The sequence below is a fragment of the Streptomyces sp. WI03-4A genome, from assembly GCF_033792105.1.
GTDB classification, from domain to species: Bacteria; Actinomycetota; Actinomycetes; order Streptomycetales; family Streptomycetaceae; genus Streptomyces; species Streptomyces collinus_A.
In genome coordinates this window covers 171,856-229,526 of sequence record NZ_JARAUO010000005.1, presented here as the reverse complement: position 1 = coordinate 229,526, position 57,671 = coordinate 171,856, and the positions used below count along the sequence as shown (strand labels likewise).

Annotated in this window: 48 protein-coding genes, 1 tRNA gene and 1 pseudogene (1 of these 50 running past the window's edge); 31 read left to right on the top strand and 19 right to left on the bottom strand. The window is 72.4% G+C overall.

Going from position 1 to position 57,671, the window contains the following annotated elements:
- Nucleotides 1-162 precede the first annotated feature (162 nt).
- Both PV343_RS08725 and PV343_RS08720 read right to left on the bottom strand, forming a co-directional pair.
- A complete protein-coding gene (locus PV343_RS08725) occupies nt 163-537 on the bottom strand; it encodes a DUF2795 domain-containing protein (protein WP_319146223.1) in 375 nt (124 codons plus the stop codon).
- Between the two features lie 86 nt (nt 538-623).
- A complete protein-coding gene (locus PV343_RS08720) occupies nt 624-2,420 on the bottom strand; it encodes a thiamine pyrophosphate-requiring protein (RefSeq protein WP_319146222.1) in 1,797 nt (598 codons plus the stop codon).
- 311 nt (nt 2,421-2,731) lie between these two features.
- Here PV343_RS08720 and PV343_RS08715 point away from each other — a divergent pair, with 311 nt between their 5' ends.
- From PV343_RS08715 to PV343_RS08705, 3 genes are all read left to right on the top strand, one after another.
- The gene (locus tag PV343_RS08715) at nt 2,732-3,658 is read left to right on the top strand and encodes a hypothetical protein (protein ID WP_319146221.1); all 927 of its coding nucleotides are present in this window, start codon (nt 2,732-2,734) and stop codon (nt 3,656-3,658) included.
- A gap of 293 nt (nt 3,659-3,951) precedes the next feature.
- A complete protein-coding gene (locus PV343_RS08710) occupies nt 3,952-5,208 on the top strand; it encodes an aminotransferase class I/II-fold pyridoxal phosphate-dependent enzyme (protein ID WP_319146220.1) in 1,257 nt (418 codons plus the stop codon).
- A complete protein-coding gene (locus PV343_RS08705; protein ID WP_319146219.1) occupies nt 5,205-6,500 on the top strand; it encodes an MBL fold metallo-hydrolase in 1,296 nt (431 codons plus the stop codon). The genes PV343_RS08710 and PV343_RS08705 overlap by 4 nt, the downstream gene beginning before the upstream one ends.
- Here the strand turns inward: PV343_RS08705 and PV343_RS08700 are convergent.
- Nucleotides 6,463-7,095, bottom strand: coding sequence for a DedA family protein (locus PV343_RS08700; protein ID WP_319146218.1), 633 nt, complete (start codon nt 7,093-7,095; stop codon nt 6,463-6,465). The genes PV343_RS08705 and PV343_RS08700 overlap by 38 nt on opposite strands.
- Nucleotides 7,092-7,865, bottom strand: a complete 774-nt coding sequence (locus tag PV343_RS08695; protein ID WP_319146217.1) for an MBL fold metallo-hydrolase — start codon at nt 7,863-7,865, stop codon at nt 7,092-7,094. The genes PV343_RS08700 and PV343_RS08695 overlap by 4 nt, the downstream gene beginning before the upstream one ends.
- A gap of 84 nt (nt 7,866-7,949) precedes the next feature.
- On the opposite strand from PV343_RS08695, the gene PV343_RS08690 reads away from it, so the two are divergent.
- The 6 genes from PV343_RS08690 (at nt 7,950) to dnaK (ending at nt 16,122) form a co-directional block, all read left to right on the top strand.
- Complete coding sequence (locus PV343_RS08690; RefSeq protein WP_020943221.1) at nt 7,950-8,381, top strand: hypothetical protein; 432 nt, start codon at nt 7,950-7,952, stop codon at nt 8,379-8,381.
- A gap of 179 nt (nt 8,382-8,560) precedes the next feature.
- Entirely contained in the window at nt 8,561-10,639 is a 2,079-nt protein-coding gene (locus tag PV343_RS08685) for a phage holin family protein (protein WP_319146216.1), read from the top strand.
- 78 nt (nt 10,640-10,717) lie between these two features.
- Nucleotides 10,718-11,779 (top strand): ATP-binding protein, encoded by a 1,062-nt coding sequence (locus PV343_RS08680; protein WP_319146215.1) that lies wholly within the window; start codon nt 10,718-10,720, stop codon nt 11,777-11,779.
- Nucleotides 11,776-13,575 (top strand): DUF2201 family putative metallopeptidase, encoded by a 1,800-nt coding sequence (locus tag PV343_RS08675; RefSeq protein ID WP_319146214.1) that lies wholly within the window; start codon nt 11,776-11,778, stop codon nt 13,573-13,575. The genes PV343_RS08680 and PV343_RS08675 overlap by 4 nt, the downstream gene beginning before the upstream one ends.
- Before the next feature lie 63 nt (nt 13,576-13,638).
- Nucleotides 13,639-14,064 carry an OsmC family protein gene (locus PV343_RS08670; protein WP_319146213.1) on the top strand — a complete coding sequence of 142 codons (426 nt, stop codon included), beginning with the start codon at nt 13,639-13,641 and terminating at the stop codon, nt 14,062-14,064.
- 159 nt (nt 14,065-14,223) lie between these two features.
- On the top strand, nt 14,224-16,122 hold the full coding sequence (dnaK, locus tag PV343_RS08665) for a molecular chaperone DnaK (RefSeq protein WP_319146212.1): 1,899 nt from the start codon (nt 14,224-14,226) through the stop codon (nt 16,120-16,122).
- A gap of 70 nt (nt 16,123-16,192) precedes the next feature.
- Here the strand turns inward: dnaK and PV343_RS08660 are convergent, their stop codons facing one another.
- The 3 genes from PV343_RS08660 to PV343_RS08650 all read right to left on the bottom strand — a co-directional run bounded on the left by PV343_RS08660 (nt 16,193) and on the right by PV343_RS08650 (nt 18,887).
- Nucleotides 16,193-17,005, bottom strand: coding sequence for an SAM-dependent methyltransferase (locus PV343_RS08660; protein WP_319146211.1), 813 nt, complete (start codon nt 17,003-17,005; stop codon nt 16,193-16,195).
- Between the two features lie 87 nt (nt 17,006-17,092).
- A complete protein-coding gene (locus tag PV343_RS08655; RefSeq protein WP_319146210.1) occupies nt 17,093-17,956 on the bottom strand; it encodes a helix-turn-helix domain-containing protein in 864 nt (287 codons plus the stop codon).
- A 100-nt stretch (nt 17,957-18,056) separates the two neighbouring features.
- On the bottom strand, nt 18,057-18,887 hold the full coding sequence (locus tag PV343_RS08650; protein ID WP_319146209.1) for a helix-turn-helix domain-containing protein: 831 nt from the start codon (nt 18,885-18,887) through the stop codon (nt 18,057-18,059).
- A gap of 80 nt (nt 18,888-18,967) precedes the next feature.
- On the opposite strand from PV343_RS08650, the gene PV343_RS08645 reads away from it, so the two are divergent.
- Genes PV343_RS08645 through PV343_RS08635 form a run of 3 tightly spaced genes read left to right on the top strand, consistent with a single transcriptional unit; the run spans nt 18,968 to nt 21,159 of the window.
- The gene (locus PV343_RS08645) at nt 18,968-20,053 is read left to right on the top strand and encodes an ADP-ribosylglycohydrolase family protein (protein ID WP_319146208.1); all 1,086 of its coding nucleotides are present in this window, start codon (nt 18,968-18,970) and stop codon (nt 20,051-20,053) included.
- A gap of 48 nt (nt 20,054-20,101) precedes the next feature.
- Nucleotides 20,102-20,407 (top strand): 4a-hydroxytetrahydrobiopterin dehydratase, encoded by a 306-nt coding sequence (locus PV343_RS08640; protein ID WP_319146207.1) that lies wholly within the window; start codon nt 20,102-20,104, stop codon nt 20,405-20,407.
- Between the two features lie 5 nt (nt 20,408-20,412).
- Nucleotides 20,413-21,159, top strand: coding sequence for a class I SAM-dependent methyltransferase (locus tag PV343_RS08635; RefSeq protein ID WP_319146206.1), 747 nt, complete (start codon nt 20,413-20,415; stop codon nt 21,157-21,159).
- Between the two features lie 162 nt (nt 21,160-21,321).
- Here the strand turns inward: PV343_RS08635 and PV343_RS08630 are convergent, their stop codons facing one another.
- Nucleotides 21,322-24,237: a glycoside hydrolase family 48 protein gene (locus PV343_RS08630; protein ID WP_319146204.1), complete on the bottom strand. Its 2,916-nt coding sequence runs from the start codon at nt 24,235-24,237 to the stop codon at nt 21,322-21,324.
- A gap of 259 nt (nt 24,238-24,496) precedes the next feature.
- On the opposite strand from PV343_RS08630, the gene PV343_RS08625 reads away from it, so the two are divergent.
- From PV343_RS08625 to PV343_RS08610, 4 genes are all read left to right on the top strand, one after another.
- Nucleotides 24,497-25,972, top strand: a complete 1,476-nt coding sequence (locus tag PV343_RS08625; RefSeq protein ID WP_319146203.1) for a cellulose binding domain-containing protein — start codon at nt 24,497-24,499, stop codon at nt 25,970-25,972.
- Nucleotides 25,973-26,003: 31 nt separating this feature from the next.
- Nucleotides 26,004-27,734 (top strand): glycoside hydrolase family 6 protein, encoded by a 1,731-nt coding sequence (locus tag PV343_RS08620; protein WP_319146202.1) that lies wholly within the window; start codon nt 26,004-26,006, stop codon nt 27,732-27,734.
- 173 nt (nt 27,735-27,907) lie between these two features.
- Nucleotides 27,908-28,807 carry a class I SAM-dependent methyltransferase gene (locus PV343_RS08615; protein ID WP_319146201.1) on the top strand — a complete coding sequence of 300 codons (900 nt, stop codon included), beginning with the start codon at nt 27,908-27,910 and terminating at the stop codon, nt 28,805-28,807.
- A gap of 107 nt (nt 28,808-28,914) precedes the next feature.
- Nucleotides 28,915-29,616, top strand: coding sequence for an SDR family oxidoreductase (locus tag PV343_RS08610; RefSeq protein WP_319146200.1), 702 nt, complete (start codon nt 28,915-28,917; stop codon nt 29,614-29,616).
- Nucleotides 29,617-29,629: 13 nt separating this feature from the next.
- Here PV343_RS08610 and PV343_RS08605 read toward each other — a convergent pair whose 3' ends face one another.
- Entirely contained in the window at nt 29,630-30,325 is a 696-nt protein-coding gene (locus PV343_RS08605; protein WP_319146199.1) for a glycoside hydrolase family 75 protein, read from the bottom strand.
- Between the two features lie 140 nt (nt 30,326-30,465).
- Here PV343_RS08605 and PV343_RS08600 point away from each other — a divergent pair, with 140 nt between their 5' ends.
- The gene (locus PV343_RS08600; RefSeq protein WP_319146198.1) at nt 30,466-31,101 is read left to right on the top strand and encodes a hypothetical protein; all 636 of its coding nucleotides are present in this window, start codon (nt 30,466-30,468) and stop codon (nt 31,099-31,101) included.
- Between the two features lie 96 nt (nt 31,102-31,197).
- Here PV343_RS08600 and PV343_RS08595 read toward each other — a convergent pair whose 3' ends face one another.
- The 3 genes from PV343_RS08595 to PV343_RS08585 form a co-directional block, all read right to left on the bottom strand.
- Complete coding sequence (locus PV343_RS08595) at nt 31,198-32,034, bottom strand: aldo/keto reductase (RefSeq protein ID WP_319146196.1); 837 nt, start codon at nt 32,032-32,034, stop codon at nt 31,198-31,200.
- A 92-nt stretch (nt 32,035-32,126) separates the two neighbouring features.
- Nucleotides 32,127-33,953: an AMP-dependent synthetase/ligase gene (locus tag PV343_RS08590; RefSeq protein WP_319146195.1), complete on the bottom strand. Its 1,827-nt coding sequence runs from the start codon at nt 33,951-33,953 to the stop codon at nt 32,127-32,129.
- Nucleotides 33,954-34,183: 230 nt separating this feature from the next.
- On the bottom strand, nt 34,184-35,089 hold the full coding sequence (locus tag PV343_RS08585; RefSeq protein WP_319146194.1) for a LysR substrate-binding domain-containing protein: 906 nt from the start codon (nt 35,087-35,089) through the stop codon (nt 34,184-34,186).
- Between the two features lie 205 nt (nt 35,090-35,294).
- On the opposite strand from PV343_RS08585, the gene PV343_RS08580 reads away from it, so the two are divergent.
- Nucleotides 35,295-36,302, top strand: a complete 1,008-nt coding sequence (locus PV343_RS08580) for a bile acid:sodium symporter family protein (protein ID WP_319146286.1) — start codon at nt 35,295-35,297, stop codon at nt 36,300-36,302.
- A gap of 42 nt (nt 36,303-36,344) precedes the next feature.
- On the opposite strand, the gene PV343_RS08575 is transcribed toward PV343_RS08580, so the two are convergent.
- The gene (locus PV343_RS08575) at nt 36,345-38,234 is read right to left on the bottom strand and encodes a sialidase family protein (RefSeq protein WP_319146193.1); all 1,890 of its coding nucleotides are present in this window, start codon (nt 38,232-38,234) and stop codon (nt 36,345-36,347) included.
- 280 nt (nt 38,235-38,514) lie between these two features.
- On the opposite strand from PV343_RS08575, the gene PV343_RS08570 reads away from it, so the two are divergent.
- Nucleotides 38,515-39,042: an isochorismatase family protein gene (locus tag PV343_RS08570; RefSeq protein WP_319146192.1), complete on the top strand. Its 528-nt coding sequence runs from the start codon at nt 38,515-38,517 to the stop codon at nt 39,040-39,042.
- 155 nt (nt 39,043-39,197) lie between these two features.
- On the opposite strand, the gene fdhD is transcribed toward PV343_RS08570, so the two are convergent.
- The gene (gene fdhD / locus PV343_RS08565) at nt 39,198-40,046 is read right to left on the bottom strand and encodes a formate dehydrogenase accessory sulfurtransferase FdhD (RefSeq protein ID WP_319146191.1); all 849 of its coding nucleotides are present in this window, start codon (nt 40,044-40,046) and stop codon (nt 39,198-39,200) included.
- A gap of 7 nt (nt 40,047-40,053) precedes the next feature.
- Nucleotides 40,054-40,197 (bottom strand): annotated as a pseudogene (locus tag PV343_RS08560) (Fe-S-binding domain-containing protein); the annotation flags it as partial.
- A 138-nt stretch (nt 40,198-40,335) separates the two neighbouring features.
- On the opposite strand from PV343_RS08560, the gene PV343_RS08555 reads away from it, so the two are divergent.
- The 4 genes from PV343_RS08555 to PV343_RS08540 all read left to right on the top strand — a co-directional run bounded on the left by PV343_RS08555 (nt 40,336) and on the right by PV343_RS08540 (nt 44,238).
- Nucleotides 40,336-41,283, top strand: coding sequence for a beta-ketoacyl-ACP synthase III (locus tag PV343_RS08555; RefSeq protein WP_319146190.1), 948 nt, complete (start codon nt 40,336-40,338; stop codon nt 41,281-41,283).
- Nucleotides 41,284-41,516: 233 nt separating this feature from the next.
- Nucleotides 41,517-42,242 carry a GntR family transcriptional regulator gene (locus tag PV343_RS08550; protein ID WP_319146189.1) on the top strand — a complete coding sequence of 242 codons (726 nt, stop codon included), beginning with the start codon at nt 41,517-41,519 and terminating at the stop codon, nt 42,240-42,242.
- A 180-nt stretch (nt 42,243-42,422) separates the two neighbouring features.
- Nucleotides 42,423-43,979 carry an aldehyde dehydrogenase family protein gene (locus PV343_RS08545; protein WP_319146188.1) on the top strand — a complete coding sequence of 519 codons (1,557 nt, stop codon included), beginning with the start codon at nt 42,423-42,425 and terminating at the stop codon, nt 43,977-43,979.
- 171 nt (nt 43,980-44,150) lie between these two features.
- Nucleotides 44,151-44,238: transfer RNA gene (locus PV343_RS08540), tRNA-Leu, on the top strand.
- Nucleotides 44,239-44,370: 132 nt separating this feature from the next.
- Here the strand turns inward: PV343_RS08540 and PV343_RS08535 are convergent.
- The 3 genes from PV343_RS08535 to PV343_RS08525 form a co-directional block, all read right to left on the bottom strand.
- The gene (locus PV343_RS08535) at nt 44,371-45,687 is read right to left on the bottom strand and encodes a L,D-transpeptidase (RefSeq protein ID WP_415923468.1); all 1,317 of its coding nucleotides are present in this window, start codon (nt 45,685-45,687) and stop codon (nt 44,371-44,373) included.
- Nucleotides 45,688-45,832: 145 nt separating this feature from the next.
- Complete coding sequence (locus PV343_RS08530) at nt 45,833-46,135, bottom strand: hypothetical protein (protein WP_319146187.1); 303 nt, start codon at nt 46,133-46,135, stop codon at nt 45,833-45,835.
- Nucleotides 46,132-46,767 (bottom strand): ParA family protein, encoded by a 636-nt coding sequence (locus PV343_RS08525; RefSeq protein ID WP_319146186.1) that lies wholly within the window; start codon nt 46,765-46,767, stop codon nt 46,132-46,134. Before PV343_RS08525 ends, PV343_RS08530 begins: the two co-directional genes overlap by 4 nt.
- Before the next feature lie 534 nt (nt 46,768-47,301).
- On the opposite strand from PV343_RS08525, the gene fusA reads away from it, so the two are divergent.
- From fusA to PV343_RS08510, 3 genes are all read left to right on the top strand, one after another.
- Nucleotides 47,302-49,395 carry an elongation factor G gene (gene fusA, locus PV343_RS08520; RefSeq protein WP_319146185.1) on the top strand — a complete coding sequence of 698 codons (2,094 nt, stop codon included), beginning with the start codon at nt 47,302-47,304 and terminating at the stop codon, nt 49,393-49,395.
- 270 nt (nt 49,396-49,665) lie between these two features.
- The gene (locus tag PV343_RS08515; protein WP_319146184.1) at nt 49,666-50,013 is read left to right on the top strand and encodes a carboxymuconolactone decarboxylase family protein; all 348 of its coding nucleotides are present in this window, start codon (nt 49,666-49,668) and stop codon (nt 50,011-50,013) included.
- 35 nt (nt 50,014-50,048) lie between these two features.
- On the top strand, nt 50,049-50,882 hold the full coding sequence (locus PV343_RS08510; RefSeq protein ID WP_319146183.1) for a class II glutamine amidotransferase: 834 nt from the start codon (nt 50,049-50,051) through the stop codon (nt 50,880-50,882).
- Between the two features lie 80 nt (nt 50,883-50,962).
- On the opposite strand, the gene PV343_RS08505 is transcribed toward PV343_RS08510, so the two are convergent.
- Entirely contained in the window at nt 50,963-52,252 is a 1,290-nt protein-coding gene (locus PV343_RS08505; RefSeq protein ID WP_319146182.1) for an ROK family transcriptional regulator, read from the bottom strand.
- Nucleotides 52,253-52,448: 196 nt separating this feature from the next.
- Between PV343_RS08505 and PV343_RS08500 the strand changes: the two genes are divergently transcribed.
- From PV343_RS08500 to PV343_RS08480, 5 genes are all read left to right on the top strand, one after another.
- Complete coding sequence (locus PV343_RS08500; RefSeq protein WP_319146181.1) at nt 52,449-53,765, top strand: sugar ABC transporter substrate-binding protein; 1,317 nt, start codon at nt 52,449-52,451, stop codon at nt 53,763-53,765.
- A 5-nt stretch (nt 53,766-53,770) separates the two neighbouring features.
- On the top strand, nt 53,771-54,757 hold the full coding sequence (locus tag PV343_RS08495) for a carbohydrate ABC transporter permease (protein WP_319146180.1): 987 nt from the start codon (nt 53,771-53,773) through the stop codon (nt 54,755-54,757).
- 13 nt (nt 54,758-54,770) lie between these two features.
- Nucleotides 54,771-55,610: a carbohydrate ABC transporter permease gene (locus PV343_RS08490; RefSeq protein ID WP_319146284.1), complete on the top strand. Its 840-nt coding sequence runs from the start codon at nt 54,771-54,773 to the stop codon at nt 55,608-55,610.
- Nucleotides 55,607-57,004: a GH1 family beta-glucosidase gene (locus tag PV343_RS08485; RefSeq protein ID WP_319146179.1), complete on the top strand. Its 1,398-nt coding sequence runs from the start codon at nt 55,607-55,609 to the stop codon at nt 57,002-57,004. The genes PV343_RS08490 and PV343_RS08485 overlap by 4 nt, the downstream gene beginning before the upstream one ends.
- A gap of 173 nt (nt 57,005-57,177) precedes the next feature.
- Nucleotides 57,178-57,671: the 5' portion of a discoidin domain-containing protein gene (locus PV343_RS08480; protein ID WP_319146178.1), read on the top strand. It continues 1,384 nt past the right edge of the window; the window shows 494 of its 1,878 coding nt (coding positions 1-494); its start codon is at nt 57,178-57,180; its stop codon lies beyond the right edge, outside the window.

Here is a 57,671-nt window from a genome sequence, read left to right as displayed (position 1 = left end):
CGCCGGCAGCGCAGCAACTCTCGCCGTACGGCACGAGCACACAGGCACCGCGTGCAGCCGGGGCAGCGCGGAGGTGTCCTCGATCCGGGTGCGCCGGTGCAGCGCCCGGTCCGACGTCGACCTTCCCTCCGGTCGCCGCGATCTCCACCGCCTGGCGCCGCGTCACTCGCCCACCAGCGCCTCCGCGAGCTGCTGCACATTGGCGTACCGCTCCGCGCGCGGCAGCCGGGCCACCGCGTCGACCAGCGGCGTGGGCGCGTTGCCGCGCCGCAGGGCACGGGCCGCCTCCCCGGCGTCCGCCGGGAAGGAGTGCCGGCTCAGGTGCCTGGCCAGCTCCAGCCGCACCCGCTCCAGGGACGCCGGCGAACCCAGACCGCCGACCGGGCCGCTCCAGACCTCGGGGTCGTCGTCGGCCGCCGGCTCCGGGTCGTGCCACTCCTCGGTCCGCGTCGGGTGCCCGGACCCCAGCAGGCCCTTGAGCTCGTGCTTCATCTCGTCGTCCCGGTGGACGCTCAGCCGGTCACTGCCTCGCTGCATCTCTCACTCCACATGTTCGGGGTCCGCCCGCGTACCCGGCACCGGAAGACCGACACCGGGTGCCGGGCCGGGAACCGGCCGTCTCGCTAGTGTTTGTCGTGACCCGGCAGAAACTCCTGCATCTTCGCCTTCAGCCCCTGCCTGATCATCGAACCGCGGTCCGCGTCGCCCTTGAGGATCGCCGTGGCCGTCGCCTCCATCTGCTCCCAGGTGGCGTGCGGCGGGATCGGCGGCACGGCCGGGTCGGTGAGGAACTCGATCACCGCCGGCCCGTCGGCCTCCAGGGCGGCCCGCCAGCCCGCCTCCACGTCCTCGGGCTTCTCCACCCGCACCCCGGTCAGGCCCAGCGACCGGGCGAACGCCGCGTACTGCACGTCCGGGATCTGCTGGGACGGCAGGAAGGACGGCGAGCCCTCCATCGCGCGCATCTCCCACGTCACCTGGTTCAGGTCGCGGTTGTTCCACACGCCCACCACCAGCCGCGGGTCCGACCAGCGGTCCCGGTACTTCGCCGCCGTGATCATCTCCGCGAGACCGTTCATCTGCATCGCGCCGTCACCGACCAGCGCCACCACCGGCCGGTCCGGGTGCGCGAACTTCGCGCCGATCGCGTACGGCACCCCCGGCCCCATCGTCGCCAGCGTCCCGGACAGCGACCCGCGCATGCCCGGCCGCATGGTGATGTGCCGCGCGTACCAGTTCGCCACCGACCCGGAGTCGGACGTCACGATCACGTTGTCCGGCAGCAGCGGGTCCAGCGCCCGGGCCACGTACTCGGGGTTGATCGGATCCGCCGACAGGCCCGCCCGCCGCTCCATCGTCTCGTGCCAGCGCTTGACGTTGTCGCAGACGGTGTCGTGCCACTCGCGCCCGCCGCGGTCGGTCTGCAGCAGCGGGATCAGGCGCTGCAGCGTCGCCCGCGCGTCGCCGACCAGGTTCACCTCGTACGGGAACCGCATGCCGATCATGTGCGGGTCGATGTCGATCTGCACCCCGCGCGCCTTGCCGAACTCCGGCATGAACTGCGTGTACGGGAACGACGAGCCGATCGTCAGCAGCGTGTCGCAGTCGCGCATCATCTCGTACGACGGCCGGCTGCCCAGCAGGCCGATCGGCCCGGTGACGTAGGGCAGTTCGTCGCTGAGCACGTCCTTGCCGAGCAGCGCCTTCGCGACGCCCGCCCCCAGCAGCTCGGCGATCTCCTGCACCTCCGCCACCGCCCCGGCGGCCCCCTGGCCGACGAGGACGGCCACCTTGTCCCCCTCGTTCAGCACCTCCGCCGCCCGGCGCAGCGCGTCGTCCGACGGGACCGCCGTGTAGTCGCTCATGCCCAGGCTGGAGGGCACCATCTTGAACGCGTGCGTGGGCGGCGAGTAGTCCAGTTCCTGCACGTCGGCGGGGATGATCACCGCGGTCGGGCAGCGCCGGGCGTAGGCCGTGCGGATCGCCCGGTCGATCACGTTCGGCAGCTGCTCCGGGACGGTCACCGTCTCCACGAACTCCGAGGCGACGTCCTTGTAGAGCGTGTGCAGGTCGATCTCCTGCTGGTAGGACCCGCCCATCGCGGTCCGGTTCGTCTGGCCGACGATCGCCAGCACCGGCACATGGTCCAGCTTGGCGTCGTAGAGACCGTTCAGCAGATGGATCGCGCCGGGTCCGGAGGTCGCCGCGCACACCGCGAGCCGGCCGCTGAACTTCGCGTACCCGACCGCTTCGAAGGCGGACATCTCCTCGTGCCGGGACTGGATGAAACGCGGCTTGTCGTCGGCTCGTCCCCAAGCGGCCAGCAGGCCGTTGATGCCGTCCCCGGGATAGCCGAAGACCTGTTCCACACCCCAGGCGCGCAGACGTTCGAGGATGTGATCGGAGACCTTGGTGCTCATGAAGGGGACCTCCCCGGTGCGGTGCGAAGCGGACGATCCGGTCAGCGGCTACCGAGTCTCCGTCACGACGTGCGGAAAACCTGTCCGGGCGGCCCGCGGGGCCCGTTCGCCGGAGACCGGCCGACAACGGTCCCGGTCCGGGGGATCACCCGATAGGCCGTTCGCGTCCCGCGAATGGGGCCCGGCCGCGCGCGGTGCGGCGCCCGGCGGGCTGTGATGGCAGCGAGGGCCCGACACCCCGTGTCCTCCGGCTCCCGGCCCGGCCGCCGTCGAGACCGTCCCGCCCGCCGTCCTGCCGAGGAGCCCGCCCCATGCGCCGCACCGCCCGAGCCCTGTCCGCCACCGTCCTGGCCGGGGCCGCGCTCGTCATAGCCGGGCCCGCGACCTCCGCGCACCCACGGGCCGGGGCGAACCCCGGCACCAGCGGGCCCGCCGCCCCGCTCACCGTCTCCCCGCTCACCGACTCCCCGCTCTGCGAACCGCTCACCGGACCGGAGCCCGACCCCCTCGACACCACCGGGACGACGGCCGCCGACGGCGGCGCCCCCTGCGGCGGAGACGAGGGTCAGCCGGGCGGCGGGACGGCCGGATCGGCCCTGGACCCGCGGATGACCCCGGGGCTGGCCCCCGAGCCGGGATCGGGGCAGGAACCGGAGTGGGGGCAGGAGAGCGGCCAGGTGGCGGGGGAGGGGGCGGACTCCGGGGCGGGTGCGGGGTCGGACCTCGGGCCGGGTACCGGGGCGGACCTCGGGTCGGGGTCCGCGGCGGCGAGGCAGCCGCAGCCGGAGTCGGGTCAGAGCCAGGCGCCGGGGCAGGGTCAGGTGCCGGGCCAGGGCCAGCAGCAGGGACAGGCGCCGCGGCCGCAGACGGGGTCGGGGACGGGCGCGGAGACGGGGTCTGCCCGGCCGCAGCCCCAGGGACAGGGCCAGGGCCAGGGACAGGGTCAGGGCCACGAGCAGGGCCAAGGCCAAGGGCAGGCTCAGGGGCACGGCCAGGGCCAGGATCAGGGCCAGTGCCGGGGGCAGGGGGAGTGCCACGGGGACGGCTGCCGCGAGTCCCGCGACGGCGGGGACGACGACTGCTCCCCGGCGACGGTGCAGAGCGGGGTCCAGGCGGGCGAGGGCGGCACCTTCACCGACTCGGTGCCCGCGCTGGTCGCCGGGAGCGTGCTGATCGCCGCCGCCTGCGCGGGCGCCGTCCACCGGCTCCTCGGCCGCCGGAGGTACGCGAACGACTGAACACACGCACCCCGCGCACCCGGCGTGCCGAACGGACCGCGTGACGACACGGACGAAGCGGGCCGCGGGCCATGGAGCACCGCCCACCGGGTACACACCACCGGAGGGCATCAGCGGACACGGCGAGCGCGACAGTCACGACCGGCACGGCAGACACCGCAGCAGCCGGGAGAACCGGAGGCACCGGCCGCGCGGCCGGTACCCCCGCTACGGCGGACGAGGAGGGACGCACGGCCCGCACGGCCCGCACGAGAACACCACACGGCACCACCACGGACTGCGCGGAGGCGGACATGCGGCGGACGGACCCCGAGGGCCACGGCCCCGTCCGCTACGGGCCGCCCCCGCCCGGCGACGGCCTGCCGGTCCTGCCCGAACTCGCCGCCCACCTCGCCGCCGCGGCGGGCCGCGCCGAGGCCCAGCCCGTCGGCGGCGCCCCCGCCCTGCTGGAGGCGGCGTGCGGCTACTGGACCCGGCGCGGGCTGTCCTGCGTCCCCGACCGGGTGGCCGCCGGACCCGGCGCGCCCGCCCTGTTGCTCGCCCTGACCGCCGCGCTCTCCGGCGAGGGCGGTGACGTGCTCGTGCCGCGGCCGTGCGCCGCCTGGTGGGCGCCGTACGCCCGCCTGCTCGGCAGGCCCGTCTACCATGTGCCGACCCCGGCCGAGTGCGGCGGTGTCCCCGACCTGTACGCCCTGCTGGAGACCGTCCGCCGGGTCCGTGACGAGGGCGGCGACCCCCGGCTGCTGGTGCTGTCGGTGGCCGACGACCCCACCGCGACCGTCGCCCCGCCCGAGCTGCTGCACGAGACCGTCGAGGCGGCCGCCGCCGAGGGACTGCACCTGGTCAGCGACGAGACCTGGCGCGACACCCTGCACGACCCGCACCAGAGTGTGCTGCTCAGCCCCGCCGAGATGCTGCCCGACCGGGTCACCGTCGTCAGCGACCTGGCCGGTGCCCTGCTGCCGGCCGGCTGGCCCGCCGCCGTGGCCCGTTTTCCGGCCGGCGCGGAGGGGGAACGCCTGCACGCGCGCGTGCTGGACGTCCTCACCGCGCTCGACGCCCGGATCGCCGCGCCGGTCGCCGCCGCCGCCGGGTACGCGCTCGACGAACCCGGGCCCGTCACCGAACGCCGGGAAGCCGCCGTCCGCCTGCACGCGCGCGTGGCCGCCGCCGCGCACGGCGTGGTCGTCGCGGCCGGCGCGCTCGCCCGGCCGCCCCAGGCCGGGCGCCACCTGTACGTCGACCTCGGCCCGCTGCGCGAGGCGCTCGCCCAGCAGGGCGTCGGCGACGCCCAGGAGCTGGAGGAGTTCCTCTCCGCCCGGCTCGGCATGCCCGCGCCCGGCGGCCACCGCTTCGGCGACGACCTCCAGGCCCTGCGCGTACGGCTCGCCACCGGGCCCCTGCTGGGCGGCACGGACGAGGAACGCGCGGAAAGCCTCGACTCACCCGCGCCGCTGGAACTGCCACACGTGCAACGCGCGTTGAACTCCTTGGGGTCGGCCTTCGGCGATCTCCGCGACGACGCTCGGCGACGGGAGCCTCCTCGATGACGCAGCAGACGCAGCAGACGCGTGAGCCCGGGTCGGCCACCGCGACCACCGCAGACGACGTGACCACCACGCCCGGCCCGCACCCGCCCGGCGCCCACCCGGCGGATGCCCACGCGGACGCCCACGCGGACGCCCACCCTGCGGAGGTCCGCCCGGCAGACGCCCGCCGGGCGGATCCGCACCCCACCGGCCACGCCGCCGCCGTCCCCTTCGCCCCCGTCGCCCGCGCCGCCCTCGCGCCCCCTTTCCCGCCGCTGGCCGAGCCCCGGCCGCTCGGTGAGCACCGCGTCTGGCCGCGCACCTTCCACGACCGGCTCACCGCGCCCCTGCCCGGCCTCAAGGCCCTCGCCCGCTTCGCCCGCGAGGGCGCCGTACGCCCCGGTCCCGAGGGCCTCGCCGACATCCCCGGACTTCCCTACGCACCCGCCGAGCTGCCCCGCCCCGGCACCGGCACGGTCGCCGTGACCTGGGCGGGACACGCCAGCTGGATCGTCCAGGTGGGCGGCCTGACCGTGCTCACCGACCCCGTGTGGTCCCGCCGTATCCTCGGCACCCCGGCCCGCATCACCCCCGTGGGCGTGCCCTGGGAGGCCCTGCCGCCCGTCGACGCGGTCGTCATCAGCCACAACCACTACGACCACCTGGACGCCCCCACCCTGCGCCGACTCCCGCGCGCGACACCGGTGTTCGTACCGGCCGGCCTCGGCGGCTGGTTCCGGCGGCGCCGGTTCACCCGCGTCACCGAGCTGGACTGGTGGGAGGGGGCCGAACTGTCCGGCGTCCGCTTCGACTTCGTGCCCGCCCACCACTGGTCCAAGCGCACCCTCACCGACACCTGCCACAGCCTCTGGGGCGGCTGGGTGCTGACCGCCGCCGACGGCCCGCGCCTGTACTTCGCCGGCGACACCGGGTACGGGCACTGGTTCACCCGTATCGGCCGCCGCTATCCGGGAATCGACCTTGCGCTCATGCCCATCGGCGCCTACGACCCCCGCTGGTGGCTCTGCGACGTCCACTGCGACCCGGAGGAGGCCGTCCAGGCCACCCTGGACGTGGGCGCGAGCCGGATGGCGCCCATGCACTGGGGCACCTTCGTGCTGTCGGCCGAACCGGTCCTGGAGCCGCTCACCCGGGTGAGGTCGGCCTGGGAGAAGGCCCAACTGGCGCGCGAGAACCTCTGGGACCTCCCGATCGGCGCGTCCGGTCTGCTCGGCCCGGACGCCGACGGCCCCGCCCGCCCGGTCACCGGCGCCGCTAGCGCACCCGCCGCACGAGACTCGGCACCGCGCTGATCGCCAGCGTCAGCGCGATCGCCGCCACCACACCCTCCCAGGGCTCCGGGAACAGCGAACCGCCCAGTATCCCGATCACCTGATACGTCAGCGCCCACGCCAGGCACGCCGGCAGGTTGCCGCGCGAGAACCGCCGCAGCGGCCACTCGGCCAGCAGACACGCCAGCATCACGGGTATGCGCCCCGCCGGCACCAGCCGGGACAGCACCAGCACGGCGACCCCGTGCTCGGCCAGCTTCCCCTGCGCCTGCGCGAGCCGCTCCTCCGGCGCCCGCGAGCGGATCGCCTCCAGCCAGCGCGACCCGTTCTTCGACCGCAGCCCGCGCCGCCCGAGCCAGTACAGCGCCGCGTCCCCCAGGAACGCCGCCAGCGAGGCGGTCACGAACAGCAGCGCCAGCGAGAACGGCGCCGTCCGGTGGAACGCCACCACCGCGGCGGAGCTGACCAGCGCGCCCGTCGGCACCACCGGCACCAGCGCGCCGATCAGCACCAGCAGGAACAGCGACGGATACCCGAGCGCCTGCTGCGTGACCTCCGGTGGCACCGTGGACGTCGCGGCGCCGGCCAGCGGCACCGCGGAGGACGGCCATCTCACCGCGCGACCTCCAGCCGCACGCTCTCCCCGTGCTCCAGCCGGTGCACGGCCACCTGCGGCGCGGCGGCGGCGGCCAGCCGCACGAACTCCTCGCCCGGCGTGTGGAACTCGTGCGGGCGCACCGCGTCCATGCCGATCGGCCAGAACGTCCCGTAGTGCACCGGCACGGCCATCCGCGGCTCCAGCAGGGCCAGCGCCCGCGCCGCCCGTCCCGCGTCCAGGTGCCCCTCACCGAGACAGGGGCCCCAGCCGCCCACCGGCAGCAGCGCCACGTCCACCGGCCCGACCTCGTCCGCCATGGTGTCGAACAGCCCCGTGTCCCCGGCGAAGTAGGTGCGCGCCTCGCCCTCGACCACGTACCCGAGGGCGGGGGAGCGGTGCGGGCCGACCGGCAGCCGGCGCCCGTCGTGCCGGGCGGGCACCACCCGCACCAGGAGGTCACCGACCTGGACCCGGTCCCCGGGCGCGACCTCGGTGACGCGCAGCTGCCGCAGCCGGCGCAGTCCGGGTACCGCCCGTGGTGCGCCCCGGGGCACGAGCAGGCGCGTGCCCGGGGCGAGCGCGGCCAGCGAGGGCAGGTGCAGGTGGTCGGCGTGCAGATGGGAGACGAGGGCCACGTCCGCGCGGTGGGCCTCGGCGGGCGGTACCGGGCCCCGGCGGCGCCGCAGATGCGCCAGCCGGCGGGCGAACAGGGGATCGGTGAGGACTCGTGTGTTCGAATCCCGGAGCGTGCACGTGGCGTGACCCCACCAGGTGATCTCCACCGGCACCTTCTTCGCCTCCTTCGCACGACTCCCCGAAGCCTACGTGCAGGAGTAGGGTCGGCGGCGAAACCCGGAGGTGAGGGGGACGCCATGGGACAACTGCGGGGCGCCTGCGGCGGGCTCGCGCCGGTGCGGGTCACCGCCATCGCGAGCCTGACGCCTCTGGAGGAGCTGGAGGCCGACCCCTTCCTCGTGGACTCCCGCAGCCAGCACGCCATGTGCGCCCGGTGGGCGGCCGAGCACGGCTACGTCGTCGCACGGGAACTCCTCGTCGGCGGCCTGCGGTTCGACCACTGCGCCCTGTGGGACGGGGTCCGGTCCGGCGTGGACGTGTTCGTCGCGCCCAGCAGACGTGTGCTGGAACGCGCCCTGTCCTCGGTGGAGGAGTTCACCGCCGAGTGCGCCCGCCGCGGGGTGCGCGTGGAGACCGTGGGGCGCGCCGAGCCGTCGTACGACGCACAGATGAAGGCGCACGTGCACCGCAGACTGTCGATGCCGACCGCGGGCTACGACGGCCGCTGACGCCCCGCCGCCCCGGCCGGCCCGCGCCGCACCCCGTGGCCCGCACCCCGCGATCCCGCCTCCCGGACCGCCCCGCCGCCCCGCCCGCACCGTGTGACAAGGTGGAGCAAGCCCCCGGCCGGGCCAGGCGAGAGGGGGAACCCCCGCCGCACCGGCGGGGGAGGGCCGGGACGTGAGGTGTGCGGGGCGTGCGGTGGCGGCGGATTGCCGGTCGGACAGGGCGGAGCGTCACGGTGTGGGCGGTCTCCACCCTCACCATGCTCGTCCTCGCGGGCCTGCTGCCCGACTTCAGGCTCCAGTCCCCGACCGGTGACAGCGCCACCCGGATCGCCGTCACCGCCGCCTGCGGCGCCGGCGCCTTCGGCCTCCTGTCGGCCGTCGTCTGGCCCCTCCTGGTACGGCTGCTGCTCCTCGTGCCGGCCCTGGTCCTCGGCCTGCTGGTGTTCTTCCTCAACGGTTCCCTGCTGCTGCTCGCCCTGCGCCTCAACCCCTCCGGGCGCGGCGAAGTCGCCCCCGAGACCGCCGTCATCGTGGCCGCCGTCATGTCCGCCGTCGCCTCGGCCACCGGTGCCGCCCTCGTCGTACGCGACGACGACGCCTACCGCCGCCGCCTGCTGCGGCTGGCCGACCGCCGCCGCAGAGCCGGCCCGCCCTGCCCCGACACCCCCGGACTCGTCTGCATCCAGCTCGACGGCGTCGGCCACGACGTCCTCACCGACGCCGTCGCCAAGGGCCTGATGCCGACCGTCGCCCGCTGGCTGTCGACCGTCGACGGTATGCAGCCGACCCACCGCCTCACCCCCTGGCGCACCGACTGGTCCAGCCAGACCGGCGCCAGCCAGCTGGGCATCCTGCACGGCAGCACCTTCGACGTGCCCGCGTTCCGCTGGTACGAGAAGGACCGCGGCGAGGTGATGGTGTGCAACCGCCCCACGAGCGCCGCCGAACTCCAGCGCCGCGCCACAGCGCATACGGCCGACGGCGGGCTGCTCACGGTCGACGGAGCGAGCCGAGGCAACCTGTTCGGCGGCGGCGCCGGCGAACAGGCCCTCGTGCTCTCCATAGCCGCCCGCCGCCGCGGCCGGGAGAACCGTTCCCGCGCCGGCTACTTCGCCTACTTCGCCGACCCCGCCAACGCGGTCCGCACCGCCCTGTCCTTCCTCGCCGAGGTCGGCCGCGAGATCGGCCAGTCCACCCGGGCCCGGTTCCGCAGACAGCGGCCCCGCGTGGGCCGCGGCGGCCTCTACCCCCTGGTACGGGCCTTCGCCACCGTCGTCGAACGCGACGTCGTGGTCGCCGCCGTCATGGGCGACCTGCTCGCCGGCCGCACCGTCGTCTACGCCGACCTCGTCGCCTACGACGAGGTCGCCCACCACTCCGGACCGCACAGCCACGACGCCGCCAAGGTCCTGCAACGCCTCGACCGCTCCCTCGCCCTCGTCGAGAAGGCCGCCGAACACGCCCGCCGCCCCTACCGGATCGTCGTCCTCTCCGACCACGGCCAGAGCCCCGGCGAGACCTTCCGCTCCCGCTACGGCCTCACCCTCACCGACCTCGTCCGGGCCGGCTGCGGCCTGCCCGTGCCCCGCCGCGCCGAACGCACCCGCAGCGGCGCCGAGGCACGCGCCGCCGTCCGCGCCGCCCTGCGCCGGCCCGAGACACAGCGCCACGACGCACCCCGGCCCGACCGCGACTCCGAGCCCGTCGTGCTGGCCTCCGGCAACCTCGGCCTGGTCTCCTTCCCCGACGTGCCGCACCGCATGACCAAGGAGGAGATCGACGCCCGCCACCCCGCCCTGCTCCCCACCCTCGCCAACCACCCCGGCATCGGCTTCCTGCTGGTGCGCAGCGAACGGCACGGCGGTGTGCTCCTCGGACCGTACGGCACCGAGATCCCGCTGGCGGACCTGGACGAGGAGCCCGGCCCGCTCGCCCGCTTCGGGCCCGGCGCCGCCGACGCCGTCCGCCGCACCCACTCCTTCCCGCACACCGCCGACATCATGGTCAACTCCGCCCACGACCCCGCCGACGGCGAGGTCCTCGCCTTCGAGGAGCAGATCGGCTCCCACGGCGGCCTCGGCGGAGCCCAGTCCCGGCCCTTCCTGCTCTCCCCGCTCACCCTGTCCGCACCCGCCGCGGACGGAGCCGAACTCGTCGGCGCCGAGGACGTGCACCACGTCCTGCGCCGCTGGCTGCGCGAGGCCGACGGACCCCAGGTGCCGCTCACCGAACCGGCCCGGGAGGAGCGGGCCGCCTGAAAATCGGCTGCGGGCACGGGGACGCCCACCCACACTGTTCGAGTCGCACCCCCTCGAACACCCCAAGGAGCCCCGGCCTTGCAGGCTGCCGTCACGGTCACCCCCGCCCGCCTCCCCGAACTGCTGCTCGGCCTCGCCACCGTCCGTCCCGTCTTCCTCTGGGGCGCCCCCGGTATCGGGAAGTCCTCCCTGGTAAGGGAGTTCGCCGCCTCCCTGGGCCTGGAGTGCGTCAGCCTGCTCGGCACCCAGCTCGCCCCCGAGGACCTCATCGGCGTGCCCCAGATCCGTGACGGCCGCTCGGTGTTCTGCCCGCCGGAGACCATCGCCCGCGACGAGCCGTACTGCCTGTTCCTGGACGAGCTGAACGCCGCCACCCCGGACGTGCAGAAGGCCTTCTACTCGCTCATCCTCGACCGCCGCATCGGCTCCTACGAACTGCCCGAGGGCTCCCTCGTCATCGGCGCCGGCAACCGCGCCACCGACAACGCCCTCGCCCGGCCCATCGCCTCCGCCCTCGTCAACCGGCTCACCCACGTCCACCTGGAGGCCTCCGCCACCGACTGGCTCACCTGGGCCGCCGGCGCCGGCATCCACCCCTGGATCCTGGACCACCTCACCGACCGGCCCGACCACCTGTGGTCCAAGCCGCCCAAGACCGAGGAGCCGTTCTCCACCCCCCGCTCCTGGCACATGCTCTCCGACGCCCTGCACTCCTTCGGGCCCGCCCTCGACGAACCCACCCTCACCGTCCTCGCGCACGGCACCCTCACCCCCGCCCACGCCACCGCCTTCTGCGGCTACGTCAAGGTCGTCCGCAGCCGCTTCGGCATCGACGCCATCCTCAAGGGCGACGCCCGCTGGCCGCACCGCCCCGAGGACCGCGACCTGCTGTACTTCCTCGCCGAGTCCTTCCGCGGCCGCCTCGTCAAGGAACTGCCCGCCGGCAAGGACCACCTCTCCGAGAACGGCCGGCAGACCGCCTACCGCGCCAAGTCGCTGCTGGTGCAGCTCGCCGAGATCTCCGTCGAGGTCGCCCAGGGCGTCATCGCCTCCGACGCCGACGGCAACCCCGTCCTGCCCGCCTGGTTCCTGATCGAGGCCGCCCGCGACATGCCCCGCCTCGTCGAGGCCCGCCGATGAGCCGCGGCACGAAGAACCGGAAGGACAAGCCCGACCCGGCCGCCGAGGCGTGCGCCGAGGGCATCCGGCTGGTGCGGGCCAACCCGGCGCTCGCCTCCCTCGACGCCGACCTGTGCCGCCGGGAGGACTGCGCGTTCGCGCCCCGCCAGGGACTGGTCCGCGTCACCTCCAACGGCACCCTCCACCTCCACCCCACCCGCCGCGCCGAGCCCACCGAGTGGGCCTGGGCCCTCGCCCACGCCCTCATCCACCTCGGCTTCGGGCACGTCCCCGCGGCCCAGGGCGAACGCCCCCAGCCCGACCGCCACGACCTCGCCGCCCGCTGCACGGTCGTCAACCGCTTCCTCGCCACCTTCTCCGTCGGCCGCGCCCCCGACCACCTGCCCGCCGCCTACCCGGGCGGCGACGAGGAGCAGCTCGCCGCCCGCTGGCGCCGCGACGGCATCCCCGCCGCCCACGAGCACGGCGGCACCGCCGGCCCCGAACCCGACCAGCTGCTGCTGCCCTGGAGCCGGTGGGGCGGAAAGCCCCCGGACTGGCAGCTCGCGTTCGCCCACGGCCTCACCCGCACCATGGCCACCGCCATGGACCTGGCCGGCGGCCGCCGCGACGCCATGACCGGCGGCCCCACCCGGCTGCGCCCCTGGGAACGCGCCCTGAGCTGGTTCGTCTCCTCCTACCCGCTGCTCGGAGGCATCGCGGCCGGCATCCGGCTCGTCGCCGACGCCGACCTCGCCCGCGCCCACGGCATCGCGATCGCCGCCGTCGACGCCGGCGCCGGCGAGATCTACGTCAACCCGCTGCGCACCCTCGACGACGAGGAATGGCGGTTCGTCCTCGCCCACGAGATGCTGCACGCCGCCCTGCGCCACGGCGACCGCTGCGGCACCCGCGACCCCTACCTGTTCAACGTCGCCTGCGACTACGTCGTCAACGGCTGGCTCGCCGAGATGGGCGTCGGCACCATGCCGGACGGCCTGCTGCACGACCCGCTCCTCGCCGGCCTGTCCGCCGAGGAGGTCTACGACCGCATCGCCGGCGACCTGCGCCGCATGCGCCGCCTGTCCACCCTGCGCGGCAAGGGCACCGGCGACGTCCTCGGCGCCCCGCTCGGCCCGCCCCGCGCCACCGTCGACCTCGACGCGTTCTACCGCCGCGGACTCGCCCGGGGCCTCGACCTGCACCAGCAACAGGAACGCGGCCTCCTGCCCGGCGGCCTGGTCGAGGAGATCCGCGCCCTCAGCCACCCGCCGCTGCCCTGGGACGCCCGACTCGCCCGCTGGTTCGACGAGTTCGTGCCCAGCCCGCAGGCGGTACGGACCTACGCCCGCCCCTCCCGCCGCCAGGCGGCCAGCCCCGGCATCCCGCGGGCCGGCCGGTACGTCCCGCCCGAGGAGATCGCCCGCTGCACCTTCGGTGTCGTCCTCGACACCTCCGGCTCCATGGACCGCACCCTGCTCGGCAAGGCCCTCGGCGCCATCGCCTCCTACGCCGCCGCCCGCGACGTACCGGCCGCCCGCGTCGTGTTCTGCGACGCCGCCCCGCACGACGCCGGCTACCTGCCGCCCAGCGAGATCGCCGGCCGGGTCCGCGTCCACGGCCGCGGCGGCACGGTCCTGCAGCCCGGCATCGACCTGCTCCGGCGCGCCGACGACTTCCCGGCCGCCGCCCCCCTGCTCGTCATCACCGACGGTTGGTGCGACACCCTGCGGGTACGGGGCGAGCACGCCTATCTGATCCCCGAAGGCAACCGCCTGCCGTTCACCCCGCGTGGCCCGGTCTTCAAGGTGCGGTGAGCCCGGATGTGATCGGATGGCACCAGGAACTCGCAAACGGGATCACACGCGAAAGGAACCACCGTGGCTACCACGCGCACCGCGCACACCGTCTGGGAAGGCAACCTGCTCGAGGGCAACGGCGTCGTCACCTTCGACTCCTCCGGCATCGGCCAGCAGCCGGTGTCGTGGCCCTCGCGCGCCGAGAAGGCGAACGGCAAGACCAGCCCCGAGGAGCTGATCGCCGCCGCCCACTCCAGCTGCTTCTCCATGGCCCTCTCGCACGGCCTGGCCGGCGCCGGCACCCCGCCCACCCGCCTGGAGACCAAGGCGGACGTCACCTTCCAGCCCGGCGAGGGCATCACCGGCATCCACCTCACCGTCACCGGCGAGGTGCCCGGCCTGGACGCCGACGCCTTCCGCTCGGCCGCCGAGGACGCCAAGAAGAACTGCCCGGTCAGCCAGGCCCTGACCGGCACCACGATCACCCTGACGGCCGAGCTGGCCTGACCCCCCACGCCCCGCGATGCCGCGTCCCGCCGGGGCGCGGCATCGCCGTTCCCGGGCACCCGCGCATTGACAAGGGCGGGCGCCCGTCCTGTGCTGGGAGTGCGGCAGGCGTCCTGACGGACGCGTCCTCACGGACGCGCGGGCGGAAGGGGACGGACCATGGCACGTGCGGTCGGGATCGATCTGGGGACGACGAACTCGGTGGTGGCTGTCCTGGAGGGCGGCGAGCCCACCGTCGTCGCCAACGCGGAGGGCGCGCGCACCACCCCCTCCGTCGTGGCGTTCGCGAAGAACGGCGAGGTCCTGGTGGGCGAGGTCGCCAAACGGCAGGCCGTGACCAACGTCGAACGCACCGCGCGCTCGGTCAAACGGCACATGGGCGACGCCGACTGGCGCTTCCCCGAGCAGGGCTCGGTCGACGGCACCCGGCTGCGCGCCCAGGAACTGTCGGCACGGGTGCTGCAGAAACTGAAGCGGGACGCCGAGTCCTACCTCGGCGAGGACGTCACGGACGCCGTGATCACCGTACCGGCGTACTTCGACGACGCGCAGCGCCAGGCCACCAAGGAGGCCGGGGAGGTCGCCGGCCTGAAGGTGCTGCGGATCATCAACGAGCCCACGGCCGCCGCCCTCGCCTACGGCCTGGACCGCGGCGAGGAACAGACCGTCCTCGTCTTCGACCTCGGCGGCGGCACCTTCGACGTCTCCCTGCTGGAGATCGGCGACGGCGTCATCGAGGTCAAGGCCACCAACGGCGACACCCTCCTGGGCGGCGACGACTGGGACCAGCGCGTCGTCGAGCACCTCGTCACACGGTTCAAGGGGCAGTACGGCATCGACCTCGGCGCCGACAAGATGGCGGTGCAACGGCTGCGCGAGGCCGCCGAGAAGGCCAAGATCGAGCTGTCCTCGTCCACCGAGACCTCGATCAACCTGCCCTACATCACCGCCTCCGCGGAGGGCCCGCTGCACCTGGAGGAACGGCTGACCCGCGCCCAGTTCCAGGAGCTGACGGCGGACCTGCTGGACCGCTGCAAGAAGCCCTTCCACCAGGCGGTCGAGGACGCCGGTGTACGGCTGTCCGCGATCGACCACGTCATCCTCGTCGGCGGCTCCACCCGCATGCCCGCCGTCACCGACCTGGTCAGGGAACTCACCGGCAAGGACCCGCACAAAGGCGTCAACCCCGACGAGGTCGTCGCCGTCGGCGCGGCCCTCCAGGCCGGCGTCATCCGCGGCGACGTCAAGGACGTCCTGCTGCTGGACGTCACCCCGCTGTCCCTGGGCATCGAGACCAAGGGCGGCATCATGACCCGGCTGATCGAACGCAACACCACGATCCCGACCCGCCGTTCGGAGATCTTCACCACCGCCACCGACAACCAGCCCTCCGTCGGCATCCAGGTCTACCAGGGCGAACGCGAGATCGCCGCCTACAACAAGAAGCTCGGCGTCTTCGACCTCACCGGCCTGCCGCCCGCCCCGCGCGGCGTGCCGCAGATCGAGGTGGCCTTCGACATCGACGCCGACGGCATCATGCACGTCTCCGCCAAGGACCTCGCGACCGGCCGCGAGCAGAAGATGACCGTCACCGGCGGCTCCGCCCTCCCCAAGGACGACATCGACCGCATGATGCGCGAGGCCGAACAGTACGCCGAGGAGGACCGCGGGCGCCGCGAGGCGGCCGAGACCCGCAACCAGGCCGAACAACTCCTCTACCAGACCGAGAGGTTCCTCGCCGACAACCGCGAACGCGTCCCCGCCGACACCCGCACCGACGTCGAGGCCGCGATGACCGAACTCAGGACCCTGCTCGGCCGCGACACCGACACCGCCGCCCTGCGCACCGGCGTCGAGAAACTCGCCACCGTCAGCCAGCGGATGGGCCAGGCCATGTACGCCCAGGCCCAGCCCGCCGACTCCGGCCCGACCGGATCCGGCTCCGCGGGACCGGCCGGGGACCAGACCCGGCCGGAGGAGGACGGCGTCGTCGACGCCGAGATCGTGGACGACGAACGGGACACCGGCAGCGGTACCGGCGACGGCGGCAGGGCCTAGCGGGGCCCGCCGGAACGGCGCCCGCCGCGCGTACGGCGGACGGGCGCCGCCCCGGACACGGCCTTCCCGGTCACGGCTTGCGCGCCACCCCCGCGTACACCGGCACCACACCCTCCGCCTGCGCCGCCACGTCCTCCGGCTCCGGCCGCCACCCGTGCACCGGGATCACCCCCGGACCCAGCAGCTCCAGACCGTCGAAGAACCGCCGGAACTCCGGCAGCGTCCGCGGGTGGAACGGCGTACCGCCCGCGCGGAACAACTCGGCCGCCCGCGCCATGCTCTCGGGGCTGAGGTCCGGCGTGACCTGGGTCAGGATCAGGTGACTGCCCGGCGCGAGCCGGTCCACGTACCGCTTCACCAGCCCGTACACGTCGTCCGCCGTGTCGTCCAGGTAGTGCGTCAGCGCGATCAGCGACAACGCCACCGGCCGGTCGAGGTCCAGGCTCTCACCGGCCCGCCGCAGGATCGTGTCCGGGTCACGGACGTCGGCGTGGATGTACTCCGTGCTCCCCTCCGCCGAGCCGTGCAGCAGCGCCTCCGCATGCCGCAGCACGATCGGGTCGTTGTCCGCGTACACCACCCGGGCGTCCGCCGCCGCGCCCTGTGCCACCTGGTGCAGGTTGGGCTCGGTGGGGATGCCGGTGCCGATGTCCAAGAACTGGCGCACCCCGGCCGCGGCCGCCGCGCGCACGGCCCGGTGCATGAACCGGCGGTTGGCGCGCGCCCCGCGCACCACCGTGCCGTCCACGGCGAGGATCCTCCTGGCCAGTTCCTCGTCCACCGGATAGTTGTCCTTGCCGCCCAGCCACCAGTCGTACACCCGCGCCGGGTGCGGTCGGCTGGTGTCGATCACGGTGGGTGGCGCACCGTCGGAACCGGTCATGCGGTGTCTGCTCCTAGCTGTTCACAGGGATCGGGATCGGGGTCGGGGCCGGAGTGGCCGTCGGGGCCGGCGTCCGGGCCGGGGACTTCAGAGGGACTCCCGGTACTCGCGCAGGATCTTCCGCGTGCGCTGGGCGGAGGCGGCCCGGGCCGTCATGTGGTCCAGCACCTCCAGATGCGCCGCGACCTCCTCGCGGGAGTCCAGGTACAGGGCGCCGGTCAGGTACTCGGTGAACACCATGTCCGGCAGCTCCGGCTCCCCGAACCGGAACAGGGTGAACGGCGCGTACGTCCCCGGATGCGGGCCGGCCGCGAACTCGGCGAGCTGCAACGTGACCCGGTCCCGCTCGGCGTACTCCAGCAGCCGGTCCAGCTGGTCCCGCATCACCTCGGGCCGCACGCTCACCGGACGCCTGAGCACCGTCTCGTCCATGATCACCCACAGGTGCGGCGGAGCGTCCCGCTCCAGCAGCCGCTGCCGCTCCATGCGCAGCGACACATGCCGCTCGATGGTGTCCGGACCGGTCTGCCCTATCGTCCCGGCCTCCATCACCTCGCGCGCGTACGCCTCCGTCTGCAGCAGCCCGGGCACGAAGTGCGGCTCGTAGGAACGGATGATCCGGGCGGCGCCCTCCAGGCTCACGTACAGGCTGAACCAGTCCGGCAGCACGTCGTGGAACCGCTGCCACCAGCCCGGCTCGTTCGCCTCCTCGGCCAGCCGCACGAACGCGGCCGCCTCCTCCTCGGCGACCCCGTACGTCGACAGCAGCACCTGCACGTACGGGATCTTCAGCGCGACCTCGGCCATCTCCATCCGCCGCACGGTCGCCGACGCCACCCGGAGCACCCGGGCCGCCTCGTCACGGCCGAGCCCGGCCGCCTCCCGCAGCTCCTGCAGCCTCTTGCCGAGCACCACCTGGCCCACGGTGGGCGCAGCCCGCCGTTCACTCACGCCACGCCCTCCCCTACGCGCCGAAGCATGCGGGCAGTCTGCCACGCGACCCGCCCCTCGCACACGTGGTCGAGGACAACCGGAATTGCGGGAGGACCGGTCAACCCCCCACCGTACGAAGGTACTTGGCGGTCGCCGGATCGGCGGGCAGGAACGTCTCGATGGCCAGTTCCGCCACCGTGACGTCCATCGGCGTGTTGAACGTCGAGATGGACGACACGAACGACAGCACCCGGCCGCCGTGCTCGATCCGCAACGGCAGCGCGAAGTACGCCACCGGCTCGGCCGGTTCGTCGTCCACCGCCTCCTCGGGCACCGGATACCCGGCCACCTCCTCGTACAGCGACCGCAGCGCATCCGAGCGGTGCAACGCGATCTCCCGCTCCATCTGCGCCAGCAGATGCCCGCGCCACTCGCGCAGATTGCGGATCCGCGGCGCCAGCCCCCGCGGATGCAGCGTCAGCCGCATCGCGTTCGGCGCCGGCGCCAGCAACTCCTCGTCCACCCCCTCCAGCAGCATCGCGATGCCCCGGTTGGCCGCGACCACCGTGTACCCCGCGTCCACCACCAGCGCCGGATACGGCTCGTAGCCCTGGATCAGCCGCTCCACACCGTCCCGCAACGCGTCCAGCGCCGGATCGTCCAGCGGCGTCTCCGGATAACGCGGCGCGTAACCGGCCGCCACCAGCAGCGCGTTGCGCTCCCGCACCGGCACGTCCAGGTGCTCCGCCAGCCGCAGCACCATCTCCTCACTGGGCCGCGACCGGCCCGTCTCGACGAAACTGATGTGCCGGGCGGAGGAGTCGGCCCGCAGCGCCAGCTCAAGCTGCGAGATCCTGCGCCGCTCCCGCCACGAACGCAGCAGCGGGCCCACCCCCTTGTCCGAGGGGGCGGCTGCGGAGACGGACGGGCCGGTCGCGACAATGGTCATACGGACGACCGTAGTCGAGGAGCCCGCCCGGCGACCGCACCCGCGCACCGGCCGGCACCCCCCAGCCGAGGAGCACACGCATGAACCAGCCCTGGCGGCAGACCTGGCACGCCGCCGCCGTGTACCGGTCCCGGGTACGCGGCTGCCTGCTCGGCGGCGCACTGGGCGACGCCCTCGGCTACCCCGTCGAGTTCGCCTCCCTCGACCGCATCCGCGCCCAGCACGGCCCGCGCGGCGTGACCGGACTCGTCCCCGGGGCGCACGGCGCGCTCGGCCTCGTCAGCGACGACACCCAGATGACCCTGTTCACCGCCGAGGCCCTCCTCCAGGCCCACGCCCGCGAACGGGAGAAGGGCATCGGCGGCGCCTGGCCCCAGCTCCTGCGCCAGGCCTACGAACGGTGGCTCACCACCCAGACGGCGTCCGCCCCGCCACCGGCCGCCCCCGCCCACGGCGGCACCCCCGCCGGCCTCGCCGCCGAACCCTGGCTCTACGCCCGCCGCGCCCCCGGCAACGCCTGCCTGTCCGGCGTCGCCCAGATGTACGCACCCGACCCCGCCCACCCGCTCGACGGCAGCCCCGGCGAGGTCAACCCCGACTCCAAGGGCTGCGGCACGGTGATGCGCTCCGCCCCCTTCGGCCTCGTCGCCCCCGCCGAAGCCGCCTTCGCCATGGCCGCCCGCGGCGCCCAGATCACCCACGGCCACCCCACCGGCTACTACGCGGCCGGTGCCCTCGCCGCGATCGTGGCCCACCTGGTCGCCGGGGAGTCCCTGGAAGGCGCGGTGCTGCGCACCCTGCGGCTGCTGGAGCGCCACCCCGGCCACCAGGAGACCACCACCGCCCTGCGCGAGGCCCTCGACCTGGCGGCCGACGGCACACCCACGGCCCGCAAGGCCGAGACCCTCGGGGAGGGCTGGGTCGCCGAGCAGGCGCTCGCCTTCGCCGTCTACTGCGCGCTCGCCGAACCCCGTGTCGCCGACGCCCTGCTGCTGTCCGTCAACCACTCGGGCGACAGCGACTCCACCGGATCGATCTGCGGCAACCTCCTCGGCGCCCTGCACGGCGACGTCGGCCTTCCGCACGCCTGGCTCGAACGGGTCGAGGGCCGCGCCCGCATCGCCGCACTGGCCGACGACCTCGCGGCGGAGTGCGCGCGCGGCTGAACGTGGCAGGCTGAACGGGTACCCGTCCGCCCCGAAGGGAGCGCGCCCATGGCCGTCGAACCGCTGTCCGCCAAGGAGATCGAGGACCGGCTCGCCGAGCTGCCCGGCTGGTCCCTCGACGGGGACCGGCTCACCCGCACCTACCGTCTCCCCTCGCACTTCGCCGCGACGGCGCTGGTCGTGCACGTCGCCCGCATCCAGGACGAACTGGACCACCACTCCGACCTCACCCTCGGCTACAACACCGTCTCCCTCAGCGTCCACACCCACAGCGCCGGCGGCGCCGTCACCGAGAAGGACTTCGGGCTCGCCCGCAGGGTGGAGGACATCGCCCCAGGCCACGGACCACACTGAGGGGTGTGCTGAACTACGACGAGGAAGCCGCCGCCTACGACGCCTCCCGCGGCGGCGAGCCCCGCGCCCGGGCGGCCGCGAACGCCGTGCTCGGCCTGATACCCGACCGGCCGGGCCGGCTCCTCGACCTCGCCTGCGGCACCGGCATCGTCACCCGCCGCCTCGCCGCCGCCCGGCCCGCGCTCCAGGTGACCGGCGCGGACCTCGCCCCCGGCATGGCCCGCAGGGCGGCCGCCCGCCTGCCCGGCGCCGTCCTGCTCGCCGACGGCCGCCGGCTGCCCTTCGCCGACGCCACCTTCGACGCCGTGACCAGCGTCTGGCTGCTGCACCTGCTGCCCGGCCCCGCCGACGTCCACGCCGTCGTCACCGAGTGCGCCCGCGTGCTGCGGCCCGGCGGGGTCTACGTCACCACGGTCGACAAGGCCGCGGCGCACGACGTCGGCAGCGACATCGACGCCGTCCTCGCCGCGCGCCCCCGCCGCCCCGCCCAGGACGCCGCCGACGCCGTCACCGCCCACGCCGGCGACGCGGGGCTGGTGCCCACCGGACGGTCCGCCTTCCCTGGCCTCGGACAGGGCCGCAGCCCCCGTACCACCATCGCCGACCTGCGCCGCGGCTGGTTCACCCGGCTGCCGCCCGGCGACCCGCGCGCCGAATCCCTCGCCGCGGACCTCGCCCGCCTCCCCGACCAGGACCGCCCCCGCCCCGACCCCGTCTTCCGGCTGCGCGCCTTCGCCAGGCCCGACCGCTGACAACGAACCGGCAGTGCGGCACGGCGAGTTCCTCCAGGCCCGCGAGGACCGGCCGGACACGCGTGAGGGCCGGACGGCCCCCTCCGCACGGAGGGGGACCGCCCGGCCCGGTGGGCCCCGTCGTCCTGTGACGCGGCCCGGTGCGCGGAGCGCCGGCGGGGGCTATTCGAGGAGCTCCGCGTACGAGCCCATGGCCAGGGCGATGTCCGCCTCGGCCCAGAACCGGTGGTACGTGAACACGGGCGCGGCGCCGCCCTTGAGATAGGCCTCGACCTTCGACCAGGCCGGGTCGTTCTTGTAGAAGGACCGGATCGAGGAGAACGTCGAGGACGCGTCGACCGTGTCCCCGTTCGGCATCTTCCCGCTCCAGCCGCTCGGCACGTACACGCTGTCGCCGAACCTGCTGTAGTCGCTGCGCGTCTCGGGCACGGCGATGCCGAGACTGTCCGCGTAGTTGCCCCACATGCCGTCCAGCAGCGCCTTCGCCGTGGACTTCGCCGTCGCGTCACCGGACCGGGCGGCGTAGTACGTCAGCGTCTTGGCGTACGCGGCCGCCACGCCGACGTCGTTCGTGTAGTCGGCGACGGTCACGTGCAGCCCGCTGTTGCTGCCGGGACTGGCGGCGTTCCAGGTGTCGGGCTGCCCCGACCACTGCAGGGTGGACGGGATCCGGTAGGTGCCGTCCGGGTTGACCGTGGTCTTGGACAGCGCCCACTTCACCCACTTGTCCAGGACCGTCTTCGCGGCGGCGCTCCCGGTCTGCTGGTAGTACTCGGCGACCCGCTCCATCGACCAGGCCTGGAAGCCGAACCACTGGTTGGACGGCGGGTCGTGGTAGACGGGCTGCCAGTCGTAGTACATGCCGTAGAAGGTCGGCGTACCGGCCGGCGGGGTCGCGTACCTGCCCTGCCAGCTGTTGGTCGCACCGCCCGCGATCGCGCCCTCGGACGACTGCAGCCACTGGTAGAACTCCAGCTGCCGCTGCAGCGACTTGCCCCAGTCGCTCGCGCCGGAGGCCGACTTGGGCTTCAGGTCGGCGTCGGCACTGAGGGCGTAGGCCGCCAGAGGGTTCTGGTAGCCGCCGTGGACGTGGCTGGAGCCGATCCGCCAGGCCCAGCCCGCGTTGGTGTCGCTTGCGCCGCCCCAGGCGTAGTACCAGGACAGCAGATAGTGAGAGGCGTCCTTGCCGGTACCGGCGGCGCAGGACGACGGCCCCACACAATTGCCGATCTTCTTGAAGTACTTGTCGTACATGGCATACCGCAGGTAGTCGCCCATCTTGGCCGCCTTGGCGACCGTCGCCGACACCTCACCGCTCTTGCCCTGCGCCTTCGCCCACACGTCCGCCCAGTAGGCGGCCTGCACCGCGCGCGCGTCCGCGTCCGGGGCGTCCGTGTACTTCCACTGCTTGGCGTAGGAGGAGTCGCCGGTGAACAGGTCCAGGTAGCCGTTGGCGCCGCCGTACCTGAAGGCGTCGCAGGTCGGCTGCGGGACGGTCTCCCAGACCGACTCCTGCGGGCCGCGCTGGAAGGTGTTGATGTACGACGGCCCGGTGGCCGTGGGGCCCGCCTCGCACCTGCCCGGCTCGTCGCCGTAGCCGTAGACGTTGTCCACGTCCTGGATCCAGTGCATACCGTAGACATCGTCCGTGCCGTACGCGGTCTTCAGTTCACCGGCGATCGGATCCGGTCCCACCGACACCGACGTGTCCAGCTTCGCCGGATACTCGTTCGGCGTGTCCAGCTCGGGCGCGTACGTCGCCGGCTTCGAGGCGTTGTAGAAGGAGTTGGTCGGCTGGTCGGCGTGGGTGGGGATCATGTACTTCTCCATGAGGTCCCACGCGCCGTTGAACTTCGACCAGTCCCCGCTGACCTTGCCGTACATCGCCTGCAGCCACAGCAGATAGCTGTACGCCTCCGAGGTGGTCTCGTGCCCGTGGTCCGGGGCCTCGACGATCAGCGTCTCCACCGAGTGGTACGGGATGCCCTCGGGGGAGAAGTAACCGTTCGCCGGGTTGGTGATCTTCCCGTACAGGTCCAGGAACCGGGCGTCGTACGCCTTCGACGCGGCCAGCTCCGTCACCGTGACCGTCGCCTTGGTGTACCCGGTCGCCGAAGCCGTGAAGGTGGCGCTGCCGGTGCCCGAGGAGTCCGCGGTCACGGTCACCGCCTGCGCCGTGTCCCACGTGGACGGCGTGAAGGTCAGCGACGAGCCGCCGGTCACCGAAAGACCCGTGTTGCCGCCGCTCCGGGCCACGCCCACCGTCACGTTCGCGCTCGGCTTCGTCGACAGCTTCACCGAGAACGTGCCCGACTTCCCCTGCTGGACCCCCAGTTGGGACGGGGACGCCACGACCGCGGGCCCCGAGGCGACCGTGATGCCGACCGGCGCCGACTCCGCCGAGACGCCGAGACTGTCGTACGCCTTCGCCACCAGAGAATGACTGCCCACGGTCAAACTTGAGGCGGAGAGCGTGTACGGGGCGCTCGTGTCGGTGCCCAGCAGCGTGGTGTCGTCGTAGAACTCCACCTTGCTCACCGTCGCGTCGTCGGCCGCCGCCGCGGTCGCGGCCAGCGGCACCGCGTCCCCCTGCGTGTACACCGCGCCCGCCGCGGGACTGGTCAGCACGGCGACCGGCGGCCGGTGCGCGCCGGCGCAGGTGGTGCCGTTGACCGCGAAGGACGCGGGAGCGGTGTTGGTGCCGGTGTAGCTGAACTGCGCGCCGGTGGAGACCGCGGCACCGGCGGCGATCGTGCCGTTGTACGAGGCGTTCTTGACGGTGACCGTCTGCCCGGACTGGGACCAGGTGCCGTTCCAGCCGTTGGACAGCTTCTGGTTGCCCGTATAGCCGTACGTCAGCGTCCAGCCGTCGATCGCGGCCGTACCGCGGTTGGTGATCGTGAGGTCGGCCGTGAAGCCGGAACCCCAGTCGTTGGTCTTGTAGTCCACGCTGCACTGCACACCCGCCGCGTGCGCGGCGGTCGTACCGGTGGCGAGCATCGTCAGGGGCAGGGCCAGCGCCGCCAGCGCGGCGGTCCACCACCGCCGCGCGGCTCTGCGTCTGCGTCCGGGATCCATGTGCTGGTTCCTCCTTGCGGCTAGCGGCACGGGAGAGGTCAAGGCTTGAACCAGTGGGAGCGCTCCCATAGTGGGTACGACGCCCGGAGCGGTCAAGGTGCTTGAAGAATCGAAAAAGTTCGACGGACCGCCCGCAGAAAAGTCGGGCAACTCCTCTGGGCAACCGAGCCCGTTGCCGCTACCTTCCATCGCACCAGTGGGAGCGATTCCATTCAGTCGACGCGTCCGTCACGGCGCGCCAAGCTGCAAGGAGTCGCTCATGCGACACCCCCCGCGTTCAGTACTTTTAGCCACCGCCGGCGCGCTCGCCCTCGTCTCGGGCGCGGTCGTCCCGGTGGTCACGGCAGAAGGAGCCACCCCCGCCTGCACGGTGGAGTACGCCGTCACCGGTCAGTGGGACAACGGCTTCCAGGGCTCCGTCAAGATCACCAACAACCAGGCCGCCACCGACAGCTGGAAACTCACCTTCGACTTCGCCGGAGGCCAGAAGGTCACCCAGGGCTGGAACGCCAAGTGGTTACAGTCCGGCACCACCGTGACCGCCGCCAGCGAAAGCTGGAACGGCACCCTCGGCACCGGCGCGAGCACCACCGCCGGCTTCCTCGCCTCCTGGTCCGGCACCAACGCCGTACCGACCGCGTTCAAGCTCAACGGCACCCCCTGCAACACCGACACCGACCCCACCACACCCCCACCCACCGACCCCCCGCCCGCGGACGGCACCGCCCCCGCCCTGCACGTCTCCGGCACCCAACTCGTCGACTCCGCCGGCCGGACCCGCCGGCTGCTCGGCGTCAACCGCTCCGGCGGCGAGTTCATGTGCGTCCAGGGCCGCGGCATCTGGGACGGCCCCGTCGACGACGCGGCGATCAAGGCGATCGCCGACTGGAAGGCCAACGCGGTCCGCATCCCCCTCAACGAGGAATGCTGGCTCGGCCTCTCCCACATCAAACCCGAGTACGGCGGCGCCCACTACATCAACGCCGTCAAGGACCTGGTGACCCACGTCGAGGCCCACGGCCTGACCCCCATCCTGGACCTGCACTGGACCTACGGCCAGTACACCGGCAACTCGGCCGGCTGCTCCGACGTCCACGCAAGCTGCCAGAAACCCATGCCCGACATGCAGTACTCGCCGTCCTTCTGGTCCTCGGTCGCCGGCACCTTCAAGGACGACAAGTCGGCCGTCTTCGACCTGTTCAACGAGCCGTACCCGGACCGGGCGACATCCAGCACGACCGACGCCTGGAAGTGCTGGCGGGACGGCGGCACCTGCCCCGGCATCTCGTACGAGGTCGCCGGTATGCAGGATCTCGTCGACAGTATCCGCGGCGCCGGAGCCAGGAACGTCATCATGGCCGGCGGCCTGGCGTACTCGAACGACCTGAGCCAGTGGCTCACCTACCGGCCCACCGACCCCGCGGGCGATCTCGCCGCCGCCTACCACGTCTACAACTTCAACACCTGCGCCAACGAGAGCTGCTGGAACTCCACCCTCGCCCCGGTCGCCGCCCAGGTACCGCTGGTGGCAGGCGAGATCGGCGAGAACACCTGCTCGCACGGGTTCGTCGACCAGGTCATGAAGTGGTTCGACGACCACGCCCTGTCCTACCTCGGCTGGACCTGGAACACCTGGGACTGCTCCTCCGGACCGTCCCTCATCACCGGCTACGACGGCACCCCCACCGCGTACGGCACCGGCCTGCGCGACCACCTGCGCGCCCTCAACCCGTAGAACCGACGGACGACAAGAAGGACCCCCACTCATGAGTCGTACCAGAACGTCACTGCTCGCCGCCCTGGCGCTGGTCGCCGGGGCGTCCGGGACGGCGCTCACCGCCGCACCGGCCGGCGCCGCGGCCGCCTCCGTCCCCTGCACCGTCGACTACAAGGTGCAGAACCAGTGGGACACCGGCTTCACCGCCGCCGTGACCATCACCAACAACGCCGCCGCCAGATCGAGTTGGTCGGTGAAATGGGCGTACGCCGGGAACCAGAAGGTGACCAGCGGCTGGAACGCCAAGATCAGCCAGAGCGGCACCGCCGTCACCGCCGCCAACGAGAGCTACAACGGCACCCTGACCACCGGCGGTTCGGTCAGCTTCGGCTTCAACGGCTCCTACAGCGGCACCAACGCCGCACCCACCACCTTCACCCTCGACGGCGTCACCTGCAACGTCGACGACGGCGGCAGCGGCGGCGGGGGAGGAGGCGGCGGCAACGGCGGCGGAGGCGGCACCGGCACCCGCGTCGACAACCCCTACGCCGGCGCCAAGGTGTACGTGAACCCCGAGTGGTCGGCCAAGGCCGCCGCCGAACCGGGCGGCAGCCGCGTCTCCAATCAGCCCACCGGCGTCTGGCTCGACCGCATCGCCGCGATCAACGGCGTGAACGGCGGCATGGGACTGCGCGACCACCTCGACGCGGCCCTCGCCCAGAAGGGCAGCAACGACGAGGTCGTCCAGCTCGTCGTCTACGACCTGCCGGGCCGCGACTGCGCCGCGCTCGCCTCCAACGGCGAACTCGGCCCGACCGACATCGACAAGTACAAGACCCAGTTCATCGACCCCATCGCGGCCATCCTCGCCGACCCCAAGTACGCCTCCCTGAGGATCGTCACCACCATCGAGATCGACTCGCTGCCCAACCTCGTCACCAACACCGGCAGCCGCGCCACCGCCACCGCCAACTGCGACACCATGCTCGCCAACGGCAACTACGTGAAGGGCGTCGGCTACGCCCTCGCCAAGCTCGGCGCCATCCCCAACGTCTACAACTACCTCGACGCCGGCCACCACGGCTGGCTCGGCTGGGACGACAACTTCGCACCGGCCGCGACCCTGTTCAAGCAGGCCGCCACCAGCGAGGGGGCGACTGTCGACGATGTACAGGGCTTCATCACCAACACCGCCAACTACAGCGCCCTGAAGGAGAACAACTTCACGGTCGACGACACCGTCAACGGCACCACGGTCCGCCAGTCGAAGTGGGTCGACTGGAACCGCTACGTCGACGAGCAGTCCTTCGCCCAGGCCTTCCGCAACCAGCTCGTCTCGGCCGGCTTCAACTCCGGCATCGGCATGCTGATCGACACCTCCCGCAACGGCTGGGGCGGCACCGCACGCCCGGCCGGCCCCGGACCCAAGACCAGCGTGGACACCTACATCGACGGCGGCCGCTACGACCGCCGCATCCACATCGGCAACTGGTGCAACCAGTCCGGAGCCGGACTCGGCGAACGCCCGCAGGCCGGCCCGGCCACCGGTATCGACGCCTACGTCTGGATGAAGCCCCCGGGCGAGTCCGACGGCTCCAGCAGCGCCATCGCCAACAACGAGGGCAAGGGCTTCGACCGCATGTGCGACCCCACGTACACAGGCAACGCCCGCAACGGCAACAACCTCTCCGGCGCCCTGCCCAACGCCCCGTTGTCCGGGCACTGGTTCTCCGCCCAGTTCCAGCAGCTGATGCAGAACGCCTACCCGCCCCTCACCTGACCGAGAGCCGATGAAGTCCGCCGGGACCGGCCCGCACCCCGGGCCCGCCCCGGCGGACCACCGTCCGCACCCCGCGCCGCGCCGCATCCCGTTCTTGCGGAAACCGCAACACCACTGGCCCGCCCCCGGTGCGCCGTCGCACGCTGACCGCACACCGAGGAGAGGCTGACCCCATGGCGCGCGACCACGAGCCCCACCGGCACACCCACACCCACACGCACGGCGGCGACACCGACGTCGACTGGAGCGAGATGGGTCCCCATCTGGAGGCCCAGGCGGAGCTGTTCGCCCCGGTCCACGAGCGGATCACGGCCTGGCTCGCCGAGGAGGTGACCGGGCCGGAACTGATCGTCGACGTGGGCAGCGGACCCGGCGTCGTCTCCTGCCTGTTCGCGAAGACGTACCCCGGGGCGCGGATCGTGGCCGTCGACAGTGCCGGGCCGCTGCTGGACCGGGCCCGCGCCCGCGCCGCACGGCAGGGCGTGGCCGACCGCCTCGCCACCCTCACCGGCGAGCTGCCGCGGGTGCTGGACGAACTGGACCGTCCCGCCGACCTGCTCTGGGCCAGCCGCAGCCTGCACCACATCGGCGACCAGCGCGCCGCGCTCGCCGCGTTCGCCGCGCGCCTCGCCCCCGGCGGCACCCTGGCCCTGCTCGAAGGCGGCCTGCCCTCCCGGTTCCTGCCCCGCGACACCGGCATCGGACGGCCCGGCCTCCAGGCACGGCTGGACGCGCTGCAGGAGGAGTGGTTCGCCCGGATGCGGGCCGGCCTGCCCGGCTCGGTCGCCGAGGCCGAGGACTGGCCGGCCCTGCTGACCTCCGCCGGCCTACAGCACACCGGCACCCGCAGCTTCCTGCTCGACCTGCCCGCCCCGGCCTCCGAACGGGCCCGCGCGTACGCCGCCGACCAGTTCACCCGGATGCGCGACATCGGCGCCGAGGACCTGGACCCCGAGGACCTCGACGCCCTGGACCGGCTCCTCGACCCGTCCGACCCGGCGAGCGTGCACCTCAGGCCGGACGTCTTCGTGCTGAGCGCGTACACCGTCCACCAGGCGGTACGCCCCCGCTAGCCCCGCCGACGCCCGACGACCGACCACCGTGGTTTCGGCGCGACTTGACTTCGAGAACGCTCCAAGTGATGGACTCCCCGGCAGTCACCGACACACAGGGGGAAGACATGAACGACGCTCCGGTCGCACTCGTCACCGGTGGTGGCAGCGGCATCGGCGCCGCCGTGGCCCGGCAGCTGCTGGACGCGGGCCACCGGGTCACCGTCACCGGACGCGGGGAGCGCAGGCTGCGGGACTTCGCCGACGGTGTTGGGCATCCCGAGGGCCTGCTGACGGTCGCCGGCAGCGCGTCGTCGTACGACGATGTGCAGGATGCGGTCGACCGTACACTGAAGACATTCGGCCGGCTGGACACCGTCGTCGCCAACGCGGGCTTCGCCACGCACGACTCGGTGGCCGACGGCGATCCGGCGGGCTGGACCGAGATGGTCCTCACCAACGTCCTCGGTCCCGCCCTGCTCATCAGGGCCGCCGTCGACGCGCTGAAGGAGACCCGCGGCCGGATCGTGCTCATCGGCAGCGTGGCCGGTTTCGTCCCCACGCCCGGCAACCTCTACGGCGCCACCAAGTGGGCGGTGACCGGTCTCGCCGAGAACACCCGCCGCCAGGTCACCGAGTTCGGCGTCGGGGTCACGCTGGTCGCCCCCGGCCGGGTGGAGACCCCCTTCTGGGACAGCTACGGCAGCCTGCCCCCGGGGCACCTCCTGACCGCGGACCAGATCGCCGACTCGGTGGTCTGGGCGATCCGGCAGCCGGCCGGGGTCGACGTCAACACCGTGGTGGTGCGTCCGCTGGGTCAGCCCAACTGACGCGACCGCCCGGTCAGTTGTTGTGCAGGAACTGCTTGGCCAGCTGGTCCCCGAGGGAGACGGCCGCGCTGTGACTCTCTATGGGGGAGACCTTGGAGTTCTTGAACAGGATGTACGTCACGCCGGAGTCGACCCCGCCGGTGGCCGGGTCGGGGTCGATGCCGAGGGCCTTGGCGGTGGCGTACGAGGCCTCACCGATGATCTTCGTGGGGCCGGTGTCGCCGACGACGGCGTACTCGACCTTGTTGTTGTAGACGACGGCCACCACGCCGCCGCCCTTGATGCCCGCGCCGGAGTAGTTCCAGATGCTGCTGGAACTGGGCACCACGACGTACGGCAGGGACTCGGCCTTCAGCGGCTTGCCGTCGGACTGGTGGAACGCGGTGTCGTCCTGGTACCAGGGGTCGCGGTTCTCGTTGCAGTTGGTGGTGCGCTGGCCGTCGCAGTCGATGTCCATGTCGGCCTTCCAGAAGACCGCGCCGTTCTTGCCGCAGACGGGGACCGTGGCCGAGGTCTCGTCGTCGGTCTTGTACTTGCCGCTGGAGATCTGCGAACAGGACGTCACCTTGGCGAGCAGGTCGGCCGCGCTGACCGAGCCCTCCTCGGCGGACGTGGGTGCGGACGGGCCGGAGGCGTGAGCGGGGAGCACTCCGGCGGCGAGAAGGGCGGCTCCGGAAGCCGCGGCGAGGGTCAGTGTTCGAAAGCGCACTGTGGGGGACCCTTCTGTTAGGAAAGTTTCCTTACCGGTGCCGTACAAGGTGGCCCATGTGCATGTCCCCGTCAACCCCTCGCGGGCAACGCGCGAGCGCTGCGCCATTTGCGGGTATTTGCCCACGGGGGAAACTGGTCATGTCGAACTGGGAGGCGAATGCCATGTTCGTGCGGACCATCTACGTGACCGGCGACCCCACGAAGATCGACACGGCCGTCAGAGCCCTGAACACCGAGGGACGCGACCTGCTCGAAGAACGGCCGGGCTACCGCGGAGCCGGCGTCTTCGTCGACCGGGAACTCGGCAAACTCCTCGGGGTGAGCCAGTGGGACACCCCGCAGCAGCGGCACAACAGCGACCTGGTGATGCGTGAACACCGCACCTCGATGCTCGGGCCGTTCGCCGGCACCCTGACCGTGGAGAACTTCGAGGCGGTCGTCCGCCACTCCGTCCAGGCACCCCGGGTGGGCGGCGGACTGAGCGTCACCCGGGTCGAGTTCGACCCCGCGGACGCCGACCTGTTCGCCGACACCTTCCGCTCGACCGCGCTCCCGCGCTACGAGACCCTGCCCGGCGTGGCCAGGGCCGTCCTGCTCCTCGACCGTGAGCACGGCACCGGACGCGTCGCCGTCCTCTTCACCGACCGCGACTCGATGGCCGCGTCCCGCGGCGGCCAGGCCGCGGCCCGCCACGAGGGCGCGGCCAAGGCCCACGTACGGGTCGTCGGACTGGAGGAGTTCGAGGTCGTCCACGCGGACGGGCACCTCGACTGAGACTCACCGCCCGGGCCGGAAGCGCGCGGACAGCCGTCCGCCCCACCGCTCGGGCGATGGGGCGGACGCGGACCGGGCGAACGGGCCGTCGGGGAATCAGCCCACGTCGAACGTGGCCGGATCCGGACCCAGCCGCCGGTCCTCGTTCAGCGCGCGGATCGCCGCGAGGTCCTCGTCGTCCAGGCTGAAGTCGAACACCGCGATGTTCTCCTCGATCCGCGACGGCGTCACGGACTTGGGGATCACCACGTTGCCCAGCTGCAGGTGCCAGCGCAGCACGACCTGCGCCGGGGTGCGGCCGTGCTTCCGCGCGATCGCGACGATCGCGGGCACCTCCAGCAGCCCCTTGCCCTGGCCGAGCGGCGACCACGCCTCGGTCGCGATGCCCTGCTCGGCGTGCAGCTCCCGCGACACGCTCTGCTGCAGGTGCGGGTGCAGCTCGATCTGGTTGACCGCCGGCACGACCGAGGTCTCCTCGATCAGCCGGCGCAGGTGCTCGGGGAGGAAGTTGGACACGCCGATGGCCTTGGCGCGGCCGTCGGCGTACAGCTTCTCGAACGCCTTGTAGGTGTCGGTGTACAGGTCACGGGACGGCAGCGGCCAGTGGATCAGGTACAGGTCCACGTAGTCGAGACCCAGCTTCTCCAGCGACGCGTCGAACGCGCGCAGCGTGGAGTCGTACCCCTGGTCGCTGTTCCAGAGCTTGGTGGTGACGAAGACGTCCTCACGGGGCAGGCCGGAAGCCGCGATGGCCTTGCCGGTGCCCTCTTCGTTGCCGTAGATCGCCGCGGTGTCGATGCTGCGGTAGCCGGCCTCGAGCGCCTTGGCAACGGCCCGCTCGGCCTCGTCGTCCGGCACCTGCCAGACGCCGTAGCCCAGCTGGGGCATCTCGACACCGTTGTTCAGGATGATCGGGGGGACCTTGCTGCTCACGAGCTCGTTGATCCTTCGGTTGTCGACAGGTGGTACTCCCATGGTCAATGATCACGGGCCCCGATGTATTCCTGACCGGGCTGTCCGTGCGCTCACGTCCGGTACAGGGCCTCGACCTCGTTCTCGTACGCCTTCTCGATCGCCTTCCGCTTCAGCTTCAGCGACGGCGTCAGCAGGCCGTGCTCCTCGGTGAACGGCTGCGCCAGGATGCGGAAGGTGCGGATCGACTCGGCCTGCGACACGAGCGTGTTGGCGGCCACGACCGCCCGCCGCACCTCCGTCTCCAGGTCCGGGTCGCGCACCAGCTGCGCCGGGCTCAGCCGGGGCTTGCCGCGCATCTGCAGCCAGTGCTCGACGGCCTCCTGGTCCAGGGTGACCAGGGCCGCGACGTAGGGCCGGTCGTTGCCGACGACGATGCACTGGTTGACCAGCGGATGGTCGCGGACCCGCTCCTCCAGGACACCGGGCGAGACGCTCTTGCCCCCGGAGGTCACCAGGATCTCCTTCTTGCGGCCGGTGATCGTCAGGTAGCCGTCCTCGTCCAGGGCACCGAGGTCGCCGGTGGCCAGCCAGCCGTCGTGCAGGGTCGCGTCGGTGGCCTTCTGGTTGTTGAGGTAGCCCTGGAAGACGTTGCCGCCGTGCAGCCAGATCTCCCCGTCGTCCGCGATGTGCACGGTGACCCCCGGGATGGCCTGCCCGACGGTGCCGTAGCGGGTGCGCTCCGGCGGGTTGGCGGTCGCCGCCGCCGTCGACTCGGTCAGCCCGTAGCCCTCGTAGATCTGCACGCCCGCGCCCGCGAAGAACAGCCCCAGCCGGCGGTCCATCGCCGAACCACCGGACATCGCATTCCGTATACGGCCGCCCATCGCCGCCCGGACCTTCGCATACACCAGCTTGTCGAACAGCTGGTGCTGCATCCGCAGGGCCGCCGACGGCCCCGGACCGGTGCCCCACGCCTTGGCCTCGACGGCGTCGGCGTACTTCACGGCGATGTCGACCGCCTTCTCGAACGGCCCCGCCTTGCCCTCCTTCTCCGCCTTGCGACGGGAGGCGTTGAACACCTTCTCGAAGATGTACGGCACCGCCAGGATGAACGTCGGCCGGAACGCCTGCAGGTCGGGCAGCAGGGCCGTGGCGTTCAGCTGCGGCTGGTGGCCGAGCCGCACCCCGCCGCGGATGGTGGCGACCTCCACCATCCGGCCGAAGACGTGCGCCAGCGGCAAAAACAGCAGCGTCGACGCCTCGTCGCCCTTCTTGGAGTGGAACACCGGCTCCCAGCGCTCGATGACGGTGTCCGCCTCGAACATGAAGTTGCCGTGCGAGATCACACAGCCCTTGGGCCGGCCGGTGGTGCCCGAGGTGTAGATGATCGTGGCGACCGACTCGGGAGTGACCGCCTCCCGGTGCCGGTGGACCACCTCGTCGTCCAGGTGCGCGCCCGCGTCGTACAGCTCCCGCACGCAGCCCGAGTCGAGCTGCCACAGCTCCCGCAGCCGCGGCAGCCGGTCGATGACCGTGGCGATCGTCATGGCGTGGTCCTCGTGCTCCACGATCGCCGCGGACACCTCGGCGTCGTACAGCATCCAGAAGCACTGCTCGGCCGACGACGTGGGGTAGATCGGCACCACCTGGGCGCCGATCGTCCACAGGGCGAAGTCGAAGAGGGTCCACTCGTAGCGGGTGCGGGACATGATCGCGACCCGGTCGCCGAAGCGGATGCCCCGGGCCAGCAGGCCCTTGGCCAGCGCGAGCACCTCGTCGCGGAACTCGGCCGAGGTCACGTCCCGCCACTGCCCCGACTCGTCCTTGCGGCCCAGCGCGACGTGCAGGGGATCCCGTTGGGCATGCTCGAACACGGCGTCGGCCAGACCGCCCACCGGCGGTGCCGACGTCGACGGAGGGGTGGTGAACTCGCGCAAACCTCGCTCCCCGTTTCCTCGCTTTTCGGTCACGCCCGTGGTGCTCCGCTCAGCGCCGTGAAAGCTACCCCACCCGTTCGCCGGGCGGGAGGGGTAAGGAAACCGAGCAAACCTCGCCTTCCTCCCGGTCGACGGCCGGAAAATACCCTCACATGCGGAAGGGTCGGACAGAATACTTACGGGTCAGTAAGTTTCGGTGCCGTAATCTCCACCGAATCTGTACGACCCGATTACCGGCCATGGTGCTGTCCGCGCAGGCCGCCCGCCTGCCGCCGCCCCGCGCGCAACCGGTCCCCGCCCGCCAGGATCGCCGACGCCAGCGCGTCCGCCGCGCCCTGCGCCGCACCCGGGCGCCGCCCGTGCACCAGCACGAAATCCACCCTGCCCAACTCGGGCAGCCCGGCGCGCTCCGGCACCCGGAACAGCCCCGGCGGGATCAGCCGCCGCGAGTGCGCCATCACGCCGAGACCGGCGCGCGCGGCGGCGATCAGACCGTTCAGGCTGCCGCTCGTGCACACGATCCGCCACGGCCGCCCCTGCTCCTCCAGCACCTCCAGCGCGCGGGCCCGGGTGATGCCGGGTGGCGGGTACACGATCAACGGCACCGGACGTCCGGCCTCCAGACGCAGGTGCCCGGAACCGATCCACACCAGGTCGTCGCGCCACACCAGCTCACCGCGCGGGTCCTCGGGCCGCCGCTTGGCCAGTACCAGGTCCAGCTTGCCCGCCGCCAGCTGCTCGTGCAGAGTGCCGGACAGCTCCACCGTCAGCTCCAGATCGACCTCCGGATGGTCGTGCCGGAACCCCTCCAGGATCTCCGGCAGGCGGGTGAGCACGAAGTCCTCGGACGCGCCGAAACGCAGCCGGCCCCGCACCCGGGTGCCCGTGAAGAACGCCGTCGCCTGCTCGTGCACCTCCAGCAGCCTGCGGGCGAAGCCCAGCATGGCCTCGCCGTCCTCGGTCAGCTCCACCGCGTGCGTGTCCCGCAGGAACAGCCGGCGGCCGGCCGCGTCCTCCAGCCGGCGCACGTGCTGGCTGACCGTCGACTGGCGCAGACCCAGCCGCCGCGCGGCCTGCGTGAAGCTGAGCGTCTGCGCCACCGCGAGGAACGTGCGCAGGTGCGTGGGGTCGTACACGCCCGCAGCCTAACGCCGCTCATCACGTAGCGCGATGACAGTCAGAGTGGTATGCCCGATTCCCGATCGAGGTGCACGGGTGGACCATGGAGCGGTGGGCGGGCCCGGGGGCCCGGCCGTCCGGACTCGACGGGGCGACCCGACGGACACGAACCCGACGAACAGTGAGTGGAGCACCGTGACACGCCTGCGCTGGCCGAGCTGGATGCCGGTCGACCCCTACATCGTGCTGCTGCTCGGCACCGTGGGCCTCGCGGCGCTCTTCCCGGCCCACGGCACCGGCGCGGACGTGGCCTCCGGCGCGTCCACCGCCGCGATCGCCTTCCTGTTCTTCCTCTACGGCGCCCGCCTCTCCACCCGCGAGGCCATGGACGGCCTGCGGCACTGGCGGCTCCACCTCACCGTCCTGGCCTGCACCTTCCTCGTCTTCCCGGTCCTGGGCCTGGCCGCCCGCGGCCTGGTGCCGGTGGTGCTGACCCAGCCCCTGTACCAGGGGCTGCTCTTCCTGACCCTGGTACCGTCCACCATCCAGTCGTCGATCGCGTTCACCTCGATCGCCCGCGGAAACGTGCCCGCCGCCATCTGCGCCGGCTCCTTCTCCTCCCTGGTCGGCATCCTCGTCACCCCGCTGCTCGCGGCCCTGCTGCTCGGCGGCAGCGGCGGCGGGTTCTCCGCCGACTCCCTCGTCAAGATCGTGCTCCAGCTGCTGGTGCCGTTCCTCGCCGGACAGGTGCTGCGCCGCTGGATCGGCGGCTTCGTCGCCCGGCACAAGAAGGTCCTCGGCCTCGTCGACCGCGGCTCCATCCTGCTCGTCGTCTACACCGCGTTCAGCGAGGGCATGACCCGCGGGATCTGGCACCAGGTCAGCCCCGCCCGGCTCGGCGCGCTGCTCGGCGTCGAGGCCGTCCTGCTGGCCGTCATGCTGGGCCTGACCTGGTACGGCGGCAGGATGCTCGGCTTCCCCCGAGAGGACCGGATCGCCATCCAGTTCGCCGGCTCGAAGAAGTCCCTGGCCTCCGGCCTGCCGATGGCCAGCGTCCTGTTCGCCGCCCACGCCTCCCTGGCCGTGCTGCCGCTGATGCTCTTCCACCAGATGCAGCTCATGGTCTGCGCGGTCATCGCCAAGCGGCGCGCCCGCGACCCGGAGGCGGCCGGGGAACCCGCCGGGCCGGCCGCGGCGTCCCGCACCGCGGCCGGCACCGGCTCCCGCTGAGACCACCCCGCACCCGCTGAGCCGCGTTCCGTCCGGTGGGCGTCAGCCGGTGACCCGGTCCAGCGGGAGCCACAGCACGGTGTCCTTGAGGAACGGCGGCGCCTTCGGGTCGGACAGCTCCTCGTCGGTCAGCGCCCGGTCCCACACGTGCACCTCGTCGATCGCCCCGGTGAAGAAGGCCCGGCTGTCGACACGCTGGCCGATGTGCACCCCGAAAGGCGAGTTACGGCTGACGGAACCCGGTACACCGGCGACGGTCGACCGCATACCGTCGACGGTCAACGACAGCTCGTCGGCCGAGCGGCGCAGCACCAGGCGGTGCCACGCGCCGTCGTTGTACGCGTCGGCGGTGCGCACGTACGCGGTCTGCGGCGCCGCCGCGCCGTCGCGCACCGTGATGAGCCCCTGGAGGCGGTGGTTCGCGGGCTCGCCGCGCACCCAGACCTGTGGCTGGCTGGTACCGACACCGCCCATCCACAGCAGGGGCTGCTCCCCGGTGCCGGCCGTGTACCGGAACCACAGGGACGCGGTGAAGTCCCCGCCGCCCAGCAACAGCCCGGGCCGGTACGGCAGGCGTACGGCGTCGTCGGTGCCGTCGAACTCCAGCGCGCCGCCGGACACGCCGTCCGTCTCCCGGGGACCGCCGAGCACCGCCGCCGGGCGGGCGTGCGGGGCGAGGTCGGCGCTGCGCGGGTCGGGGCCTCGGCGCGGGGCGAGCCAGTCCACCGTGAAGCGGGCGAAGCGGATCTCGTCGCGCGCGTCGACCGCCCCGCCCTCGTACAACAGGCCCACGGTGTCGTGGTCGGCGCGCACCAGGTCGGAGTAGCCGGACCAGTCGGTGGTGACGACCGTGCCGCGGTCCACGCTGTCCCAGGTGCGGCCGCCGTCGTAGGAGGAGCGGATCATCATCGTGCGGCGCCGGTCGGGGTCGGCGGGGCAGGAGAGCAGGATGCGGTCGCCCAGACGCAGCACCGAGCCCTGCACCTGCGGGGCGTAGAGGTCCGGCAGACCGCGGAAGGGCGCGGTGAAGCTGCCGCCGCCGTCCCTGCTGACGGCCTGGGTGCGGTGGCCGAGGTCGGTGCCGTCCTGCTCGCGGCCGCTGACCAGGACCGAGCCGTCGGCGCGCTCGGTGAGGGTCAGCTCGGAGGGCTTCTGCCGGAACGTGCCGTCGGCGGCGACGGGCCAGGAGTCGGTGGCGCCGATCCGCCAGTGACCGCCGTGGTCGTCGCTGACGACGAGCGCGGCGTGGTTGGCGGTGACCCGGCTGCCGTCCCAGGTCTCGGTGTTGACGCCGAAGACCAGCCGGCCCGCGTACCGGCCGTGGGTGAGCTGGACGCCGTGCACCGGACCGGTCGCGTACCAGGAGTTCCAGTCGGCGGGCAGGATCTCGGGGCTCAGGTCGCGCGGCGCCGACCAGGTCACCCCGTCGTCGTCGCTGTACTGCAGGTGCGGGGTGCGGTCGCAGGGAACCGAGCAACTCGCGCTGTCCGTACGTCCGGTGTTGTACGTCTCCGCCAGCCAGATCCGGCCGGTCTCCCGGTCCACGACGGGCGCCGGGTTGCCGTGCGTGTCGCCCGCGCCCTCGTTGACCACCCGCAGCGGGCCCCAGGTGTGGCCGCCGTCCGTGGAGCGCTTCACCACGATGTCGATGTCCGCCGCGTCCCCGCAGTTCAGCACCCGCCCCTCGGCGAACGCCAACAGCGTGCCGTCCGCGGTCCGCACGATCGCCGGGATGCGGAAGCAGGCGTACCCGGGATCCTGGGACGCCTTGAAAAGGGCCTGCTGCTCGAACACGGGCGCGGGCGAGGGCGAGGCATCGCCCGCGCGGGCGTGCGCCGGATGGGTGGAGGCGAGCGGGAGCGCGACCAGCGCCGCCGTGGTGAGGGCGGTGGCCGGCACCGATCTGAGACGGGCGCGAAGACCTGACGGCATGGAACGACCTGCCCTTCGTCGGCCGGACATCCGGACGTCCGGACATCCCACGTCTGATGTCCGTTCTCATGACGGTAGTTGCGGCCCCGCCGCCCCACAAGCAGCGTGCACCGCATGAAGCGCGCCGGATCAGGGGACCTCGTCACCCGCTGAGAAATGGCCGCCCGCCGGGCCGACGGCGAACCGCTCGCACCCCTGACGGCCGCCGAACGCGATCAGTTCACACGCCTGTTGATCCGGATTTCCGCCACGGACGGCTGGCGGCGGCTAACGTTCCGTCATGACCGCAGCTCCCGTGCTCGATCCGCAGCGCACCGCCCTCGTCCTCGTCGACCTGATGGACCGCATCGTCGCGCTGCCCCTGGAACCCCGCAAGGGCACCGACGTACTGGCCACCGCCGAGCACCTCGCGGCCGCCTTCCGCGGCGCCGGCGCCCCCGTCGTCCTCATCCGGGTCGAACGCCCCTCGGTCCCCGAACAGCCGCCCGGCAGCGGGCTGGTGGCGGGGCTGCGCCGGGAGGGCGACCTGGAGGTGGTCAAGCGCACCATCGGCGGCTTCCAGGGCACGGAACTCGACGAACGGCTGCGTGAACGCGGCATCCGCACCCTCGTCTTCGGCGGCATCGCCACCAACCTCGGAGTCGAGTCCACCGCCCGCGCCGCCGCCGACCTCGGCTACGACCTGGTCTTCGTCGAGGACGCCATGGCCGCCCTCACCGCCCCCGAGCACGAGGCGTCCGTCCGGCTGGACTTCCCCCGGCTGGGCACCGTGGTGAGCGCGGCGGACCTCACCTTCGCCCGCGACTGAGCCCGGGCCGGGCACGGCGGGGTCGCGCCGGCGCAGGGGGCGCTTGGGCGCTCCCCGCCGCCCGGTACCCCCGCCGCCGTACTGCCGTACTGCCGTACTGCCGTACTGCCGTGCCGCTGTGCCGCTGTGCCGCTGTGCGTCCTTGAGCGGGCCCGTCAGCCCCGGGCAGCCGCGGCCGGCAGGGCGACGCGGTTCTCACCCGCGTACACGTTCATCGAGCTGCCCCGCAGGAACCCCACCAGGGTCAGCCCGGTCTCGGCGGCCAGGTCCACCGCGAGCGAGGACGGCGCCGACACCGCCGCCAGCACCGGGATCCCCGCCATCACCGCCTTCTGCGCCAGCTCGAACGACGCCCGCCCCGACACCAGCAGCAGCGTCCGCGACAACGGCAGGTCGCCGTTCTGCAGCGCCCGCCCGACCAGCTTGTCGACCGCGTTGTGCCGGCCGACGTCCTCCCGTATGTCCAGCAGCTCACCGTCCTCGGTGAACAGCGCGGCCGCGTGCAGACCACCGGTGCGGTCGAACACCCGCTGCGCCGCCCGCAACCGGTCCGGCAGGCTCGCCAGCAGCTCCGGGGTCACCCGGACCGGGGGAGTGTCCGCGATCGGCCAGCGCGCGGTCGTGCGCACGGCGTCCAGACTGGCCTTCCCGCACAGCCCGCACGACGACGTCGTGTACACGTTCCGCTCCAGCGTGAACTCCGGCAGCGCCACACCCGGGGCGGTCTTCACGTCCACCACGTTGTACGTGTTCACACCGTCGGCGGTCGCCCCGGCGCAGTAGACGATGTTCTGCAGATCGTCGACGGTCGCCAGCACACCCTCGCTCACCAGGAACCCCGCCGCCAGCGCGAAGTCGTCACCCGGGGTCCGCATGGTGATCGCGAGGGACTTGCCGTTCAGCCGGATCTCCAGCGGCTCCTCGGCGACGAGCGTGTCCGGCCGGCTGGACACCGCCCCGTCCCGGATCCGGAGGACCTTGCGTCGTTCCGTGACTCGTCCCATGTCCTGATCAGCCCCGGTTCTGTACGTGCTGGCGGCCGAAACGGCCCTTGATACGGAGATTGCCGTGGGCCACCGTGCCGACCGTGCCGTCGTGCGGCGAGGTGACCTCGACGATCTCATTGTCCTGCACAGGCAGCGTGAGGCCGCGGCCCGCTCACGGGCGGCCGGACTCTGCGGAAGCCGACAACTCGGGCGCCCGTTTCCTGTGACTTCACCTGCCGTCGTACCCGTGAGTCATTGATCAGACTGGTGGATCCCGCTACCCACGGCAACGAGGGGGACCCCCGCCATGAACGGCTCGCGCATCGCCGCCATCGGTCACTACCAGCCCGCCAGGGTGCTCACCAACGAGGACCTGGCGGGCATGGTCGACACCAGCGACGAGTGGATCCGCAGCCGCGTGGGCATCCGCACCCGGCACATCGCCGGCGCCGACGAACCGGTCGACGAACTCGCCGCGCACGCCGCAGGCAAGGCCCTCGCCGCGGCCGGCCTCGCCCCGGACGACATCGACCTGGTCCTCGTGGCCACCTCCACCGCCATCGACCGGTCGCCGAACACCGCCGCCCGCGTCGCGGCCCGGCTCGGCATCCCGAGCCCGGCCGCCATGGACGTCAACGTCGTCTGCGCCGGCTTCACCCACGCCCTCGCCACCGCCGACCACACGATCCGGGCGGGCGCGGCGACCCGGGCCCTGGTCATCGGCGCCGACAAGATGTCCGAGGTCGCCGACTGGAGCGACCGCAGCACCTGCGTCCTGGTCGGCGACGGCGCGGGGGCCGCCGTGGTCGAGGCGTGCGAGCCGGGCCGGGAACCCGGGATCGGTCCGGTGCTGTGGGGATCGGTGCCGGAGATGGGCCACGCCGTGCGCATCGAGGGCACCCCGCCCCGGTTCGCGCAGGAGGGGCAGAGCGTGTACCGCTGGGCCACCACCCAGCTGCCGCCCCTCGCCCGCAGCGCCTGCGAGAAGGCCGGCATCGCCCCCGCCGACCTGGCCGGGGTCGTCCTGCACCAGGCCAACCTCCGCATCATCGAACCGCTCGCGCAGAAGATCGGCGCCGTCAACGCCGTGATCGCCCGCGATGTCACCGAATCGGGCAACACCTCCGCCGCCAGCATTCCCCTCGCCCTGTCCAAGTTGCTGGAGCAGGGCGCGGTCCGCGGCGGCGATCCGGTCCTGCTGTTCGGTTTCGGCGGGAACCTCTCGTACGCCGGACAGGTCGTACGGTGCCCGTGAGGCCGACCGCGGGGACGCTCGGGAGGACGTGACGCGCCCGCCCCCCTTCGTCCGGCTTCTGCGCACCGCAGTTGTGCACCGCAGACTGTAGACAAAAGACAATCCACAGTGGGCAGTCCACCGTGTGCCGCATACGACCTGCCGCGCACACGACCCGCCGCGCACGGCACGCCGCAGACGACCTTCTGCGCACGGCGCGCCGCGTACGGCACCTGCCCAGGAGGGGGAACGCGATGCTGTCGACCGGACTGCCGCAGGGAGCCGTGCCCAAGCTGGAGCGGCCCGGCCCCCTGCGCGACCGCGTGTACGAGGCGCTGCTCGAGCTGATCACCACCCGCGCCCTGCGGCCCGGCCAACACCTGGTCGAGAGCGAACTCGCCGGCCACCTCGGCGTGTCCCGGCAGCCGGTGCGGGAGGCCCTGCAACGGCTGAACACCGAGGGCTGGGTCGACCTGCGCCCCGCCCAGGGCGCGTACGTCCACGTGCCCACCCCCGAGGAGGCCGACCAGCTCCTCACCGTCCGCACCCTCCTGGAGGCCGAGGCGGCCCGGCTCGCGGCACTGAACGCCGGCACGGCAGGCCTCCACACCCTCCAGGACATCGTGCGGCAGGGCTGGGTGGCCGTCGCCGAGGACGATGTGCACCGCGCCGTCGCCCTGAACGCCGCCTTCCACGGCAAGATCATGGAAATGGCCGGCAACAGGGTCCTGGCCGGACTCGCGGCCCAGGTCGACCGCCGCGTCCGCTGGTACTACGCGCCGGTGGCGGGGCAGCGCGGCGGCACCGCCTGGCAGGAGCACCAGGACCTCGTCCAGGCCCTCACCGACCACGACGACCAGGGCGCGGCCCGCCTGATGCGCGAACACACCGAGCTCACCCGGCAGGCGTACCACAAGCACCACGAGACCGACGGGGCCTGCCCGACGCCACTCGTGGGTCGATCCGCCGTGAGGCAGTGACTTCACTCATAGTCCGCGTCCGGTGACTGTCGGCTCACCCGCCCTGTCGGTAACTTCTCCGTTCACGCCGCGCTTCCCGCCCGGGCCGTCCGGCGCGCACCGATGCCGGCCCTCCCGGCCCTCCCGCGCAGCCCTTCCCGCACCTTTCTCTCGACCGTGCACCGAGAGCGGAGCAACCGAATGGCACCCACCCTCACCGCGTCCCCCCTCACCCGCAAAGCGGGCACGTCCTGGCCCGAGGCATGGCAGCGCTGCCTGGCCGCCGCACCCGAGGCCTTCCGGGACGACCGCGTCCTCAACCTCTGGAACGCCGGCTGGCACGCGGACGGCCGGGCCCTGCCCGCCACCAGCCCGGTGGACGGCACCCCCATAGCGGGCCCGCCCCGGCTGGACCGGGCCGTCGCCCGGCAGGCCGTACGGGCGGCGCTCGACCAGCACCGCGCCTGGCGGCACGTCCCGCCGGCCGAGCGCCGGGCGCGGGTCGCCGCCACGCTCGACGCGCTCGCCGCGCACCGCGACCTCCTGGCCCTGCTGCTCGTCTGGGAGATCGGCAAGCCGTGGCGGCTCGCCCGGGCGGACGTCGACCGGGCCGTCGACGGCGTCCGCTGGTACGTCGACGGCATCGAACCCATGATCGCCGGCCGGGCCCCGCTGGACGGGCCCGTGTCCAACATCGCGAGCTGGAACTACCCGATGAGCGTCCTCGTCCACGCCCTGCTGGTGCAGGTGCTCGCGGGCAACGCGGTCATCGCCAAGACCCCCACCGACGGCGGCGTCGCCTGCCTCACCCTGGCCTGCGCCCTGGCGGCCCGCGAGGGACTGCCCGTCACCCTCGTCAGCGGCAGCGGCGGAGAGCTGTCCCAGGCGCTGGTGCGGGCGCCCGAGATCGGCTGCGTCTCCTTCGTCGGCGGCCGTGACACCGGCGCCGCGGTCGCCACCGCCGTGACCGACCTCGGCAAGCGGCACGTACTGGAACAGGAGGGCCTGAACACCTGGGGCCTCTGGAACCACTCGGACTGGGACACGTTCGCCGCGCTCGTGCCCAAGCTCTTCGACTACGGCAAACAGCGCTGCACCGCCTACCCGCGCTTCGTGGTCCAGCGCGACCTGTTCGACGCGTTCCTCGCGGCCTACCTGCCGGCGGTCCGCGCGCTGCGCGTCGGCCACCCCCTGGCGGTCGAGCACCCGGACGACCCCTACCCGGACCTGGACCTCGGCCCGGTCATCAACGCGGCCAAGGCGAAGGAACTGCGCGACCAGGTCACGGAGGCCGTCGACCGCGGCGCCGTCCCCCTCTTCCGCGGCGATCCGGCCACCGCCCGCTTCCTGCCCGGCCAGGACACCTCCGCCTACGTCCAGCCCGTCACCCTCCTCGACCCGCCCCGCTCCTCACCGCTCCACCACGCGGAACCCTTCGGCCCCGTCGACACCGTGGTCCTGGTCGACACCGAGGCGGAACTGCTCGCCGCCATGAACGCCTCCAACGGCGCCCTGGTCGCCACCCTCTCCACGGACGACCGGGCCACGTTCGAACGACTGGCCCCGCAGATCCGCGCCTTCAAGGTCGGCCACGGCAGGCCCCGCTCCCGCGGCGACCGCGACGAACTCTTCGGCGGCTTCGGCGCCTCCTGGCGCGGCGCCTTCGTCGGCGGGGAACTCCTCGTACGGGCCGTCACCCAGGGCCCGGCGGGGGAGCGACTCCCCGGCAACTTCCCCGAGTACCAGCTCATGCCCTGACCCGCGCACACCGTGGCCGTACGATCACCGACCGTACGGCCGCCCGCGGGGCGCGGTCAGCGCCCCGGCCCCCGCCCACCGCACGGAATACGCAGGTGAAACGCACTCCGAAACCTTGGTATTGTTGTCCATGTCGCCGCGGGGAACATCCCGTGAGGCGACAGACACCTGGTCCGGGTGGCGGAATGGCAGACGCGCTAGCTTGAGGTGCTAGTGCCCTTTATCGGGCGTGGGGGTTCAAGTCCCCCCTCGGACACCAGTGAAGACCCCAGTTCATCTGGGGTCTTTTTTCTGTTTCACCACGGGCATCCACCGCGGGCGGCGGCCGACAGGGTGTCGGCCGCCGCCCGGCGGAAGGTGCGCGGGTTCGTCCGCGTGGAGTGACGTGGCGTCAGCCGGCCGCGCTGCCCGAGACCCACTCGCTCCACGGCATGTTCCAGTCGCTGAGGCCGTTGCCCGGGGCCAGCTTGGTCTTGTCCTGGGAGTTCTTGATGATCACGACGTCACCGACCATCGAGTTGTCGAAGAACCACGCGGCGGGCGTCCTGCTGTCACCGCCGCCCCTCACGTCCTTCAGGCCCACGCAGCCGTGGCTGGTGTTGACCTTGCCGAAGACCGCGTCGGAGCCCCAGTAGTTGCCGTGGATGAAGGTGCCCGAGTCGGTCAGGCGCATGGCGTGCGGCACGGCCTTGATGTCGTACGAGGGCTTGCCGTCCTTCTCCGTGAGGCCGACGGTCGCACCGTTCATGTGGACCTGCCGGAACTTCTCGGAGATGACCATCCGGCCGTTGTACGTCGGGTGCTCGGCGCTGCCGGACGAGATCGGGATGGTCTTGATCTTCTTGCCGTCCCGCACGACCGTCATCTGCTTCGTCTTGGCGTCGACGGTGCTGATCTGGCTCCGCCCGATCTTGAACGTGACCGTCTTCTGGACGCCGTCGCTGCTGAGCGTGACGGTGACCGTGGAGCCGGGCTTCCAGTAGTTCTGCGGGCGGAAGTCCAGGCGGTGATCGCCGAACCAGTGGCCGACGACCTGCTGGCCGCTGCTGGAGCTGACCTTGATCGCCGACTGCACGGCCGCCTTGTCGCTGACCGCCTTGCCGAAGTCGACCGTCACCGGCATGCCCACACCGACGGTCGAGCCGTTCTCGGGGGACAGGTGCCCGATGAAGTTGTTGGCCGGGGAGACCGTGGAGATCGTGGCGTTCTCGGTGACGGTACGGCCCTGGGCGTCCACGGCCTCCGAGGCGACCTGGTACTTCGTGGCCCGCGCCAGCGGACCCGTCGACTTCCAGGACGTGCCGTCCGCGGACAGGGTGCCCGCGACCTCGGTACCGGACGCGACGGCGGTCACGGTCACCTTGGTGAGCTTGCCGTCGCTGACGGTGACCACGACGGGGTGGTCGACCGCGACGTTGTAGGAGCCCGACCCGGGAGTGATCTTTATTCGGGCGTCGGAAGCGGCCTGGGCGCCCGCCTGATCGCTCTGCGTCATCGCCTGCGCCTGCCCGGCTGCCGTCGAAGCGGGCGCCGGCGTCTGTGCGGGTGCGGTCGACTGCGTCGGTGCCTGCGACGCCGACCGGGTTCCGCTGTCGTTGCCGCCGGTCGCGGCGTAGCCGGTGCCGCCGAGGGCCGTGAGGGCGAGTGCACCGCCGATTACGCCGGCCGTGGCCATCAGCCCGGTGCGTCGGTTACGTGCCGTGATCAAACGCTTCTCCCATGCCACTGGTCGTTGAATCCGTGGAGCCGATCACGGGAGTGCAACCGGCCGCAAAGAGCCATTTTTATTCATTCATCCGCCGAAACGGACAAACTGTGGCGGATTCCACGTACAGGGAGAGGTGGCTCAGCGGTCACGCAGTGTGGTCTTCTCGGGCGGCTCGCCCGCCCTGCCGCAGCGGTCGCAGGACCGCCTCGCCCGCGCGCACGAGTGCGGACAGCTGCTCTCCGGCCCAGCGGCCGAGGTCCCGTGCGGGTGCGGCGTCCAGTTCGATGGTCACCTTCACGTAGCGGGTGTCCAGTGGCGTGACCCTGGTCGGGGCGGAAGGGGTCGAAGCGGCGGCCGTCGAAGCCGCGGGAGACGTGGAGGCCGCAGGGGCCGTGGTCTCCGGTCGCCGCCGCAGCGCGGCGCGGTAGGTGTCCTTGCGCTGGTTCATGCCGCGTCCTGACGGTTGACGAGTTCCTCGGCGAGGTCCATGTACGCGGTGCCCTTCACCTCTACGGGACTGCCGAAGGACTGGGAGTACAGGTCGAGCCGGGGGATGTGCGTGGACAGCACGTCGAAACCCCGCTCGGTGAGGGCTTCGCGGGCGTCGGCGTCGGGACCGGTACGGGTGGCGTCCGGACGGTTCGTGCGGTTCAGCAGCACGGCGGCGCGGGCCGGCCGGGAGCGCAGGGACTGCAGGTCGTCCATCTCCCGGTCGATGGGCGCCATCCGGTCCAGCTCGATCGGCGCCGGGGTCACGGGAACGATCCACTCGCTCGCGTACCTCATGACGCCCCGGGCGATCTGCGCGTGGTCCTCCATCTGCGGGGCGTCGAACACCACGGCCCGCCGGTTGTCGAGGAAGTCGTTCACCCGGCGGTGCACGTCACCGACCGGAAGTGCGAGCACGGGAAACGGGAATCCGCCGGCCAGCTCACTCCACCGCAGCGCGGAGGACGCGGGGTCGCTGTCCACGAGCAACGGCGACAGTCCCGTCGCGTGCAGCGCGTGGGCCAGCCAGACGGCGCTGGTCGTCTTTCCCACCCCGGGTTTGAGGTTCACGAACGCATAGCTCAGAGGCACGGGAGCCGACGCTAACGGGCGAGCGCCTGCCGCTTCCGGCGACGCGTGACCGCCGTGTGCGGTTCACCCGGTGGCACCGGTGAATCACGCGGGCGGGCTAATGCGTGACACCGGCGAGGGCCGGCCGTGCGTCCCCTGGCTTCGCGCCGCGTTGACGCCGGAAAATCAGGTGCTCCGGCCGAGCGATCTCTCGTACCGTCGTCGCGTACCGGGCGCCGCCGCGACTTCACGGCGGCGCGCGCCGCTGCACACACCGACACCGAGGGGAGCCGACCGTGCGTGACCGCACCGCCGTCGTCGTCCCCCCGTCACGGTCCGAGGTGATCCTGGTGTCCTCGTCCGTCCGGTGCCCGCTGCGCGGCCGGCACCGGATGCCCTGACGAGTCCCTGACCCGGTTCACCTCCGCGTCCGGCACTCCGCCCTCTTCCTTCCGGCCTCCGCCTCCCGGCGGGCCGGTGAGGGCCGGTCTGTCCTCGTCAGGGTGATCGCGCCGCCCCCCCTCTTTCCTCTGATCATCAGAAAGGCCATGGGCCGTGCGCACGCATGTCAACGACCTCGCGACCGTCCGCAACCTCGGCATCCTCGCCCACGTCGACGCGGGCAAGACCACCGTCACCGAGCGGATCCTCTTCGCGACGGGCACCACCCACAAGCGCGGTGAGGTCCACGACGGCACCACCGTCACCGACTTCGATCCCCAGGAACGCGACCGCGGCATCACCATCTTCGCCGCCGCCGTCAGCTGCGCCTGGGCCGGACACCGCGTCAACCTCATCGACACCCCCGGCCACGTCGACTTCGCCGACGAGGTCGAACGCTCGCTGCGCGTCCTCGACGGGGCCGTCGCCGTCTTCGACGCCGTCGCCGGGGTCGAGCCGCAGAGCGAGTCGGTGTGGCGACAGGCCGACCGGTACGGCGTCCCGAGGATCGCCTTCGTCAACAAACTCGACCGCGCGGGCGCCGACCTCGACCGGGCCGTCGACTCCATCCGCGAACGGCTGCACCCCACCCCGCTCGTCGTACAGCTGCCCATCGGCGCCGAAGGCGACTTCACCGGCGTCGTCGACCTGGTGCGCATGCGCGCGCTGGTGCGGGACGACGACGGCGGCGGCGGTACGACGGTGGAGGCGCCGGTTCCCGAAACGCTCCGGGAGGAGGCCCTGCGCCGGCGCCGGACGCTGGAGGAGGCGGTGGCCGAACTGCATCCTGCCGCCCTGGAGGAGTTCTGCGACCGCGAGACGCTGTCCGCCGCCACCCTGGCCGCCTGCCTGCGCGACCTCACCCGCACCGGCGACGGTGTGGTCGTCCTGTGCGGCTCCGCCTACCGCGACCGCGGCATCGAACCGCTGCTGGACGCGGTGGTGGCCTACCTGCCGTCACCGCTCGACGTACCCGCCGTGCGCGGCGTCCACGAGGGCGCCGAACAGCGGCGGGCCGCCGACCCGGAGGCGCCGTTCGCCGCGCTCGCGTTCAAGGTGAACACGAGCGGCACCGGGCGCCTGACCTGCGTGCGCGTCTACTCGGGCACGATCGGGAAAGGAGACACCGTGTGGGACCCCGGCACCGGGCGCACCGAGCGGGTGGCACGGATCATCCGCCTCATGGCGGACCGGCACGTCCAGCTGGACCGGGCGGTCGCCGGTGACATCGTCGCGCTGGCGGGACTGAAGGGCGCGCGGGCCGGTTCCACCCTGTGCGACCCGGGCGCCCCGCTGCTCCTGGAACGCCCCGTGGTCGCCGAACCCGTGGTGTCCGTGGCCGTCGAGGCGCGCCGCGCCACCGACAGCGGCCGACTGGCGACGGCGCTGGCGCGGCTCGCCGAGGAGGACCCCTCACTGGTCGTCCGCACCGACGGCGAGACGGGGCAGACGGTGTTGTCCGGGATGGGTGAACTGCACCTGGAGGTGGCCGTGGAGAAGATCCGGCGCGACGGCGGGCCCGAGGTGAGTGTGGGCCGGCCACGGGTCGCGCATCGCGAGACCGTCGTGCGCGGAGTCGGCGGCCTGGTGTTCCGGCACGTCAAACAGGACGGTGGGGCGGGGCAGTTCGCCCATGTCGTCCTGGACGTGGAGCCGCTCACGGGCGAACCGGGCGCGACAGGCTTCGAGTTCCGGTCCACGGTGGTCGGCGGACGGGTGCCGCAGGAGTACGTGCGCGCGGTGGAGGCCGGCTGCCGGGACGCCCTGTCCGACGGTCCGCTCGGCGGCCACCCGGTGACCGGGCTGCGGGTCACGCTGACCGACGGCTCGACCCATGTGAAGGACTCCTGCGACACAGCCTTCCGCACCGCCGGGCGGCTCGGCCTGCGCGAGGCGCTGCGCGCCTGCGCGATGGCCCTGCTGGAACCGGTGGCCGAGGTCACGGTCACCGTGCCCGAGGACGCGGTCGGCGGAGTGCTCGGCGACCTGGCCGCCCGGCGCGGCCGGATCACCGGCTCCGAGAGCCGGGGCGGTGCGGCGGTCCTGACCGCCACCGTGCCGCTGGCCGAACTCTTCGGCTACGCGACCCGGTTGCGTAGCCGCACGCAGGGCCGCGGCACGTTCACCACCCGCCCGGCCGGCTACGCACCGGCGCCGCAGGCGCCGCCGCAGCCGCAGTCGCGGTCGCACCCGGCCGCGGCCCGGTAGGCGTCGTAGCGGCGTCGGTATACAGGCCGCGGGCTTCCGCAGACGGTATGCGGTCGGCGGTATACCGTCTGCGGTCCGCACCACGCACCGGCAGTACGCGTGGTGCGGACCGTCAGTCGACCCGACCGCGGCGGACCCCGCTTCCCCCATCGCCCCGCCCCAGCCGACGCCACCGAATCACCCTCCCCGGGCGATGCGGACCCTCCATGCACCGGATGAGGTGGAAGGCGGACACCACCGGCCCGGCTGCCCGGAAGGCGTGAGGCGAAGATGACCGAGGAAATCACCGGCGCGAGCGGCATGGCCGCCCTCGCCGAGGCAGACGCTCCCGTGTTCGAGACGCTCGTCCACATGACCCTGGACACCTTCGAGCGGTCCGGACTCGACCCCGAGACCTATCTGCTCGCCCGTATCGCCGCCCTGGTGGCCCTGGACGCGGCGCCGGCCTCCTACCTGCTCAACATCGGCACGGCGGAGCAGCTCGGGGTGCCGTTCGAGAAGGTCCAGGGCACGCTCGTGGCGATCGCACCGGTCGTCGGCAGTGCCCGGGTGGTGTCAGCGGCACGGAACATCGGGGTCGCGTTCGACCTGGACCTGGCCGGGGCGGACGAGGCATGACGCGCCGCGCGGAACCGGCAGGGAGGGCGTGAGCCATGTGCCGCTGGCTGGCCTACTCGGGCACACCCCTGATCCTCGAAGAGGTCCTGTACCGGCCGAAACACTCGCTGATCGACCAGAGCCTGCACGCGCGGATGGGCGTGGAGACGACCAACGGCGACGGCTTCGGAATCGGCTGGTACGCGACGCACGCGCGTACCCCGGCCGTCTTCCACGACGTCGGCCCGGCCTGGAGCAACCGCAACCTCCAGGAGATCGCCGGGCACGTCCGCGCACCCCTGTTCTTCGCCCATGTCCGGGCCTCGACCGGTACGGCGGTGCAGCAGACCAACTGCCATCCGTTCCGCCACGACCGCTGGATGTGGATGCACAACGGCGCGATCGCCGGCTTCCACCAGCTGCGCCGGTCGCTCCTCCTCGGCGTCGACCCGGCGCTCTTCTCGTCGATCGAGGGCACCACCGACTCCGAGACGATGTTCTACCTGGCGCTGACGTTCGGGCTCGACGAGGACCCGCCCGGCGCGGTGGCCCGGATGGTGGGCTTCGTCGAGCGGGTCGCGGACGAACACGCGGTGCCCGCCCCGATGCAGATGACGATCGCGGTGGCCAACGGGGAGAGGTTGTGGGTGTTCCGCTACGCCAGCGAGGGCACACCGAGGTCGCTGTACTACAGCCGCAGAGTGGACGACCTGAGGGCGCTGCATCCCGACACCGACTTCCTGAAGGACGTCTCCGACGAGACCCGCCTGGTGGTCTCGGAACCACTGGGCGACCTTCCCGGCGCCTGGAACGAGGTACCGGCGAACACGTACGGCGTGGTGGAGCCGGGCCGCGACCTCCTCGAGGAGTTCCGACCCGAACTGCCCTGACTGCCGGTCGACCTGATCACGTGTGACAGCCTCGCCAGTCGCCAGTCGCCAGTCGCCAGTCGCCAGTCGCCAGTCGCCAGTCACACCAACCTCCCGTCCAGCGCCGTCCGCCAGGCAGGCGACGGCACGCTCCGGTTCGCCGGCCGGGGGCGGCTGCCGCCGCGGGCGAAGAAGGCGGCGAGGGGGAGGACCGCCGCGCCGACGGTGACGGCGTCCGGTCCGAGGCGGCCGAGTTCGATGCCGACCCGGCCCGCGGGGAAGCGCAGGGCGTGCGCGAGGGCGTGGGCGCGGACCTCGTCCAGGAAGGAGCCGCCGAGCTGGAGGCCCGCCCAGCCGCCGATCAGGACGCGTTCGGGCTGGAAGAGGTTGATCAGGTCGGAGAGGCCGGCGCCCAGGTACTCGGCGGTCTCGGCGAGGACGGCGGCGGCCACCGGGTCGGGGTCGCGGCCGGCCGCGGGGCGGGCGGCGGCGAGCAGTTCGGTGAGGGCGGTCTCCTCCCCGGCGCCGGCGGACGGGCGGCCGCCCGCCTCGCGCCAGCGGGCCACCAGCGCCTCCGCGCCCGCGTAGGCCTCCAGGCAGCCGAGGGCGCCGCACCGGCAGCGGCGGCCGCCGACGCGTACCGTCAGGTGCCCCCATTCCACCGCCCGCCCCTGGGCGGCCTCCTCGGTGACGACGCAGGCGCCGACGCCGGAGCCGAACAGGACGACGACGGCGTTGCGGGCTCCGCGTCCGCCGCCGAACCACATCTCGGCCTGGCCGAGCGTCTTGGCACCGTTGTCGATGAAGTAGGGCACCTCGTCGGGGAGTTGGCCGCCTCGGCGCAGCAGTCGTTCGAGCGGTACGGCGTCCCAGCCGATCGTCTGGCCGTGGACGACGGCGCCTTCCTCCCCGGTGTCCTCGATGATGCCGGGGACGCCGATGCCTACGCCGAGCAGGTCGCCCGGGTCGAGCCCGGCCGTGCGGAGCACGTCGGCGATGCCTTCGCGCACATGGCCGACGACGGCGTCGACGTCGTACCCGCGTGGCCCCAAGGGGCGTTCGGCGCGGGCGAGTTCGGTGAGGCCGAGGTCCAGCAGCTCGACCCGGACCCGGGTCTCGCCGACGTCGACGCCGATCAGCCGGCCGCTGTCGGGCCGTATGCGCAGCAGCCGGCGCGGCCGGCCGGCGTCGGAGCCGACGCTGCCGGCCTCCTCCACCAGGCCGTCGGCCAGCAGTTCGGCCACGACGTTGCTGACGGAGCCCGAACTCAGCCCGGTCGCCGGGCACAGGGCCTGCCGGCTCATCGGGCCGTCGAAATACAACCGTTGCAGAACGGTGCTCCGGCTCTCCCGCCGCAGGTCACGCACCGTACGGCCGCTCAGCCCTGCCACCCGACCTCCCTGGTTCGCGCGTTTTGGGGGCCCGTCGGGCCGGTCCACGGTGCCGGATCCCTTGACGAGCGTTTCTCTTGAGGTTTAACTCACATCCTAAATTAAGCCATGAGGGGCTTCGGGAGCCGAACGGGGTGTCGGTTCCCGCGACGCGCCCCTCAGGGGACTCGACTCCCGGAAAGGGACACCAGGAGCCATGCGCAGCATCCGAGCCGCGGCCGTAGGCGCCGTCACCATGTCTCTCGCCCTCGCGGCTACGGCCTGCGGAGGCGGTTCGTCGAGCGGCGGCGGGTCCGACGACTCGCCGAAGACGCTCACCTACTGGGCCTCCAACCAGGGCGCCAGCATCGCGATCGACAAGAAGGTCCTGCAGCCGGAACTCGACAAGTTCCAGAAGCAGACCGGCATCAAGGTCAAGCTGGAGGTCGTGCCCTGGTCCGACCTGCTCAACCGCATCCTCACCGCCACCACCTCCGGCCAGGGCCCGGACGTGCTGAACATCGGCAACACCTGGAGCGCCTCCCTGCAGGCGACCGGCGCGCTGCTGCCGTGGGACGCGAAGAACTTCGACAAGATCGGCGGGAAGGACCGGTTCGTCGACTCGGCGCTCGGCTCGACGGGAGCGCAGGGCAAGGACCCGGCGGCGGTGCCGCTGTACTCGATGGCGTACGCGCTCTACTACAACAAGCAGATCTTCGCCGACGCCGGCATCAGCAAGCCCCCGGCCACCTGGGACGAGCTGATCGCCGACGGCAAGAAGATCAAGGCGAAGGGCAAGAACGTCCTCGGCGCCGAGGGCTCCAACCTCTCTGAGAACATCCACCACGTCTTCGTCTTCGCCAAGCAGCACGGCGCCGACTTCTTCACCGCCGACGGCAAGCCCGACTTCACCAACCCCAAGGTCGTCGACGCGGTCAAGCAGTACGTCGACCTGATGGCCAAGGACAAGGTCATCCCGGCCAACGACGCCGAGTACGCCCAGAACCAGTCGGTCAGCGACTTCGCCAAGGGCAAGCAGGCCATGCTGTTGTGGCAGTCCGCCGCCGCCAACCTCAAGTCGCAGGGCATGAGCGGCGACGCGTACGGCATCGCCCCCGTGCCCGTCCAGTCCGGCGCCCCCGGCACCGGCGCGCAGACCAACTCGATGGTCGCCGGCATCAACATCGCCGTCTTCAAGAACAGCCACAACCTGACCGGCGCCACCAAGTTCGTGAACTTCATGACCAGCGACGCCGAGCAGAAGATCCTCAACACGGCGTACACGTCGATCCCGCCGGTCAAGTCCGCCCAGTCCGACGCGGCGTTCAACACCCCGGCCACCGCGGTCCTCAAGCAGACCCTCGCCACCAGCGCGGCCGCGCTCCCGCAGGTCGCGGCCGAGTCGCAGTTCGAGACGGAGGTCGGCACGGCCGTCAAGGACCTGTTCGCCGACGTCGCCGCCGGCCGCGCGGTGACCACCGACTCCGTCAAGGCGAAGCTGGAGAAGGCCCAGCAGCAGATGCCGGCGGCCTGAGCACCATGACCTCGACCGCTCTCAAGGAGCCGGTCCGCGAGAACTCCCCCGGGGCGGCGCGCGAACTCCGCCGCCGCCCCGGGCGGATCCGCCGCATCGGACTCCCGTACCTGCTGCTCCTGCCCGCCCTGCTCCTCGAACTGCTCGTCCACCTCGTGCCGATGGTCATCGGCATCGTGATGAGCTTCAAAGAGCTCACCCAGCTCTACATCCGCGACTGGGGCAGCGCCCCCTGGTCCGGCCTCGGCAACTACAAGGTGTCGGTGGACTTCGACGCCCCCGTCGGTGAGGCGCTGCTGCACTCCTTCTTCGTCACCGTCGGCTTCACCCTGCTCTCCGTCGGACTGTGCTGGCTGATCGGCACCGCCGCCGCGGTCTTCATGCAGGACACCTTCCGCGGCCGCGGCCTGCTGCGCGCCCTGTTCCTGGTGCCGTACGCGCTGCCCGTCTACGCGGCCGTGATCACCTGGGTGTTCATGTTCCAGCACGACAACGGCCTGGTGAACCACGTCCTGCACGACCAGTTGCACCTCACCGACAAGCCGTCCTTCTGGCTCATCGGCGACAACAGCTTCTACGCGCTGCTCGTCGTGTCGGTGTGGAAGGGCTGGCCGTTCGCCTTTCTCATCGTGACGGCCGGCCTGCAGAACATCCCCAAGGAGCTCTACGAGGCGGCCGCGCTGGACGGCGCCGGGGTGTGGCAGCAGATCCGCCGCATCACGCTGCCGTCGCTGCGCCCCGTCAACCAGGTCCTCATCCTGGTGCTGTTCCTGTGGACGTTCAACGACTTCAACACCCCGTACGTGCTGTTCGGCAGGTCCGCCCCCGAGGCGGCCGACCTGATCTCCGTGCACATCTACCAGGCGTCCTTCGTCACCTGGAACTTCGGCACGGGCTCCGCCATGTCGGTCCTGCTGCTGCTCTTCCTGCTGGTCGTGACGGGCGTGTACCTCCTGTTCACCTCGCGCGGACGGAGGGCCGCCGATGTCTGACCACAGCTCCCCGATGGCGCCGCCGCGTACGTTCACCTGGTCCCGGCGGATCTTCCTGACGCTGCTCACCGGCTTCGTGCTGGTGCCGGTCTACGTGATGGTCTCCAGTTCGCTGAAGCCGCTGGCCGACGTCACGGACAAGTTCCGCTGGCTGCCGAGCGGTCTGACCATCCGGCCGTACATCGACATCTGGTCGACGGTCCCGCTCGCCAAGTACTTCGTGAACTCGCTGATCGTGGCGGGCACGGCCACCGTCTGCTCGGTCGTCATCGCCGTGTTCGCCGCCTACGCCGTCAGCCGCTACGAGTTCCGCGGCAAGCGCGTGTTCACGGTGACCGTGCTGTCCACGCAGATGTTCCCGGGCATCCTCTTCCTGCTCCCGCTGTTCCTGATCTACGTCAACATCGGCAACGCCACCGGCATCGCCCTGTTCGGCTCCCGAGGCGGGCTGATCCTGACGTACCTGACGTTCTCCCTGCCCTTCTCCATCTGGATGCTGATCGGCTACTTCGACTCGGTGCCGCGCGACTTGGACGAGGCGGCGCTGGTGGACGGCTGCGGGCCGCTGAAGGCGCTGTTCAAAATCGTCGTGCCGGCCGCGATCCCCGGCATCGTCGCGGTCGCCGTGTACGCCTTCATGACCGCGTGGGGAGAGGTGCTCTTCGCGTCCGTCATGACCAACGACACCACCCGGACCCTCGCCGTCGGCCTGCAGGGCTACTCGACCCTGAACGACGTCTACTGGAACCAGATCATGGCCGCCTCGCTGGTCGTCAGCGTGCCCGTGGTCGCCGGCTTCCTGCTCCTCCAGCGCTATCTGGTCGCCGGTCTGACGGCGGGCGCCGTCAAATGACCCACACCCCTGATCCCGAAGGGACTTCAGTGTCCGAACGCATCGACCTCGCCGCACTCCCGCACGACTTCCTGTGGGGTACGGCCACAGCGGCGTACCAGATCGAAGGCGCCGTCGCCGAGGACGGCCGTTCACCGTCGATCTGGGACACCTTCTCGCACACCCCCGGCAAGATCGCGAACGACGACAACGGCGACGTCGCCTGCGACCACTACCACCGCTGGCGCGAGGACATCGGCCTGATGCGCCAACTCGGCACCAACGCCTACCGGTTGTCCGTCGCCTGGCCGCGGGTGATCCCCGGCGGCCGGGGCCCGGTCAACGCCAAGGGCCTGGCGTTCTACGACGAGTTGGTGGACGCCCTGCTGGAGGCGGGCATCAGCCCCTCCGTCACGCTGTACCACTGGGACCTGCCCCAGGTGCTCCAGGACCGCGGCGGCTGGCCGGAGCGGGACACCGCCTTCGCGTTCGCCGACTACGCCGCGGTGGTCGCGGACCGCCTCGGCGACCGCGTCAAGCTCTGGACGACCCTCAACGAGCCCTCCTGCTCGGCCTGGATCGGCCACCTCGAAGGCACGATGGCCCCCGGCTGGACCGACCTCACCGCCGCCGTACACGCCTCCTACCACCTGCTCCTCGGCCACGGCCTCGCCGCGGGGGCGATCCGCGCCGCCGTCCCGGACGCCGAGGTCGGCATCGTCAACAACCTCTCCACCGTGCACGCCGCCACCGACCGCCCGGAGGACCTGGCGGCCGCCCGCCGGCACGACGGCCACGTCAACCGCTGGTGGCTGGACCCGGTGCACGGCCGCGGCTTCCCCGCCGACATGGTCGACACCTACGGCGTCGAACTCCCCGAACGGCCGGGCGACCTGGAGACCATCGCGACCCGGCTGGACTGGCTGGGCCTGAACTACTACTTCCCGGCGTACGTCGCCGACGACCCCGACGGCCCCGCGCCCCGCGTGCGCGCCGTGCGCCGCCCGGACGTCCCGCGCACCGGCATGGACTGGGAGATCGACGCGAGCGGCATCGAGACGCTGCTGCTCCGCCTGACCGAGGAGTACGACGCCCGGAAGATCTTCGTCACCGAGAACGGCTCGGCCTACCCCGACGTGGTCCGCCCCGACGGCACCGTCGACGACCGGGAGCGCCAGGACTACCTGGAGCGCCACCTGGCCGCCTGCGCCGCCGCGGCCCGCAAGGGCGCGCCGCTGGCCGGCTACTTCGCCTGGTCGCTGCTGGACAACTTCGAGTGGGCCTACGGCTACGACAAGCGTTTCGGCCTGGTCCACGTCGACTACCGCACCCAGGTGCGCACGATCAAGGGCAGCGGACACCGGTACGCGGACATCGTCCGCGTCCACCGCGGCCAGGCACGCCGGGCCGCCTGAGCCCGGCCCGGACGACCGGTGGGCGCGGGTACGGGAGCCCGCACCCACCGGTCCCTCACCTGTCGGTCGGGCACCCGCCCGACCGGCACGCGATCGACAGACGCTGATCTGTCATGCACGCGCCAATAACTGGAACGGAACGGACGCATCCCCACCCCACTGAGGAGAGCCGCATGCCATCCCGTGTCCCGCGCACCCTGCTCGCCGCCGCCCTGTCCACCCTCGCCCTGCTGACCTCCGGTCCGCTGCTGGCCGCCCACGCCCACGCCGCCCCGGCCGTCGCCGCCTGGGACACCGACCGCGCGGCCGCCGCCTACGCCGTGAACCCGGCCGCCGTCACCGCCTCCGGCAGCGAGAACGCCGGTACCGCCGCCGGCCTCGCCTTCGACGGCAACGGCTCCACCCGCTGGTCCAGCAACTTCGCCGACGACGCCTGGATCCGCGTCGACCTCGGCAGCACGATCCGCGTCGACCACGTCACGCTGGACTGGGAGGCCGCCTACGGCAAGCGGTACGTCCTGGAGATCTCGAAGAACGGCACGGACTGGACCCCGTTCTACACGGAGACCGCCGGCACCGGAGACTCCGTCACGGCCCACGCCTACCCCCAGGAGGTCACCGGCCGCTACGTACGCCTGCGCGGCCTGGAACGCGCCACCCCGTGGGG

Coding starts and splice junctions, on each gene's coding strand:
- PV343_RS08725 (WP_319146223.1), bottom strand. CDS start 537: ATGCAGCGAGGCAGTGACCGGCTGAGCGTCCACCGGGACGACGAGATG.
- PV343_RS08720 (WP_319146222.1), bottom strand. CDS start 2,420: ATGAGCACCAAGGTCTCCGATCACATCCTCGAACGTCTGCGCGCCTGG.
- PV343_RS08715 (WP_319146221.1), top strand. CDS start 2,732: ATGCGCCGCACCGCCCGAGCCCTGTCCGCCACCGTCCTGGCCGGGGCC.
- PV343_RS08710 (WP_319146220.1), top strand. CDS start 3,952: ATGCGGCGGACGGACCCCGAGGGCCACGGCCCCGTCCGCTACGGGCCG.
- PV343_RS08705 (WP_319146219.1), top strand. CDS start 5,205: ATGACGCAGCAGACGCAGCAGACGCGTGAGCCCGGGTCGGCCACCGCG.
- PV343_RS08690 (WP_020943221.1), top strand. CDS start 7,950: ATGGGACAACTGCGGGGCGCCTGCGGCGGGCTCGCGCCGGTGCGGGTC.
- PV343_RS08675 (WP_319146214.1), top strand. CDS start 11,776: ATGAGCCGCGGCACGAAGAACCGGAAGGACAAGCCCGACCCGGCCGCC.
- dnaK (WP_319146212.1), top strand. CDS start 14,224: ATGGCACGTGCGGTCGGGATCGATCTGGGGACGACGAACTCGGTGGTG.
- PV343_RS08660 (WP_319146211.1), bottom strand. CDS start 17,005: ATGACCGGTTCCGACGGTGCGCCACCCACCGTGATCGACACCAGCCGA.
- PV343_RS08650 (WP_319146209.1), bottom strand. CDS start 18,887: ATGACCATTGTCGCGACCGGCCCGTCCGTCTCCGCAGCCGCCCCCTCG.
- PV343_RS08645 (WP_319146208.1), top strand. CDS start 18,968: ATGAACCAGCCCTGGCGGCAGACCTGGCACGCCGCCGCCGTGTACCGG.
- PV343_RS08640 (WP_319146207.1), top strand. CDS start 20,102: ATGGCCGTCGAACCGCTGTCCGCCAAGGAGATCGAGGACCGGCTCGCC.
- PV343_RS08630 (WP_319146204.1), bottom strand. CDS start 24,237: ATGGATCCCGGACGCAGACGCAGAGCCGCGCGGCGGTGGTGGACCGCC.
- PV343_RS08625 (WP_319146203.1), top strand. CDS start 24,497: ATGCGACACCCCCCGCGTTCAGTACTTTTAGCCACCGCCGGCGCGCTC.
- PV343_RS08620 (WP_319146202.1), top strand. CDS start 26,004: ATGAGTCGTACCAGAACGTCACTGCTCGCCGCCCTGGCGCTGGTCGCC.
- PV343_RS08615 (WP_319146201.1), top strand. CDS start 27,908: ATGGCGCGCGACCACGAGCCCCACCGGCACACCCACACCCACACGCAC.
- PV343_RS08610 (WP_319146200.1), top strand. CDS start 28,915: ATGAACGACGCTCCGGTCGCACTCGTCACCGGTGGTGGCAGCGGCATC.
- PV343_RS08600 (WP_319146198.1), top strand. CDS start 30,466: ATGTCGAACTGGGAGGCGAATGCCATGTTCGTGCGGACCATCTACGTG.
- PV343_RS08580 (WP_319146286.1), top strand. CDS start 35,295: ATGCCGGTCGACCCCTACATCGTGCTGCTGCTCGGCACCGTGGGCCTC.
- PV343_RS08575 (WP_319146193.1), bottom strand. CDS start 38,234: ATGCCGTCAGGTCTTCGCGCCCGTCTCAGATCGGTGCCGGCCACCGCC.
- PV343_RS08570 (WP_319146192.1), top strand. CDS start 38,515: ATGACCGCAGCTCCCGTGCTCGATCCGCAGCGCACCGCCCTCGTCCTC.
- fdhD (WP_319146191.1), bottom strand. CDS start 40,046: ATGGGACGAGTCACGGAACGACGCAAGGTCCTCCGGATCCGGGACGGG.
- PV343_RS08555 (WP_319146190.1), top strand. CDS start 40,336: ATGAACGGCTCGCGCATCGCCGCCATCGGTCACTACCAGCCCGCCAGG.
- PV343_RS08550 (WP_319146189.1), top strand. CDS start 41,517: ATGCTGTCGACCGGACTGCCGCAGGGAGCCGTGCCCAAGCTGGAGCGG.
- PV343_RS08545 (WP_319146188.1), top strand. CDS start 42,423: ATGGCACCCACCCTCACCGCGTCCCCCCTCACCCGCAAAGCGGGCACG.
- PV343_RS08530 (WP_319146187.1), bottom strand. CDS start 46,135: ATGAACCAGCGCAAGGACACCTACCGCGCCGCGCTGCGGCGGCGACCG.
- PV343_RS08515 (WP_319146184.1), top strand. CDS start 49,666: ATGACCGAGGAAATCACCGGCGCGAGCGGCATGGCCGCCCTCGCCGAG.
- PV343_RS08510 (WP_319146183.1), top strand. CDS start 50,049: ATGTGCCGCTGGCTGGCCTACTCGGGCACACCCCTGATCCTCGAAGAG.
- PV343_RS08500 (WP_319146181.1), top strand. CDS start 52,449: ATGCGCAGCATCCGAGCCGCGGCCGTAGGCGCCGTCACCATGTCTCTC.
- PV343_RS08495 (WP_319146180.1), top strand. CDS start 53,771: ATGACCTCGACCGCTCTCAAGGAGCCGGTCCGCGAGAACTCCCCCGGG.
- PV343_RS08490 (WP_319146284.1), top strand. CDS start 54,771: ATGGCGCCGCCGCGTACGTTCACCTGGTCCCGGCGGATCTTCCTGACG.
- PV343_RS08485 (WP_319146179.1), top strand. CDS start 55,607: ATGACCCACACCCCTGATCCCGAAGGGACTTCAGTGTCCGAACGCATC.